The organism is Pseudomonas sp. FG29 (assembly GCF_057809355.1).
In genome coordinates, this window is record NZ_JBMDJU010000002.1 from 54,725 (window position 1) to 112,395 (window position 57,671).

Annotated in this window: 45 protein-coding genes (2 of these 45 running past the window's edge); 18 read left to right on the forward strand and 27 right to left on the reverse strand. The window is 62.9% G+C overall.

The window, feature by feature from the left end; translation table 11 throughout:
* Positions 1–541: the 5' portion of an exodeoxyribonuclease III gene (xthA, locus tag ACODS1_RS03715; protein ID WP_322977898.1), read on the reverse strand. Its footprint begins 272 nt before the window's first position; the window shows 541 of its 813 coding nt (coding positions 1–541); it begins with the start codon at positions 539–541; its stop codon lies off the left edge, out of view.
* A 124-nt stretch (positions 542–665) separates the two neighbouring features.
* Between xthA and ACODS1_RS03720 the strand changes: the two genes are divergently transcribed.
* From ACODS1_RS03720 to ACODS1_RS03755, 8 genes are all read left to right on the forward strand, one after another.
* Positions 666–1,310 (forward strand): GNAT family N-acetyltransferase, encoded by a 645-nt coding sequence (locus tag ACODS1_RS03720; protein ID WP_489084593.1) that lies wholly within the window; start codon positions 666–668, stop codon positions 1,308–1,310.
* 128 nt (positions 1,311–1,438) lie between these two features.
* The gene (locus ACODS1_RS03725) at positions 1,439–3,106 is read left to right on the forward strand and encodes an autotransporter assembly complex protein TamA (protein WP_489084805.1); all 1,668 of its coding nucleotides are present in this window, start codon (positions 1,439–1,441) and stop codon (positions 3,104–3,106) included.
* Positions 3,107–3,111: 5 nt separating this feature from the next.
* The gene (locus ACODS1_RS03730; protein ID WP_489084594.1) at positions 3,112–6,783 is read left to right on the forward strand and encodes a translocation/assembly module TamB domain-containing protein; all 3,672 of its coding nucleotides are present in this window, start codon (positions 3,112–3,114) and stop codon (positions 6,781–6,783) included.
* Between the two features lie 137 nt (positions 6,784–6,920).
* Positions 6,921–7,421 (forward strand): thiol peroxidase, encoded by a 501-nt coding sequence (tpx, locus tag ACODS1_RS03735; protein WP_489084595.1) that lies wholly within the window; start codon positions 6,921–6,923, stop codon positions 7,419–7,421.
* A gap of 160 nt (positions 7,422–7,581) precedes the next feature.
* Positions 7,582–8,832, forward strand: a complete 1,251-nt coding sequence (locus tag ACODS1_RS03740; RefSeq protein WP_489084596.1) for an MdtA/MuxA family multidrug efflux RND transporter periplasmic adaptor subunit — start codon at positions 7,582–7,584, stop codon at positions 8,830–8,832.
* Positions 8,829–11,921 carry an MdtB/MuxB family multidrug efflux RND transporter permease subunit gene (locus ACODS1_RS03745; RefSeq protein ID WP_489084597.1) on the forward strand — a complete coding sequence of 1,031 codons (3,093 nt, stop codon included), beginning with the start codon at positions 8,829–8,831 and terminating at the stop codon, positions 11,919–11,921. The genes ACODS1_RS03740 and ACODS1_RS03745 overlap by 4 nt, the downstream gene beginning before the upstream one ends.
* A gap of 46 nt (positions 11,922–11,967) precedes the next feature.
* The gene (locus ACODS1_RS03750; RefSeq protein ID WP_489084598.1) at positions 11,968–15,072 is read left to right on the forward strand and encodes a multidrug efflux RND transporter permease subunit; all 3,105 of its coding nucleotides are present in this window, start codon (positions 11,968–11,970) and stop codon (positions 15,070–15,072) included.
* The gene (locus tag ACODS1_RS03755) at positions 15,069–16,568 is read left to right on the forward strand and encodes an efflux transporter outer membrane subunit (RefSeq protein WP_489084599.1); all 1,500 of its coding nucleotides are present in this window, start codon (positions 15,069–15,071) and stop codon (positions 16,566–16,568) included. The genes ACODS1_RS03750 and ACODS1_RS03755 overlap by 4 nt, the downstream gene beginning before the upstream one ends.
* Before the next feature lie 38 nt (positions 16,569–16,606).
* Here the strand turns inward: ACODS1_RS03755 and ACODS1_RS03760 are convergent, their stop codons facing one another.
* A complete protein-coding gene (locus tag ACODS1_RS03760; protein ID WP_489084600.1) occupies positions 16,607–17,614 on the reverse strand; it encodes a TRAP transporter substrate-binding protein in 1,008 nt (335 codons plus the stop codon).
* A 313-nt stretch (positions 17,615–17,927) separates the two neighbouring features.
* Between ACODS1_RS03760 and tam the strand changes: the two genes are divergently transcribed.
* The 7 genes from tam to ACODS1_RS03795 all read left to right on the forward strand — a co-directional run bounded on the left by tam (position 17,928) and on the right by ACODS1_RS03795 (position 25,444).
* Positions 17,928–18,689, forward strand: a complete 762-nt coding sequence (gene tam, locus ACODS1_RS03765) for a trans-aconitate 2-methyltransferase (RefSeq protein ID WP_489084601.1) — start codon at positions 17,928–17,930, stop codon at positions 18,687–18,689.
* A 370-nt stretch (positions 18,690–19,059) separates the two neighbouring features.
* Positions 19,060–20,091, forward strand: coding sequence for a GlxA family transcriptional regulator (locus ACODS1_RS03770; protein ID WP_322977887.1), 1,032 nt, complete (start codon positions 19,060–19,062; stop codon positions 20,089–20,091).
* A 344-nt stretch (positions 20,092–20,435) separates the two neighbouring features.
* Complete coding sequence (locus tag ACODS1_RS03775; RefSeq protein WP_489084602.1) at positions 20,436–21,560, forward strand: branched-chain amino acid ABC transporter substrate-binding protein; 1,125 nt, start codon at positions 20,436–20,438, stop codon at positions 21,558–21,560.
* 105 nt (positions 21,561–21,665) lie between these two features.
* Positions 21,666–22,580 (forward strand): ABC transporter permease subunit, encoded by a 915-nt coding sequence (locus ACODS1_RS03780; protein ID WP_159971273.1) that lies wholly within the window; start codon positions 21,666–21,668, stop codon positions 22,578–22,580.
* Positions 22,581–22,584: 4 nt separating this feature from the next.
* Entirely contained in the window at positions 22,585–23,856 is a 1,272-nt protein-coding gene (gene livM, locus ACODS1_RS03785; RefSeq protein ID WP_489084603.1) for a high-affinity branched-chain amino acid ABC transporter permease LivM, read from the forward strand.
* Positions 23,853–24,731: an ABC transporter ATP-binding protein gene (locus ACODS1_RS03790; RefSeq protein ID WP_489084604.1), complete on the forward strand. Its 879-nt coding sequence runs from the start codon at positions 23,853–23,855 to the stop codon at positions 24,729–24,731. The genes livM and ACODS1_RS03790 overlap by 4 nt, the downstream gene beginning before the upstream one ends.
* Positions 24,728–25,444 (forward strand): ABC transporter ATP-binding protein, encoded by a 717-nt coding sequence (locus tag ACODS1_RS03795; RefSeq protein WP_489084605.1) that lies wholly within the window; start codon positions 24,728–24,730, stop codon positions 25,442–25,444. Before ACODS1_RS03790 ends, ACODS1_RS03795 begins: the two co-directional genes overlap by 4 nt.
* A gap of 150 nt (positions 25,445–25,594) precedes the next feature.
* Here ACODS1_RS03795 and nuoN read toward each other — a convergent pair whose 3' ends face one another.
* The 24 genes from nuoN to ACODS1_RS03915 form a co-directional block, all read right to left on the reverse strand.
* On the reverse strand, positions 25,595–27,079 hold the full coding sequence (nuoN, locus tag ACODS1_RS03800) for an NADH-quinone oxidoreductase subunit NuoN (RefSeq protein WP_489084606.1): 1,485 nt from the start codon (positions 27,077–27,079) through the stop codon (positions 25,595–25,597).
* A 19-nt stretch (positions 27,080–27,098) separates the two neighbouring features.
* On the reverse strand, positions 27,099–28,628 hold the full coding sequence (nuoM, locus tag ACODS1_RS03805) for an NADH-quinone oxidoreductase subunit M (RefSeq protein ID WP_489084607.1): 1,530 nt from the start codon (positions 28,626–28,628) through the stop codon (positions 27,099–27,101).
* A 13-nt stretch (positions 28,629–28,641) separates the two neighbouring features.
* A complete protein-coding gene (gene nuoL, locus ACODS1_RS03810) occupies positions 28,642–30,492 on the reverse strand; it encodes an NADH-quinone oxidoreductase subunit L (protein WP_489084608.1) in 1,851 nt (616 codons plus the stop codon).
* A complete protein-coding gene (gene nuoK, locus ACODS1_RS03815) occupies positions 30,489–30,797 on the reverse strand; it encodes an NADH-quinone oxidoreductase subunit NuoK (RefSeq protein ID WP_003460477.1) in 309 nt (102 codons plus the stop codon). Before nuoK ends, nuoL begins: the two co-directional genes overlap by 4 nt.
* Positions 30,794–31,303 (reverse strand): NADH-quinone oxidoreductase subunit J, encoded by a 510-nt coding sequence (gene nuoJ / locus ACODS1_RS03820; RefSeq protein ID WP_041979356.1) that lies wholly within the window; start codon positions 31,301–31,303, stop codon positions 30,794–30,796. The genes nuoK and nuoJ overlap by 4 nt, the downstream gene beginning before the upstream one ends.
* Before the next feature lie 10 nt (positions 31,304–31,313).
* Complete coding sequence (gene nuoI / locus ACODS1_RS03825) at positions 31,314–31,862, reverse strand: NADH-quinone oxidoreductase subunit NuoI (RefSeq protein ID WP_013715472.1); 549 nt, start codon at positions 31,860–31,862, stop codon at positions 31,314–31,316.
* Positions 31,863–31,873: 11 nt separating this feature from the next.
* Positions 31,874–32,866, reverse strand: a complete 993-nt coding sequence (nuoH, locus tag ACODS1_RS03830; protein WP_489084609.1) for an NADH-quinone oxidoreductase subunit NuoH — start codon at positions 32,864–32,866, stop codon at positions 31,874–31,876.
* Positions 32,863–35,571 carry an NADH-quinone oxidoreductase subunit NuoG gene (gene nuoG / locus ACODS1_RS03835; RefSeq protein ID WP_489084610.1) on the reverse strand — a complete coding sequence of 903 codons (2,709 nt, stop codon included), beginning with the start codon at positions 35,569–35,571 and terminating at the stop codon, positions 32,863–32,865. Before nuoG ends, nuoH begins: the two co-directional genes overlap by 4 nt.
* A gap of 58 nt (positions 35,572–35,629) precedes the next feature.
* Positions 35,630–36,976, reverse strand: a complete 1,347-nt coding sequence (nuoF, locus tag ACODS1_RS03840; RefSeq protein ID WP_489084611.1) for an NADH-quinone oxidoreductase subunit NuoF — start codon at positions 36,974–36,976, stop codon at positions 35,630–35,632.
* Positions 36,973–37,473, reverse strand: a complete 501-nt coding sequence (gene nuoE / locus ACODS1_RS03845) for an NADH-quinone oxidoreductase subunit NuoE (RefSeq protein ID WP_489084806.1) — start codon at positions 37,471–37,473, stop codon at positions 36,973–36,975. Before nuoE ends, nuoF begins: the two co-directional genes overlap by 4 nt.
* Positions 37,470–39,251, reverse strand: coding sequence for an NADH-quinone oxidoreductase subunit C/D (gene nuoC / locus ACODS1_RS03850; RefSeq protein ID WP_181564471.1), 1,782 nt, complete (start codon positions 39,249–39,251; stop codon positions 37,470–37,472). The genes nuoE and nuoC overlap by 4 nt, the downstream gene beginning before the upstream one ends.
* 63 nt (positions 39,252–39,314) lie before the next feature.
* Entirely contained in the window at positions 39,315–39,992 is a 678-nt protein-coding gene (locus tag ACODS1_RS03855) for a NuoB/complex I 20 kDa subunit family protein (protein ID WP_013715478.1), read from the reverse strand.
* Between the two features lie 10 nt (positions 39,993–40,002).
* Positions 40,003–40,416 carry an NADH-quinone oxidoreductase subunit A gene (locus ACODS1_RS03860; protein WP_024308132.1) on the reverse strand — a complete coding sequence of 138 codons (414 nt, stop codon included), beginning with the start codon at positions 40,414–40,416 and terminating at the stop codon, positions 40,003–40,005.
* A gap of 637 nt (positions 40,417–41,053) precedes the next feature.
* Positions 41,054–42,649, reverse strand: coding sequence for an isocitrate lyase (locus ACODS1_RS03865; protein ID WP_322977874.1), 1,596 nt, complete (start codon positions 42,647–42,649; stop codon positions 41,054–41,056).
* A 563-nt stretch (positions 42,650–43,212) separates the two neighbouring features.
* Positions 43,213–44,022, reverse strand: coding sequence for a secretin N-terminal domain-containing protein (locus ACODS1_RS03870; RefSeq protein WP_322977873.1), 810 nt, complete (start codon positions 44,020–44,022; stop codon positions 43,213–43,215).
* Positions 44,019–44,660 (reverse strand): DUF7931 domain-containing protein, encoded by a 642-nt coding sequence (locus ACODS1_RS03875; RefSeq protein ID WP_489084612.1) that lies wholly within the window; start codon positions 44,658–44,660, stop codon positions 44,019–44,021. Before ACODS1_RS03875 ends, ACODS1_RS03870 begins: the two co-directional genes overlap by 4 nt.
* Before the next feature lie 8 nt (positions 44,661–44,668).
* Positions 44,669–45,094: a GNAT family N-acetyltransferase gene (locus ACODS1_RS03880; protein ID WP_322977871.1), complete on the reverse strand. Its 426-nt coding sequence runs from the start codon at positions 45,092–45,094 to the stop codon at positions 44,669–44,671.
* The gene (locus ACODS1_RS03885; protein ID WP_489084613.1) at positions 45,087–46,253 is read right to left on the reverse strand and encodes a ribosomal protein uL16 3-hydroxylase; all 1,167 of its coding nucleotides are present in this window, start codon (positions 46,251–46,253) and stop codon (positions 45,087–45,089) included. Before ACODS1_RS03885 ends, ACODS1_RS03880 begins: the two co-directional genes overlap by 8 nt.
* A 78-nt stretch (positions 46,254–46,331) precedes the next feature.
* Positions 46,332–47,702 (reverse strand): adenylosuccinate lyase, encoded by a 1,371-nt coding sequence (gene purB / locus ACODS1_RS03890; protein ID WP_489084614.1) that lies wholly within the window; start codon positions 47,700–47,702, stop codon positions 46,332–46,334.
* A 148-nt stretch (positions 47,703–47,850) separates the two neighbouring features.
* Positions 47,851–48,714: a DMT family transporter gene (locus tag ACODS1_RS03895; protein WP_489084615.1), complete on the reverse strand. Its 864-nt coding sequence runs from the start codon at positions 48,712–48,714 to the stop codon at positions 47,851–47,853.
* Between the two features lie 2 nt (positions 48,715–48,716).
* On the reverse strand, positions 48,717–49,337 hold the full coding sequence (hflD, locus tag ACODS1_RS03900; protein ID WP_489084616.1) for a high frequency lysogenization protein HflD: 621 nt from the start codon (positions 49,335–49,337) through the stop codon (positions 48,717–48,719).
* The gene (gene mnmA / locus ACODS1_RS03905; protein ID WP_489084617.1) at positions 49,334–50,446 is read right to left on the reverse strand and encodes a tRNA 2-thiouridine(34) synthase MnmA; all 1,113 of its coding nucleotides are present in this window, start codon (positions 50,444–50,446) and stop codon (positions 49,334–49,336) included. Before mnmA ends, hflD begins: the two co-directional genes overlap by 4 nt.
* A gap of 178 nt (positions 50,447–50,624) precedes the next feature.
* On the reverse strand, positions 50,625–51,065 hold the full coding sequence (locus tag ACODS1_RS03910; RefSeq protein WP_489084618.1) for an NUDIX hydrolase: 441 nt from the start codon (positions 51,063–51,065) through the stop codon (positions 50,625–50,627).
* Positions 51,066–51,226: 161 nt separating this feature from the next.
* Positions 51,227–53,455 carry an NADP-dependent isocitrate dehydrogenase gene (locus tag ACODS1_RS03915; protein ID WP_322977864.1) on the reverse strand — a complete coding sequence of 743 codons (2,229 nt, stop codon included), beginning with the start codon at positions 53,453–53,455 and terminating at the stop codon, positions 51,227–51,229.
* Positions 53,456–53,814: 359 nt separating this feature from the next.
* Between ACODS1_RS03915 and icd the strand changes: the two genes are divergently transcribed.
* Positions 53,815–55,071, forward strand: a complete 1,257-nt coding sequence (gene icd / locus ACODS1_RS03920; RefSeq protein ID WP_489084619.1) for an NADP-dependent isocitrate dehydrogenase — start codon at positions 53,815–53,817, stop codon at positions 55,069–55,071.
* Between the two features lie 71 nt (positions 55,072–55,142).
* Here icd and cspD read toward each other — a convergent pair whose 3' ends face one another.
* Complete coding sequence (cspD, locus tag ACODS1_RS03925; RefSeq protein ID WP_322977862.1) at positions 55,143–55,412, reverse strand: cold shock domain-containing protein CspD; 270 nt, start codon at positions 55,410–55,412, stop codon at positions 55,143–55,145.
* Between the two features lie 231 nt (positions 55,413–55,643).
* Between cspD and clpS the strand changes: the two genes are divergently transcribed.
* On the forward strand, positions 55,644–56,006 hold the full coding sequence (gene clpS, locus ACODS1_RS03930; protein WP_322977861.1) for an ATP-dependent Clp protease adapter ClpS: 363 nt from the start codon (positions 55,644–55,646) through the stop codon (positions 56,004–56,006).
* A gap of 29 nt (positions 56,007–56,035) precedes the next feature.
* On the forward strand, positions 56,036–57,671 hold the 5' portion of the coding sequence (clpA, locus tag ACODS1_RS03935) for an ATP-dependent Clp protease ATP-binding subunit ClpA (RefSeq protein ID WP_322977860.1). Its footprint extends 635 nt past the window's final position; only the first 1,636 of its 2,271 coding nucleotides appear in the window; its start codon is at positions 56,036–56,038; the stop codon falls past the right edge of the window.

Genomic DNA, 57,671 nt, shown 5'->3' on the forward strand with positions numbered 1-57,671 from the left:
GGAAGCTGCACTTGCCGGTCTTCAGCCAGCGCAGGCGATTGGGTTCGCCGATGCCGATGTCGCAATCCTCCGGGCTGATGTTGATGTCGCCCATCACCACCAGCGCCTGCTGCGGGTCGAAGCGTTCCACCAGCAGTTGCTGCAGATCGGCATAGAAGCGCTGCTTGGCGGGAAACTTCACCGGGTGGTCGCGGCTCTCGCCTTGCGGGAAGTAGCCATTCATCACGGTGACGGGATTGCCCTGAGCATCGGCGAAGGTGCCATAGATGAAACGCCGCTGGGCGTCGTCCGCATCGCCCGGGAAGCCCTTGTGCAGGCTCAGCGGTTCCTGACGCGAGAGCAGGGCGACGCCGTAGTGGCCTTTCTGCCCGTGGTAATGCACGTGATAGCCGAGCTGGCGAATCTCGCTTTCCGGGAACTGCTCGTCGGCTACCTTGGTTTCCTGCAGGCCGATGACATCCGGCTGATGCTTTTCGATCAGCGCCTGCAGTTGGTGAGGTCGGGCGCGCAGGCCATTGATATTGAAGGAGACGATTTTCATCGGCGGCGATCCCTGAAGACAAAAGGCGATGCTAGCCGATCAGCGTCGGCGACGGCCAGCGCCTGGCGGGATGGCCAGAGCACTGCTAGGTTGGCAGTAAGACCCAAACCCGCAGAGGTCAGCCATGCCCCATCAAGGATCTGCCGAAGTTCGCATGCTCGATTCCGGCTATGCCCGGGAAGTGCGCTCCGTTCTCTATCATGCCTATCGCCACGAACCGACCTTCGCCTATCTGTTCGAGGCCGAGCGAGCAGGTTTCGATCAGCGGGTGCGCGCCACCGTGCGCGAACTGGTCAAGCAGCACTTTTCCGAAGATCTGCCAGCGATTGGCCTGTTGCTCGAAGATCGTCTGATCGGTGCAGCGCTGATCGCACCGCCGCAGCGCCGTCTGGATATCACCGAGAGCTGGCGCTGGCGCCTGGGCATGCTGCTGACCACCGGTTTTCGCTGCACGCGCCGCTACCTCGAGTATCACGATGCGGTGATCGCCTGCCTGCCGCCAGGCCCTTATCACGTATTGCCGCTGATCGGCATTCATCCGGAATTCCAGGGGCAGCAACGCGGCGAGCAACTGCTCGAAGCGCTGCACGCCTGGTGCGCCGAGGATGCCGGCTCGCAAGGGGTGGTGCTGGATACCGGCAATGCTCGCTACCTGGACTTCTATCGCCGTCAGGGCTACGAGGAGCTGGGTGAGCTGGCCATCGGGCCGGTGGTGGAGCATGTGTTCTTTCATCCCAACCCGCAGCCACTGACGCTCGCCGGAGCCTGAATCCGCTTAAAGGGGCTGGCGCTGCGGTGCTCTGGCGCGGGGCGCGTGACGTGGTAGCATCCCCCGCCATGAGCATCTATGGACAGGTTCGGCGTGCCCTGTTGCTCCTGCTTGTCAGTTCCACGGCCATGGCTGCCGGTGAACTCGAGGTGCGGGTCACGCCAGCCAATTCGGCCCTGAAGGCCAATATCGAAGGTTATGTCGGAACACTGGATGGGCGTGATCGCCAGGCCTTGCGCCGGATTCGCCGCATCGCCGAAGCCGAGGCGCGCAAGGCCGCCGAGGCGCTCGGCTACTACCAGGCGCGCATCCGCAGCCAGATCGAAGACGGCGAGACGCCGCGGCTGATCCTCGAGGTCGAGCCCGGCGAACGCGTGCGCCTGCGCAACGTCGATATCCGCATCGAAGGCCCTGCCAGCGCAATGAAGGCGTTTCGCGTGCCGGCCAGCAGTCGCCTGCAACCTGGCGCCACGCTGCATCATGGGCGTTACGAGGATGCCAAGCGGCTGATTCAGAACCAGGCTGCGCGCTATGGTTTCTTTGATGGCAAGTTCACCCGCCAGCATCTTTCCATCGATCCTGCCGCGGGTGTCGCCGATATCGAGTTGGTCTACCAGAGCGGCCCGCGTTATCGCCTGGGCGATATCGCGTTCACCGGCGACTTCCCGTTCGACGACGAGTTGCTGCGGCGCATGGTGCCGTTCAAGGCCGACACGCCCTATGACTCCGAACTGATCGCCGAGCTGTATCAGGCGCTGCAGTCCAGCGGTTACTTCGAGTCGGTGCGGGTCGACGCGATTCCCACACAAGCCGAGCAGTTGCGCATTCCCGTCAGCGTCGCCTTGCAGACGCGCGAACCGCGCACGCTTGGGCTTGGCCTGGGCTTCTCCACCGATGTCGGGCCGCGCCTGCGCGGCAACTGGACGCGTCACTGGCGCAATCCGCAGGGGCACAGTTACGGCCTGGACATGGAGCTGTCGGCGCCACGGCAGAACATCGGTCTGTGGTACGACATACCCGGCGATCCGCCCTTGACCGACAAGCTGCGTATCGCCGGCGGTTACCAGTACGAAGAGTTGGCCAGCAACGACAGCCTCAGCCGCCTACTCACTTTCGGCCCGGAATGGCACAGCCAGCGACCTGGTGGTTGGCAGCGGGTGCTGTCGGTGAAGGCGCAGCGCGAGGAGTATCGCCTGGGCGACGATACCGGCTTGAGCACCTTGCTGATGCCAGGGGCCAGTTATTCCCTGCTGCGCAGTGACAACCGGCTCGATCCGAATCAGGGCTATCGTCTGCAGTTCGACCTGGCCGGCGCGGTCGATGGCGTGCTGTCCGATGCCAATGTGTTGCATGGCAACGTCATGCTCAAGGGCTTGACCACGCTGTTCGACAATCACCGCTTCCTCGGTCGCGTGCAGTTCGGCGGCACCGAGACCAATGGTTTCACTGCTGTGCCGCCGTCGCTGCGTTTCTTCGCTGGCGGTGACCAGAGCGTGCGCGGCTACGACTACCAGAGCCTGTCGCCGGAGAATGACCGTGGCGACAAGATCGGCGGCCGCTATCTGTTCGCCGCCAGCGCCGAATACCAGTACAGCCTCAGCGACAAATGGCGCCTGGCGACTTTCGTCGATCAGGGCAATGCCTTCAATTCGCTGGAGTTCCCCACCCTGAAAACCGGCGTCGGTTTCGGCATCCGCTGGGTGTCACCGGTCGGCCCGCTGCGCCTGGATCTGGCCCATGCACTCGATGATGACGGCGGTATCCGCCTGCACTTCTCCATGGGGCCGGAACTGTGAGGGCGATGCTGAAGTGGTCGCTCGGCGGTTTGCTGGCGCTGCTGTTGGTGCTGGTTTTGGCAATTGGCATGTTGCTGGGTAGCGCTGCCGGTAGCCGCTGGCTACTGGCACAGGTGCCGGGATTGCAGGTGCAGGGCTTCGATGGACGCCTGGGCAGCGCCTGGCATGCCGACAGCCTGCTCTGGCAGCAGGGCGAGACGCGGGTGGCGTTGCAGCAAGTGGATATGGCCTGGTCGCCGTTGTGCCTGCTGCGCCTGACCTTGTGCCTTGACCGCCTGCACATGGAACAGGCGGCCGTGGATCTGCCCACATCCGAGTCGAACGAGAGCGGTGCATTGAAGTTGCCGGATATTGCCTTACCGCTGCGCGTGCAACTGGGTGACATCCGCCTCGGCGAGTTGCGCCTGGACGGGCAGGCGCAGCTCAACGCCTTGAGCCTGGTCGCGCAGTGGGACGAGAGCGGCGTGCACCTGCAGCGCCTGGCCGTGCAGCGCGATGAACTGAGCCTGGAACTGAGCGGCGAGTTGACCCCCAGCGCTGGCTGGCCGATGACCCTGAGCGGGCGCGCGCAGTTACCCGCCGTCGACGGCCAGCTCTGGAACCTGGCGCTGCAGGTCGCAGGCGAGCTGCAGCGCAGCCTGAAGCTGCAGGCCGACAGCAGCGGCTATCTCACGGCGCGCCTGGTCGGCCAGGTGCAGGCGTTGGCCGAGAACCTGCCGGCCGAATTGCAACTGAGCAGCGATGCCTTTAGCGCCAGCGCCGACTTGCCGCCCACGCTGCAATTGCAGCAACTAAAACTGCGTGCCCAGGGCGACCTGGCCTCCGGCTATCGGGTCGAGGGTTCGGCCAGCCTGCCGGCCGAGCAGACGCCGATGACGTTGCAGTTGCAGGGGCGAGTGGACGCACGCGGCGCGCAGATCGAGACGCTGCGCATCCAGGCCGATGAGCAGCAGCACCTGCAGGTGCAGGGCGCGCTTGATTGGCAGGAGGCGTTCGGTGTCGAGGCCAGGTTGGCCTGGCAGGACTTTCCCTGGCAGCGCCTGTACCCGCTGGACGAGCCCTTGCCGGTGAGTCTGCAACAGGCGCAGGCCGAGCTGAGCTACAGCGCGGGCAACTACCTGGGCAATTTTTCCGCGCAACTGCAGGGGCCGGCCGGTGCTTTCAGCCTGAGCGCGCCGTTCAGTGGTGATCTGCAGCAGGTGGCCTTGCCGCAACTGCAACTGGTGGCCGGCCAGGGGCGTGCCGAAGGCGTGCTCAAGCTGGGCTTCGCCAACGGCATCGACTGGCAGGCGATGTTGCAACTGAGTGCGCTCGACCCTGGTTACTGGCTGGCGCAGCTGCCGGGCAATCTGGCGGGCCCGCTCAACACATCGGGGCATTTCGAGGCCGGCAAGCTGCGCGCCCAGGCTGACATCGACATCAGCGGCCGCCTGCGTGGCCAGCCCGCACAATTGCAGATCAAGGGCGACGGTGCTGAGCAGCGGTGGCAACTGCAGCGCCTGTCGCTGCGCCTGGGTGATAACCGGATCAGCGGCCAGGGCACTGTGGATCAGCGCCTGCGTGGTCAGCTGGAACTTGCGCTGCCACGCCTGGGGCAACTCTGGCCGGGCCTGCAAGGCCAACTGCAGGGGCAACTGAGTCTGGCCGGTACGTTGCAGGCGCCACAGGGGCAGGCGCAGTTGACCGGCGAGCGCCTGGTCTTCGGTGATCCCAGCCTGCGCCGTCTGCAGGTGCAGGCCAGCCTGGATGCGCGCCAGCAGGCTCTGGTGGCGCTCAATCTGCGTGGCATCCGTATCGGCGATACCTATCTGGGGCGCCTGGAAGGCAGGGCAGAAGGCGATATACGCCGCCAATCGCTGCAGCTAGATTTGCAGGGGCCGTTGCTGAATCTGCAACTGGCTGCAGACGGCAATTTGAGCGAGCAGGGCGACTGGCGCGGGCGCATCGCCAGCGGGCAACTGCGCAGTGGCGGGCAGGATTGGCAACTGCAGCAGCCGGCCACCCTGGAACGGCTGGCCAGTGGGCGCCTGAGCCTGGGCGCGCATTGCTGGCGTTCCGGGGCTGCCAGCCTGTGCGGCGGGCAGCAGCGCCTGGCGCCGCAGCCGAGCCTGGACTGGACGCTGGAAAAATTCCCGCTGGCCAGCCTGCAGCCCTGGTTGCCGGACGATTTCGCCTGGCAGGGCCAGCTCGACGGTCAGCTCAAGGTGGAATTGCCGGACAACGGGCCGAACGGCCGCATTCGTCTGGATGCCGGCGCGGGCACATTGCGCATTCGCCAGGTGGAGCAGGACGAGTGGCTGGATTTCGCCTACGACAGCCTGAGTCTCGACACTCAACTGCGGCCGCAGCGTGTCGATACCGAGCTGAGCCTGCGCAGCGAGCGTCTCGGTGAGCTGGCGCTGACGGCCAGGATCGACCCGCGCCCAGCGAGCAAGCCGCTCACTGGCGAGTTCCGCCTGAGCGGCTTCGACCTGGCGGTGCTGCGCCCCTTCGTGCCCATAGCCGAGCGCCTGCAGGGTCGCCTGCTGGGCAGCGGCAGCCTGGGCGGGCATCTGCTGGCGCCGCAGATCAATGGCCAACTGCGCCTGGAAAATGGTGAGCTGTCCGGTAGCGAGTTGCCGGTCAGCCTGGAGGAACTGCAATTGCAGGCGCTGATCGCCGGCGAACGCATGCAGCTCGCTGGCACCTGGCGCAGCGGCGAGGCCGGACGCGGCAATCTGCGTGGTGAGCTGGACTGGCAGGACGGCCTGAGCGGCGATCTGACCGTGCACGGCCAGCGCTTGCCGCTGAATGTGGAGCCCTACGCGAAGCTGGAGGTGGAGCCGGATCTGCAGTTGCGCCTGCGTCAGCAGCATCTGGCCGTCAGTGGCAAGGTCGGCATCCCCCGTGGCGATATCAGCGTGCGCGAGCTACCCGCCTCGACGGTCAAGGTTTCCGGCGATGCCCAGGTGGTTGGCGAGGCGCCGAGCGCCGAAGAGCAGGCCATGGGCATCGCCATGGACGTGACGGTCGAGGTCGGCCAGGACAAGCTGGCGTTCAGCGGATTCGGCCTCAGCGCCGACCTGCGCGGGCGCGTGCATATTGGTGATGATCTGGATACGCGTGGCGAACTGGATCTGGTCAACGGTCGCTACCGGGCTTATGGCCAGCGCCTGACCATCCGCCGGGCGCGCCTGCTGTTCGCCGGCCCGATCGATCAGCCATTCCTCGATGTCGAGGCCATTCGCCGGGTCGACAACGTGGTCGCAGGCCTACGTTTGTCCGGTAATGCCGAACAGCCCAGCACCACGATTTTCTCCGAGCCGGCGATGAGCCAGGAGCAGGCGCTGTCCTACCTGGTACTGGGCCGGCCGATGGGGCAGAGCAGTGGCGACAACAACATGCTTGGCCAGGCGGCGCTGGCGCTGGGGCTGGCCGGCAGTTCCTCGCTGACCACCAGCCTCGCTGGCAGCCTGGGCATCAAGGACTTCCAGCTCGACACCGAGGGCAGCGGCATCACCACCAGCGTAGTCGCCAGTGGTGCGATCACCGATCGCCTCAGCCTGCGCTATGGTGTGGGCGTGTTCGAGCCGGCCAATACCATCGCGCTGCGCTACGAGCTGACCCGCAAGCTGTACCTGGAGGCTGCCAGCGGTCTGGCCAGCTCGCTGGATCTGTTCTACAAGCGCGATTTCTAAATCCCTACTCGGCCTCCGGTGTATCGGCTGCGCTTCTGCGCTAGGCTGATGGGCTGGTCGGGTCGTGACCTGCCATCTGTTGCGGGTGCAACAGTGCGAATCGGCCCTTCAACATCCTCACTAAAAGGAAACTCCTCATGGCGCAAGTCACTCTCAAAGGCAACCCGGTTCAAGTGGACGGCCAACTGCCGCAAGTCGGTCAGCAAGCTCCGGCGTTCAGCCTGGTCGGCGGCGATCTGAGCGATGTCACCCTGGCCAGCCTGGCAGGCAAGCGCAAGGTGCTGAACATCTTCCCGAGCGTCGACACCCCGACCTGCGCGACCTCGGTGCGCAAGTTCAACGGCGAAGCCAGCCAACTGGCCAACACCGTGGTGCTGTGCATTTCCGCCGACCTGCCGTTCGCCCAGGCACGCTTCTGCGGCGCCGAAGGCCTGGAGAACGTGGTCAACCTGTCCACCCTGCGCGGGGCCGACTTCCTCAAGAACTACGGCGTGGCCATCGCCAGCGGCCCGCTGACCGGCCTGGCCGCACGTGCCGTGGTGGTGCTGGACGAGCAGGACAAGGTGCTGCACACCGAGCTGGTCGCTGAAATCGCCAACGAGCCGGACTACGCTGCTGCCCTGGCTGCGCTCAAGTAAGCGCGGTCTCGTTTCGCAAACGGCCTGCCATGCAGGCCGTTTTCGTTTCCGCTCAAATAGTTGGTTACGTAAGTCCTGCGTAAAAAGCGGGTAAATGGGCTTTGCTTGATGGGGGCCTGTGCTTATCGTTGCGACTCCCGATTGCGTCGACCTTGTGAACATGCCTGATATCAGCTCCTCTTCGCCCTCCCGCAAACCCTCTCGCCAGTGGCTGATCGGCCTCGTCCTGCTCGCCGTGCTGGGCGTGCTGCTCTGGTGGTTCTGGCCGAGCGCGCCAAAGTCGCAACACATGGGGCGTGGCCCCTTTGGTGACATGGGCCCAGTGCCCGTGCGCCTGGCCACGGTGGAGCAGGGCGACTTCGCCATCACGCTCAAGGCGTTGGGCACGGTGACGGCCTACAACACGGTCAACGTGCGCTCGCGGGTCGATGGCGAACTGGTCAAGGTGTTGTTCGAGGAAGGGCAGAAGGTCAAGGCCGGCGATCTGCTCGCGGTGATCGATCCGCGCTCCTATCAGGTGGCCTTGCAGCAGGCCCAGGGCGCCCTGCAGGAAAACCAGGCGCAGTTGCAAAACGCCGAACTGGATCTGGCGCGCTACAAGGGCCTGTACGCTCAGGACAGCATCGCCAAGCAGACCCTCGACACCCAGCAGGCTCTGGTCAACCAGTACCGTGGCAGCCTGAAGAGCAACCAGGCGGATGTGGCCACGGCCAAGCTGAACCTCGATTTCACCCAGATCCGTGCGCCCATCTCCGGGCGCCTCGGCCTGCGTCAGCTGGACATCGGCAACCTGGTACGCAGTGGCGATACCACGCCGCTGGTGGTGATTACCCAGACCGAGCCGATCTCGGTGATCTTCACCTTGCCCGAGGGCGATCTGCCTGCCGTGCTGCAGCGCCGCCGCGACGGCATCAGCCTGGCCGTCGAGGCCTGGGATCGCGGTGAAATACTCAAACTGGCCACGGGCACGCTGGAAAGCCTGGACAACCAGATCGACACCGCTACCGGTACCGTGAAACTCAAGGCGCGCTTCGACAACGCCGAGCAAATGCTCTTCCCTAACCAGTTCGTCAACGTACGTCTGCGCGTGGACAATCGCCCGGGTGCGACCATCGTGCCGTCGGCGGCCGTGCAGTTCGGCAACCAGGGCACCTTCGTCTATGTGGTGGACGCCGAGAGCAAGGTCAGCATTCGTCCGGTGGTCATCGCCGCCAGCGATGCCGAGCGTAGCCTGGTCAGCAGCGGCGTCGAGCCGGGCGAGCGGGTGGTACTGGAAGGCACCGACCGTCTGCGTGACGGTGGCAAGGTCGAAGTGATCGAGCGCAGCAACCTGCCGGCCGGCGACACCAGCCAGGTCGAGCAGGGCGCCAAGCACAGTGCTCAAGGCCGCGCCGCACGGAAAGAAGCATGAATATTTCCCGCCCGTTCATTCTGCGGCCGGTCGCGACCACGCTGCTGATGGTGGCGATCTTTCTCGGCGGCCTCATCGCCTACCGCCTGCTGCCGGTATCGGCGCTGCCGGAGGTGGACTACCCGACCATCCGCGTGTTGACCCTATACCCCGGTGCCAGCCCGGATGTGATGACCAGCGCCGTGACCGCGCCGCTGGAACGCCAGTTCGGCCAGATGGCCGGGCTCAAGCAGATGTCCTCGACCAGCTCCGGTGGCGCCTCGGTCATTACCCTGCGTTTCAATCTGGACGTCTCCCTGGCGGTGGCCGAGCAGGAAGTGCAGGCGGCGATCAATGCCGCGAGCAATCTGCTGCCCAATGATCTGCCGGCGCCGCCGGTGTACAACAAGGTCAACCCGGCCGATACGCCGGTGCTGACCCTGGCGGTGACCTCCAAGGCGCTGCCGTTGCCGCAGGTCAACGATCTGGTCGATACCCGCCTGGCACAGAAACTCGCGCAGACCAGCGGCGTCGGCCTGGTCACCCTGGCCGGCGGCCAGCGCCCGGCGGTGCGCATCCGCGTCAATGTCGAGGCGCTGGCCGCTTATGGCCTGAGCCTGGCCGACGTGCGCAGCCTGATCACCAGCAGCAACGTCAACCAGCCCAAGGGCAACTTCGATGGCCCGACCCGCGTCTCGCAGCTCGATGCCAATGACCAGCTCAAGTCAGTGGACGAATACCGCGACTTGATCCTCACCTACAAGGACGGCGCCGCGCTGCGCCTGCAGGATGTCGCGCAGATCGACGACGGCGCCGAGAACGAGCGTCTGGCGGCCTGGGCCGACCGCAACCAGGCCGTGCTGATCAACGTGCAGCGCCAGCCGGGGGCCAACGTCATCGAGGTGGTCGACCGCATCCAGGCGCTGCTGCCGCAACTGACCAGCACCTTGCCGGCCAGCATCGAGGTGCAAGTGCTGACCGATCGCACCCAGACCATCCGCGCTGCCGTGCGCGACGTGCAGCACGAGTTGCTGCTGGCCATCGCCCTGGTGGTGATGGTGACCTTCCTGTTCCTGCGCAAACTGTCGGCCACGCTGATTCCGTCGATCGTGGTGCCGCTGTCGCTGATCGGCACCTTTGCCGTCATGTACATGGCCGGCTTCACCATCAACAACCTGACGCTGATGGCGCTGACCATCGCCACCGGCTTCGTGGTGGACGATGCCATCGTCATGCTGGAGAACATCGCCCGCCATCTGGAGGAGGGCGAGACGCCGCTCAATGCCGCGCTCAAGGGCGCCCGGCAGATTGGTTTCACCCTGGTCTCGCTGACCCTGTCGCTGATTGCCGTGCTGATTCCGCTGTTGTTCATGGCCGATGTGGTGGGCCGACTGTTCCGCGAGTTCGCCATCACCCTGGCGGTGGCCATCCTGATTTCCCTGGTGGTGTCGCTGACTCTGACACCGATGATGTGCGCGCGCCTGCTCAAGGTCGAACGGGCGGGCGAGGAGGGGCGTTTCCACCAGGCGGCCGGGCGCTTCATCGACGGCATGATCGAGCGCTACGGCGTTGGCCTGCAGTGGGTGCTCAGGCATCAACCGCTGACGCTGCTGGTGGCCGTGGCCACCATGGGGCTGACCGTGGTGCTGTACCTGGCCGTGCCCAAGGGCTTTTTCCCGGTGCAGGACACCGGGGTGATCCAGGGCATTTCCGAGGCGCCGCAGTCGATATCCTTCAGCGCCATGAGCGAGCGCCAGCAGCGTCTGACCGAGGTGATCCTGCGTGATCCAGCGGTGGCCAGCCTGTCTTCCTACATCGGCGTCGATGGTGACAACCCGACGCTCAACAGCGGACGCCTGCTGATCAACCTCAAGCCTCACGCCGAGCGTGACGTCACCGCCAGTGAAGTGATCGAGCGTCTGAGGCCCGAGCTGGCCAAGGTGCCGGGCATCGAGCTGTTCATGCAGCCGGTGCAGGATCTGACCATCGAGGATCGCATCAGCCGCACCCAGTTCCAGTTCAGCCTGGAGTCACCCGATGGGCAGTTGCTGGAAACCTGGACGCCACGCCTGGTCGAGGCGCTGCGCCAGCAGCCACAGCTTACCGACGTGGCCAGCGACCTGCAGAATCGTGGCCTGCAGGTGTATCTGGACATCGACCGTGATGCCGCCGCGCGTCTGGGCATCAACGTCGGCGATATCGATGACGCGCTCTATGACGCCTTCGGCCAACGGCAGATCAGCACCATTTACACCCAGTCCAGCCAGTACCGCGTGGTGCTGGAGAGCCGCGACGGTGGGCGCATCGGCACGGCAGCGCTGCGCCAGATCCATGTCGCCACCAGCGATGGCCAGCAGGTGCCGCTGTCCTCGTTGGCGCGCATTGACGAGCGTCCGGCCAGCCTGCTGATCAACCATATCGGCCAGTTCCCGGCGGTGACGCTGTCGTTCAACCTGGCGCCCGGTGTGTCGCTGGGCGAGGCGGTGGCGGTGATCGAGCAGGTGCAGCAGGACATCGGCCTGCCCGGCGCCATCGACAGTGAGTTCCAGGGCGCCGCCGAGGCCTTCCGGGCCTCGCTGTCGTCCACGCTGCTGCTGATCCTGGCGGCCATCGTCACCATGTACATCGTGCTCGGCGTGCTCTACGAGAGTTATATCCACCCGGTCACCATCCTCTCCACGCTGCCGTCGGCTGGGGTCGGCGCCTTGCTGGCGCTGCTGCTGACCGGCAATGATCTGGGTCTGATCGCCATCATCGGCATCATCCTGCTGATTGGCATCGTCAAGAAGAACGCGATCATGATGATCGACTTCGCCCTGGAGGCTGAGCGCAATCAGGGTATGACGCCCGAGGCGGCGATCTACCAGGCGGCGCTGCTGCGTTTCCGGCCGATCCTGATGACCACGTTGGCGGCATTGTTCGGTGCGGTGCCGCTGATGCTGGCCTCTGGCTCCGGTGCCGAGCTGCGTCAGCCGCTGGGCCTGGTGATGGTCGGTGGTCTGCTGGTCAGCCAGGTGCTGACGCTGTTCACCACGCCGGTGATCTACCTGTACTTCGATCGTCTGTCGCGCCGTTTCAGCGGTCGCAGCGCCGCCGGAGTCGCGGTATGACCCCCCGTCGTAGGAGCGGCTGGCGAAGCCATGGGGGCGAGCGCGCATGAACCTGTCCGCGCCCTTCATCCGCCGCCCGGTGGCAACGCTGCTGCTGAGCCTGGCGATCATGCTGCTCGGCGGGGTCAGCTTCGGCCTGCTGTCGGTGGCGCCGTTGCCGCAGATGGACTTTCCCACCATCACCGTGCAGGCCAGCTTGCCCGGTGCCAGTCCGCAGATCATGGCGGCCACCGTCGCCACGCCGCTGGAGCGTTCGCTCGGTGCCATTTCCGGCGTCAGCCAGATGAACAGCCGCAGCAGCCAGGGCAGCACGCGGATCATGATCCAGTTCGATCTGGACAAGGACATCAATACCGCTGCGCGTGAGGTGCAGGCGGCGATCAATGCGGCGCGCGATCTGCTGCCCAGCGGCATGCGCACCATGCCCAGCTACCGCAAGATCAACCCGTCGCAGGCGCCGATCATGGTGCTGTCGCTGACCAGCACGACGCTGAACAAAGGGCAGCTGTACGACGTGGCTTCGACCATCCTGGCGCAGAAGCTGGCCCAGGTCGGTGGCGTTGGCGAAGTGCAGGTCGGTGGCAGCTCCTTGCCGGCGGTGCGTGTGGCGCTGGAGCCACGCCTGCTCGACCACTACGGCATTGCCCTGGACGATGTGCGCCAGGCCATCGCGCAGAGCAACGGACTGCGCCCCAAGGGCGCGGTCGAGGATGATCAGCGGCGCTGGCAGGTACAGGCCAGTGACCAACTGGAGAAAGCGGCCGATTACGTGCCGATGATCATCCGCTACCAGGACGGCGCTGCCGTACGCCTGGGCGACGTGGCCACCGTCACCGATGGTGTGGAGGATCGCTACAACAGCGGTTTCTACAACGACAAGGAGTCCGTGCTGCTGGTGATCAACCGCCAGAGCGGGGCGAACATCCTGCAGACCATCGACGACATCCGCGCCCAACTGCCGGCCTTGCGCGAGGTGATCCCGGCCAGTGTCGAGCTGGAGGTGGCGATGGATCGCTCGCCAGTGATCCGCGCCACCCTGCACGAGGCCGAGCAGACGCTGCTGATTGCCGTGGCGCTGGTGATCCTGGTGGTGCTGGCATTTCTCGGGCGCTGGCGTGCGGCGCTGATTCCGGCGCTGGCCGTGCCGGTTTCGCTGATTGGCAGCTTCGCCGCCATGTACCTGATGGGTTTTTCCCTCAACAACCTGTCGCTGATGGCACTGATCATCGCCACCGGCCTGGTGGTGGACGATGCCATCGTGGTGCTGGAGAACATCACCCGCCACATTCATGCCGGCGAAACACCGATGGCCGCTGCCTTCAAGGGCGCTCGCGAAGTGGGCTTCACCCTGCTGTCGATGAACCTGTCGCTGGTCGCGGTGTTCGTTTCCATCCTGTTCATGGGTGGCATCGTCGAGCGTCTGTTCCGCGAATTCTCGCTGACCCTGGCGGTGTCGATCGTCATTTCGTTGTTGGTATCGCTGACCCTGACGCCCATGCTCTGCGCGCGCTGGCTGCGCGCCGAGGACGAGGCCAGCAGCAACGCCTGGCAGCGTTGGGGCGAGCGCGTGCAGGCGCGCGTGCTGGGCTTCTACGGCCGCACCCTGGACTGGGCGCTACGCCATGCGTTGCTGATGCTGCTGAGCCTGCTGGCGACCATCGCGCTGAACGTTTACCTGTTCGTCAGCGTGCCCAAGACCTTCATGCCGCAGCAGGACACCGGCCAGTTGATCGGTTTCATTCGTGGCGATGACGGTCTGTCGTTCCAAGTCATGCAGCCGAAGATGGAGGCCTTTCGCAAGGCCGTGCTGGCGGATCCGGCGGTGCACAGCGTGGCCGGGTTCATCGGCGGCTCCGGGGGCATCAACAATGCCTTCATGATCGTGCGCCTCAAGCCCATCGCCGAGCGCAAGCTGTCGGCGCAGGCAGTGATCAATCGTCTGCGCAAGGAAGTGCCCAAGGTACCGGGCGGGCGCATGTTCCTCATGCCGGATCAGGATCTGCAGTTCGGCGGGCGCGAAGGGCGCAGCTCGGAGAACGAGTACATGCTGCTCTCCGATGACCTCGATGCCCTGCGCCAGTGGTTGCCACGGGTACGTGAGGCCTTGCGCGCGCTGCCCGAACTGACCGACATCGATGCCAAGGAGAACGAGGGCGCCCAGCAGATTCGCCTGGTGGTAGACCGTGAAACCGCCAAGCGGCTCGGCGTGGACATGAGCATGGTCACTGCGGTGCTCAACAACGCCTTCAGCCAGCGCCAGGTGTCGACCATCTACGAGGCGCTCAACCAGTACAGCGTGGTCATGGAGATCAATCCGCAGTACGCGCAGTACCCTGAAGCACTGAACCAGATCCAGGTGGTCACCGCCGACGGTGCGCGCGTGCCCTTGTCGACCTTTGCGCACTGGGAGCGCAGCCTGGAAGAGGATCGCGTGCAGCACCAGGGCCAGTTCGCGGCTGAAACCATCGGTTTCTCCCTGGCCGAGGGCGTCAGCCTGGAGCAGGCCAGCCAGGCCATCGAGCGTGCGGTGGCGAGGCTCAGCCTGCCCACCAGCGTGCAGGGCTCGATGGGCGGCACGGGCGCCGCCTTCCAGCAGACCCAGGGCAACCAGCCACTGATGATCCTGCTGGCGCTGGTGGTGGTCTATATCGTCCTCGGCGTGCTCTACGAGAGCTACGTGCATCCGCTGACGATTCTGTCCACCTTGCCGTCGGCCGGTGTCGGCGCCTTGCTGGCGCTGGAGCTGGTGGGCATGGAGTTCAGCCTGATCTCGTTGCTGGGGCTGTTCCTGTTGATCGGTATCGTCAAGAAGAACGCCATCCTGATGGTCGACCTGGCGCTGCAACTGGAGCGTGGCGAGCGCCTGACCCCGCAGGAGTCGATTCGCCAGGCCTGTCTGCTGCGCTTCAGACCGATTCTGATGACCACCCTGGCGGCGATTCTCGGCGCTCTGCCCTTGATGCTGGGCACCGCCGAGGGCGCGGAAATGCGCCAGCCGCTGGGCGTGACTATCGTCGGTGGCCTGGTGCTGAGCCAACTGCTGACCCTTTACACCACCCCGGTGATCTACCTCTATTTCGACCGCTTGCGGCATCGCGTCAATCGTTGGCGTGGCGTGCGCAGTGATGCTTCGCTGGAAAATCCGCTATGAAACCCGCCGCATCCGCAGGAGCGAGCTCTGCTCGCGCAGCTTTTACCCTCACCCCGTTCGCGCGCAGAGCGCGCTCCTACGGTTTGTTCGTGCTGCTCGGCGTGCTGGCCGGCTGCGCCATTGGCCCTGACTACCAGCGCCCGGAGCTGGCAGTGCCGGCGCAGTTCAAGCAGGTCGAGGGCTGGACGCCGGCCAGTCCCGCCGACGCCCTGGCGCGTGGCGCCTGGTGGGAGTTGTACGGCGATGCCGAGCTCAATGCGCTGGTCGAGCGCCTGCAACTGTCCAACCAGAATCTGGCGGCATCCGAAGCTCAATACCGGCAGGCGCGGGCGCTGGTACGGGGGGCGCGGGCCAGTTTCGCACCGACGCTGTCCGGCAGTGCCGGCGTGACGCGCAGCGGCCAGGGCGGCGGCAGTGCGTCCGGTTCCAATGTGAATGGTTCGGGCGTTTCCAAAAGCTATGACCTGAGCCTGAGCGCGGCCTGGGAACTGGATCTGTGGGGCAAACTGCGGCGCAACCTGGAGGCGAGCCAGGCCAGCTACGAGGCCAGCGCTGCCGATCTGGCCGCGCTGCGCCTCAGTCTGCAGAGTGAACTGGTGCAGAACTACCTGCAGTTGCGCGTGCTCGACGAGCAGAAGCGCCTGCTCGACGCTACCGTCGCTGCCTACTCGCGCTCGCTGCGTCTGACCGAAAACCAGTACAACGCCGGCATCGTGCCGCGCTCCGACGTCACACAGGCGCTGACCCAGCTCAGAAGCACCGAGGCGCAGGCCATCGATCTGAACTGGCAGCGCGCTCAGCTCGAACATGCCATCGCCGTATTGGTCGGAGTGAGCCCGGCCGAGCTGAGCATCGCCGCGCGCGACAGTCTGCCGACGTTGCCGGCCGTTCCCGTGGCGTTGCCCTCGCAGTTGCTCGAACGTCGGCCCGATGTCGCCGCCGCTGAACGCCGGGTCATGGCTGCCAATGCGCAGATCGGCGTGGCGGAGGCGGCCTGGTTCCCGGATCTGAGCATCAGCGCCAGCGGTGGCTATCGCGGTAGCAGCTTCGCCGACTGGATCGACGTGCCCAACCGTTTCTGGTCACTCGGCCCGCAACTGGCCCTGACCCTGTTCGACGGTGGCGCGCGTAGCGCCGAGCTGCAGCGCACCCAGGCAGCTTATGACCAGACCGTGGCGCAATATCGCCAGGCGGTGCTGGACAGCTTCCGTGAAGTGGAGGATTACCTGGTGCAACTGCGCGTGCTGGAGCAGGAAAGTGGCGTGCAGCAGCAGGCGCTGGACGCCGCCCGCGAATCCTTGCGTCTGATCGAGAACCAGTACCAGGCCGGTACCGTCGACTACAACAGTGTGGTCAACGTGCAGGCCACGGCACTGAGCAACGAGCGCTCCAATCTGACTCTGCTGGGCAATAGGTTGCTGGCCAGCGTGCAATTGATCGCCGCGCTGGGCGGTGGTTGGCAGGTCGGGGAGTTACAGGAGCAGGCCGCGCAGTAACGGTCGGCATGGCGGGCATTCGCCATGCCGACCGGCCGTCATTCGCGGTGCTTGCGATTGACCGTTTGCGCCGCCTTGATCACGTCCTTGCCGATCTGATCCTCGAATTGCGCCCACACCGGGCGCTTGGCGTCGCGCCAGGCCTGGCGCTGTTCCGGCGTCAGGCTGATGACCTGGCTACGACCGGAATCAATGATGCGCTGGCGGTCGGCCTGGTTGTCGGCTTCGGCCTGCTTGTTCACCGCGTAGGTCACTTCGTCGATGATCGCTTCCAGTTCGGTACGAACCTGGTGCGGGATGCTGTACCAGAAGCGCGAGTTGCTCACCAACATGTAGTCCAGCACGCCATGGTTGGTTTCGCTGATGAAGGGCTGCACTTCATGCAGTTTCTTGCTGTAGATGTTCGACCAGGGGTTTTCCGCCCCTTGCACCTTGCCACTCTTCAATGCATCGAAGACTTCGGAAAAGGGCAGTTTCTGACTATTTGCGCCAATCACGCTGAATTGTGATTCCAGAACCGCCGAGGGCTGGATGCGGAAATTAAGGCCTTTGGCGTCCGTGGGCACATGCAACGCTCGGGTGGCGGAAAGCTGCTTCATGCCGTTGTGCCAATAGGCCAGGCCGGCGATGTCGTGAGCTTCCATCGAGCGCAGCAACTGTCGGCCCTTGGCGCGTTTCTGGAAGCGGTTGACGGCCTCCAGGTCATCGAACAGGAACGGCAGGTCGAACACCTGGAGCTGCTTGGTGTATTGATCGAACTTGGCCAGCGAGGGTGCCAGCAATTGCACTTCGTTGTTGCGCAGGGCATCCAGCTCGTTGGCATCGCCATACAGCGTGGAGTTAGGGTAGACCTCGACCTTGACCTTGCCTTCGAGGCGTTCTTCGACCAGCTTCTTGAACATCAGCGCACCCTGGCCTTTGGGCGTGCTGTCGGCTACCACGTGAGAGAACTTGATCAGGATAGGTTCTTCGGCCAGCGCCACCTGGCAACTGAGGGCGGCCAGCGCCAGGGCGCCGGTGGCCAGGGCTCGGATGGTGTTGAACATACTGCTTCCTTTTCTTCTTGTCGGTCGTGCGAGCACTCATGGAGGGTGCTCGGTGTTGGTCGCTGGGGCCCATCGCGATGAGTATGGCAGGGGATTGTCGGGCCGCAGGTGTGCCCTTCATTCGCAAGGGTTGTGCCATTGTGGCGAATTTCCGCCAGCCTGTTTGCTGATGTAAGAGGGCTGTGATCGACTTCACGTGGCGCGGCGGCTTTCCGCCACTCGACGATTGATCGAGAGCGGAAAACTGCCGGTGATCTGTGGCCAGGCGTAGCCTGTTATCCTGCGGCGTCGAATATGTTTTAGGTGCCTGAAGATGACCTGGTCTGCCCAGCAGTATTCCCTGTTCGAACGTCAACGTACGCGCCCGGTACATGACCTGCTGGCGGCGGTGCCGCGCGAGGGTATCGAGCTGGCCGTCGACCTGGGGTGTGGCCCCGGTAACTCCACGGCCGTGTTGCAGGCGCATGCACCCGAGGCGCAGGTGATCGGCATCGACAGCAGCGACGATATGCTGCGTGCGGCGCGTACGCGTCTGCCGCAGGTGGCATTCCAGTTGGCGGATATCCAGCACTGGCAGGCCGAGCGCGCGCCACAACTGATCCTGGCCAACGCCTCGTTGCAATGGCTGCCTGATCACGCCGGGCTATACCCGCGATTGCTCGCGCAGTTGGCGCCCGGCGGCTGGCTGGCGATCCAGACGCCAGACAACCTGCAGGAGCCGGCACACCGTCTGGCCAGGGAGGTGGCGACTGACGGGCCATGGGCTGCGCGTATTGCGCATGTGCAGCATGCAGAGCGGCACGACGCGCGGACCTACTACGACATCCTCGGCGCCCACGCCAGCGAGCTGGATATCTGGCGCACCACCTATTTCCATGTGCTGGACGATGCAGCAGCGGTGGTGGAATGGTTCAAGTCCACGGCGCTTTTGCCGTTCCTGCAGCCGCTGGACGCCGAGCAGCAGGCGGCTTTTCTCGAACGTTATGAGGCAGCGATTGCCGAGGCGTATCCGGCGCAGGCTGATGGCAAGGTGCTGCTGCCGTTCCCGCGGTTGTTTATGGTCGCGCGGCGTTAGGCACAGCCCGTGCGCGTCATAATGCCGTGCGGCAGGCCTTAAGTGGTCACGAGCAGCGAATGCACCTCGAGATCGGGCGCGGCATGCAGAACCCTGACGACGGGTATTCGGTTGACTGTATAAAAAGGCGATTCTGCCGGGATCTGTCGCTTTCTAGACGTCAGAGGCCGCTGCGGCGACGAGGTAGTTGCTCGCGGAGCCGGAGAGTATCGGAATGGCACTCTGGAGGTGGTACTCCCTGCTGTAGAGGTCATGGCAGCTTTCAGGAAAGCCCGGTTTGGTGTTATCGAAAAGGCTGCTTTCAGCAGGCTCGCGTGACGACACCATCGTTCTGCATGGGCCATAACGTTCGAGAGGAAATTGTCTGGCTGTGAAAACATCGTTCGAGAGTGTCCTCAAAGACAGGAACCGTATTTACCTAGAGCCAAAGCAAGGTCAGGCGCAGCCTGCCGCTGTCTTCTCCGTGGCCTTCGTGTTGCTGGAAAACTTCTCGATGATGGCCTTCACCGGCGCGGTGGATGCTTTGGTCACGACCAACCTGATGAGTACCACGCCTCTCTACAAGGTGCTCGTGGTCGGCAATCAGGACGTGGTGATCAGCGACCTGGGCATTGCCATCTCCGTCGACTGCCGGCTTGCCGACCTGAATGAACGAGCGCAGCACATGATCGTGGTGTGCGGGGGGTTCCGCACTCATTTGCAGGCCATCCCCCTGCTGCGCAGCAAGTTGCGTCAGGCCGAGGCGAGCGGCGTCACGCTCGGTGGATTGTGGAACGGTGCTTACTTTATCGCCGAGGCGGGACTGTTGGATGGCTACGAGTGTGCGTTCCACCCGGAAGGGCGGGTGATGGTCACCGAGCTGTTCCCCAAGGTGAAGGTGAGCAGCCGTTCCTACGTGGTCGATCGCAAGCGAGTCAGCTGTGCCGGGGCCAACAGTTCGCTGCATATGATGCTGGAGATCGTGCGACAGACCGCTGACGCCGAGCTGGTCGGCTCAGTCGAGGAGGTGCTGAGCTGCGACAGGATGGGGCAGACCTACGATGTTTCCGTGGCTTCGATCGATCTTGACCCCACCTTGCCCAACTCGCTCAAGACCGCGCTGGAGTTGATGCACAACAACATAGAAGACCCTATCGGCATCGGCGAGATCGCTCGTTACTCCGGTATTTCCCGCCGTCACCTCGAGCGCTTGTTCTGTTTCCACATGAAAGCGACTCCGCCCCGCTATTACCTGGAGCTGCGCCTTTCCAGAGCCAGGCAGTTGCTGCAGTACACCAACAAGCCATTGCTCGAGGTCGCGGTCGCGTGCGGCTTCGTGACACCTTCGCATTTCCAGCGCCGCTTTCGCGAAATGTTTGGCGTCGCGCCTGGTCGATTCCGCAAGAAAAATAGCGCTTCGTGATCCCTTAGGCCTGTATCGCCCGAGCTTCGTACATCGCCTGCTGCTGCCAGCGTGCTTAACCTGAGCGCTGCACTGGGTGTTGCCGGCTGCTGGTGCGGATGAGTGGATTTTTCGCACTAACCTGGGGCTGGCGTGCGTCATGGCCCAGTGCCGTTACCGAAAGTAAGCGCTGTCCTCGCTAGACAATCCCGCCAAGGCAGGTGGCACTGATAGGCCTGGAAACCCGTAGATCGGTGGTCTTTCGCGCATTCAGCCCGTGGATTCGCTTCTTTTCAGTTGGTTTTTTTTACTGGCATAAGCCTTGCTCCGTCACTGCTGCCAAAACCAACACTCAGGAGCACCACATGTCGCAGAAGATTTACAGAAAAGGTTTTCTGGCCTTGGCGGTTAGCGCCGCACTGGGCTCTTCTTCCCTGGCTCTGGCCGATGTCGTGATCGGTGTCGCCGGCCCGCATACCGGTGCCAATGCCTCGTATGGCGAGCAGTACTGGCGCGGGGCGACTCAGGCCGCCGAGGACATCAATGCCGCCGGTGGCGTCAATGGCGAGAAGATCACCCTGGTCAAGGCCGATGACGCCTGTGAGCCGAAGCAGGCCGTAGCCGTGGCCAACCGCCTGGTGGATTCGGACAAGGCGGTGGGTGTGGTCGGCCACTTCTGCTCGTCCTCGACCATGCCGGCGTCGGAGGTGTACGACGAGGCCGGTATCATCGCCATCACCCCCGGCTCGACCAACCCGCAGATTACCGAGCGTGGCCTGACCGGCATGTTCCGCATGTGCGGGCGTGATGATCAGCAGGGCATCGTCGCGGGCGATTACCTGGTCGACAAGCTCAAGGCCAAGAAGGTCGCGGTGATCCACGACAAGGACACCTACGGCCAGGGGCTGGCCGATGCGACCAAGGCGCAACTGGCCAAGCGTGGTATCGAACCCGTGCTGTACGAAGGTCTGACCCGTGGCGAGAAGGACTTCAACGCGCTGGTGACCAAGATTCGCGCGGCCGGTGCCGACGTTGTTTACTTCGGCGGCTGCCACCCGGAAGCCGGCCCACTGGTACGGCAGATGCGTGAGCAGGGCGTCAACGCCACCTTCGTTTCCGGCGACTGCGTGGTGACCGACGAACTGGTGACCACCGCCGGTGGCCCGCAATACACCAAGGGCGTGCTGATGACCTTCGGCGCCGATCCGCGGCAGATCCCGGAAGGCAAGGCCGTAATCGAGAAGTTCCGCGCCAGCGGCTTCGAGCCGGAAGGCTACACCCTGTATTCCTACGCATCGGTACAGACCCTGGCGGCGGCCTTCAATGCGGTGGGCAGCACCGACGGGGCCAAGGCCAGCGAATGGCTGAAGGGCCATAGCGTGGATACCGTGATGGGCAAGAAAGCCTTCACCGAGAAGGGCGACCTGCAAGTCTCCGACTACGTGATGTACGAGTGGGACGACCAGGGCAAGTACCACCAACTGCCCTGATTCCGACTGCGCACGGCGGCCGCTCGGGTCGTCGTGCGCGCGCGCTTTGGCATCGCCGCGTACGTCGCGTCGAGGCCTGTCTTTTCTGCCTGTGAGAGTTTCTTCATGGACGGCATCTTTCTGCAGCAATTGATCAATGGCGTGACGCTGGGCTCGGTCTACGGCCTGATCGCCATTGGCTACACCATGGTTTACGGCATCATCGGCATGATCAACTTCGCCCACGGCGACGTGTACATGATCAGCGCCTACCTGGCCGCCATCGGCCTGGCCGTGCTGGCCTTCTTTGGCGTCGATTCATTCCCCTTTCTGATTCTCGGCACGCTGGTGTTCAGCATCGTGATCACCGGCGTCTATGGCTGGACCATCGAGCGTATCGCCTACAAGCCGCTGCGCAATTCGACGCGGCTGGCGCCGCTGATCAGCGCCATCGGCATGTCGCTGATCCTGCAGAACTTCGTCCAGCTCAGCCAGGGCGCGCGGCAGCAGGGCGTGCCGACCTTGCTCGACGGAGTGATCAAGTTCCACATCGGCGAAGGCTATGTGCAACTGACCTACACCAAGCTGTTCATCATCGTCGCCTCGCTGATCGGCATGGCGATCCTGCATTACGTGATCCAGCACACCAAGCTCGGCCGCATGTGCCGCGCGACTCAGCAGGATCGCAAGATGGCCTCGATCCTCGGCATCAACACCGACCGGGTGATTTCCTACGTGTTCGTCATCGGTGCGTCGATGGCGGCGCTGGCCGGGGTGCTGATCACCATGAATTACGGCACCTTCGATTTCTATGCCGGCTTCATCATCGGCATCAAGGCCTTCACCGCGGCCGTGCTCGGCGGCATCGGTTCACTGCCTGGAGCGATGCTCGGCGGGCTGATTCTCGGGGTGTCCGAGGCGCAGTTCGCGGGCATGGTCAACTCCGACTACAAGGACGTGTTCAGCTTCTCGCTGCTGGTTCTGGTGCTGATCTTTCGCCCGCAGGGGCTGCTCGGCAAACCGCAAGTGACCAAGGTGTAACAGCATGACAGAGACATTCGACTTCAAGGCGGTGCTGCGTGATACCGCGCTGGCCGGTCTGCTCGCGCTGCTGGTGTTCGGCCCCATCGTCGGCATCGTACTCGACGGCTATGACTTCAATCTGCAGCCGCAGCGCGTGGCGCTGCTGGTGGCCATCGTCATGACCGGGCGTTTTCTGCTCAGCGCCTTCGGCCAGACGGCCAGGGGGCGCAAGTGGTTCGCCGTGTTTCGCCGTAACGACGGCGGCGTGCATGTCTTGCCTGCCGATCACAAATCCAGCCTGCGCTTCATCCTGCCGCTGATCATCTTGGTGGCGATCGCCTTCCCGTTCCTGGCCAGCAAATACTGGCTGACGGTGGTGATTCTCTGCCTGATCTATGTGCTGCTGGGCCTGGGCCTGAACATCGTGGTCGGCCTGGCTGGGCTGCTCGATCTGGGCTATGTCGGCTTCTACGCCATCGGAGCCTATGGCCTGGCGCTGGGGTATCAGTACCTGGATCTGGGCTTCTGGAGCATGTTGCCGATTGCGGCGGTGATGGCGGCGGTTGCCGGGGCGATCCTGGGTTTTCCGGTGCTGCGCATGCATGGCGACTACCTGGCCATCGTCACCCTCGGGTTTGGCGAGATCATCCGCCTGGTGCTGAACAACTGGATGGAGTTCACCAACGGCCCCAACGGCGTTTCCGCTCCGGGGATCACCTTCTTCGGCATCGAATTCGGTCGCCGCGCCAAGGACGGTGGTACGCCGCTGCACGAGTTGCTGGGCATCAGTTACAACCCCAGCATGTCGATGATCGTGGTCTACGGCGTACTGTTTCTGGTGGTGCTGGCTGTGCTCTATATCAAGCATCGACTGACGCGCATGCCGATTGGCCGGGCCTGGGAGGCGCTGCGCGAAGATGAAATCGCCTGCCGTGCGATGGGCCTGAACCATGTGATGGTGAAACTCTCGGCGTTCATGATCGGCGCCTCCACTGCCGGCATTGCCGGGGTGTTCTTCGCCACTTACCAAGGCTTCATCAACCCGGCGTCGTTCAACTTTCTCGAGTCGATTCTAGTGCTGGCCATCGTCGTGCTCGGCGGGCTTGGGTCTACCCTCGGCGTGGTCATTTCGGCCTTCACCATGACGCTGCTGTTCGAGCTGCTGCGCGAGTTCGGTGACGTTCGCATGCTGGTGTTCGGTGTGCTGATGGTGCTGATGATGATTTGGCGCCCACGCGGCCTCGTGCGCGTTAGCCGAACCGGCTATGCGATTCGCAAGGGGGTGGCGCCATGAAACAGAGCGAACAGATCCTTGCGGTCGACAGCCTGAAGATGCATTTCGGTGGCATCAAGGCGCTCAACGATGTGAATTTCAGCATCCAGCGCCACTCGATTTCGGCGCTGATCGGCCCCAATGGTGCCGGCAAGACCACGGTGTTCAACTGCCTGACCGGCTTCTACTCGGCCAGTGGTGGCAGCATCAAGCTCAATGCGCAGGCCACCACGACCAACGTCATCCAGGTGCTCGGTGAGCCGTTTCAGCCCCATGATTTCGTGCAGCCCGGTAGCTTCGTCAGGCGCCTCTGGTACAAGTTGTTTGGCGGTACCCATCTGGTCAACCGCGCCGGATTGGCGCGCACTTTCCAGAACATTCGCCTGTTCAAGGAAATGTCGGTGGTGGAGAACCTGCTGGTGGCTCAGCACATGTCCTCCAACCGCAATCTGCTGGCGGGCATTCTCAACACCCCTGGCTTTCGCCGCCGCGAATCGAATCTGCTCGATCATGCCTTCTACTGGCTGGAGGTGGTCGATCTGGTCGATTGCGCCAATCGCCTGGCCGGTGAATTGTCCTATGGCCAGCAGCGCCGTCTGGAAATCGCCCGTGCGATGTGCACGCAGCCCGAACTGATCTGCCTGGACGAACCCGCCGCTGGCCTCAATCCGGCCGAGACTCAGGCGCTGAGCCGGATCATTCGTCGCCTGCGTGATGAGCACCAGATTACCGTGCTGTTGATCGAGCACGACATGGGCATGGTGATGGACATTTCCGACCATATCGTCGTGCTCGAATACGGCAACGTGATCGCTCAGGGCACGCCAGAGCAGATCAAGAACGACCCCAAAGTGATCGCCGCCTACCTCGGCGCGGATGAAGAGGATGTGGCATGAGTTCGCCGTTACTGGAGTTCAAGAATATCGATGTGCACTACGGGCCGATTCAGGCACTGAAGTCGGTAAGCCTGCACATCGATCAAGGCGAGACGGTGAGCCTGATTGGCGCCAATGGTGCCGGTAAATCCACGTTGCTGATGTCGATTTTCGGTCAGCCGCGCGCCAGCGGCGGGCAGATTCTCTACCAGGGCACCGATATCACCGATAAGTCGGCGCACTATGTCGCCTCCAATGGCATCGCCCAGTCACCCGAGGGGCGTCGGGTATTCCCGGACATGAGCGTGGAGGAGAACCTGCTGATGGGCACCATTCCCATCGGCATGGCCCATGCTGACGAGGATATCCAGCGGATGTTCGAGCTGTTTCCGCGCTTGAAGGAGCGGCGCAACCAGCGTGCGATGACCATGTCTGGCGGCGAGCAGCAGATGCTCGCCATCGCCCGCGCGCTGATGAGTCGGCCCAAACTGCTGTTGCTCGATGAGCCCTCACTGGGGCTGGCGCCCATCGTGGTCAAGCAGATCTTCGCCACCCTGCGCGAGCTGGCGCAGACCGGCATGACCATCTTTCTGGTGGAGCAGAACGCCAACCATGCGCTGAAACTGTCGGATCGCGCCTATGTGATGGTTACCGGAGAAATCCGCTTGACCGGCACCGGTGCTGAGCTGCTGGGCAACGAAGAGGTGCGCAACGCTTACCTGGGCGGGCATTGATCAGAAGCCTGGGGATCGCTGACGCATATGACTGTCGCGGCTAAAGCTCCTCCCACAAGTCGCCTCGAAGACCTGTGGGAGGGGCTTTAGCCGCGACCCTTAAAAGAAAGCCCCCGCATCTGCGGGGGCTCTTCGTTTGCGGGGCTTCGCTTACTGCGCCAGGGCGACCAGTCCGGCCTGCTGCACCAGCTCCAGCAGCGGCTGCGGATACACGCCAAGGAAGAAGGCGAGCAGGGCGACCACCAGCAGCATGATGCCGCCGGCGCGCTGGCCCCAGTCGAAGGGCGCGTCGTGGCGATGCAGGTTGGGTTCGCGCATGAACAGGGTGACCATCACCCGCAGGTAATAGAACACACCAATGGCGCTGCCCAGCACCATGGCGCCGAGCAGCCACCACAGTTGCGCTTCGACACCTGCGGCGATCACGTAGAACTTGCCGATAAAGCCTGCGGTCAGCGGAATGCCGGCCAGTGACAGCATCATCACCGTAAGCACGGCGGTCAGGTACGGACGGCGCCAGAACAGGCCGCGGTATTCGTACAAGGCATCGGCATCACGACCGCTGTAGGGCGTGGACATCAGGGTGATCACGCCGAAGGCGCCCAGGCTGGTCAGCACGTAGGTGGCCAGGTATACGCCGACGGCTTCCACCGCCAGGCCCTTGCTCGCCACCAAGGCCACCAGCAGGTAACCGAAGTGGGCGATGGAGGAGTAACCGAGCAGGCGCTTGAGGTTGTTCTGCAGCAGCGCCAGCAGGTTGCCGAACAGGATCGAGGCAATGGCGATCAGGGTCAGCAGTTCGTTAAGCCAGCCGCCGCTCATGGCCGGGGACATCTGGTACAGGCGCAGTAGCACGGCGAACACCGCCACCTTGCTGGCAGTGGCGAGGAAGGCCGCTACTGGCGCCGGAGCGCCTTCGTAGACGTCCGGCGTCCACAGGTGGAAGGGCACCAACGACAGCTTGAAGGCCAGGCCGATCAACATCATGCCAATGCCGATCTGCACCAGTTGGCTGCTCTCGCGCATCAGACTGATACCGATATCAGCGAACGCCAGGTTGCCAGACTCGGCATACAGCAGCGCCATACCGAATAGCAGGAAGGCCGAACCGGCTGCCGACAGCACCATGTACTTGATGCCAGCCTCCAGCGAGCGCTTGTTGAAGAAGGCGTAGGCGATCATGCCGTAGGTGGGCACCGACAGCAGTTCCAGGCCGATGAATAGGCTGGCCAGGTGCTGCGCACTGACCAGTACCAGACCACCAGCGGCGGACAGCAATACCAGCAGGTACAGCTCCTCGCGGTTGCCCGGATAGCCCTTGCCCGAATCGCCGCCCAGGTAGGCGTGGATCAGCGTGATGCAGGCCAGGCTGGCGGCCAGCACCAGGGCCATGTAGTAGCAGGCGAACTTGTCGATCAGCAGCAGCGGGGTGACTTCGAGCGGCGCCACCTCCAGTGCCGGAATCAGCGATAGCAGCGCCAGGTTCAGGCCCACCACGGAGAGGATGAAGGTCACCGTGTGATTACGCTTGGCGGCGATGGCCAGCATCACCACGACAGCGGTGAGGCTGGTCACCAGCAGCGGCAGCAGGGCGATCAAGTGTTGCAGGGTGAAGTCGACAGCGTGATGTTCCATGAGTCTCTAATCCTTACCCTTACCGGCCCGAGGCGAGTTGATCGAGGGCGCCAGCCATCCACTGCTGCACGCCATGCATGCTGGCAGCGGAGGTATCGAGCACCGGTTGCGGGTAAACGCCAAGCAGAATCAGCAGTACGCCAAGGCCGAGCACCATGGCCAGCTCGCGCGGTTTGAGGCCGGGCAGCGGCGTATCCTGTTGCACCGGGCCGAAGTAGGCGCGGTGAATCATCGCCAGAGCGTAAACCGAGCCGAGCACCAGGCCAGTGGCGGCCAGCACCACGACCCAGGGTGCGCTGGGGAAGCTGCCGAGCAGAATGAGGAATTCGCCGACGAAGTTGCCGGTGCCCGGCAGGCCCAGCGCGGCGGCAGCGAAGAACAGGCTGATGGCCGGCAACCAGGGCATGCGCGCCCAGATGCCGCCCATCTGGCGCAGGTCACGGGTGTGCACGCGCTCGTAGAGCTGGCCGCAGAGGATGAACAGCGCAGCGGCCGACAGGCCGTGGGCAACCATCTGCACCACCGCGCCCTGCAGGGCGATCTGGCTGCCCGAATAGATGGCGATCAGCACGAAGCCCATGTGCGACACACTGGAGTAGGCCACCAGGCGCTTGATGTCGGTCTGGGCGAACGACAGCAGGGCGCCGTAGACGATGGCGAACACACCGAGCCACTGGGCGATGGGCGCGAACTCCGCCGAGGCGTTGGGGAAAAGCGGCAGGGCGAAACGCAGCAGGCCGTAAGCGGCGGTTTTCAGCAGGATACCGGCCAAGTCAACGGAGCCAGCGGTGGGCGCCTGGGCGTGGGCATCGGGCAGCCAGGAGTGCACCGGCACCACCGGGAACTTCACCGCGAAGGCGACGAAGAAACCGAGCATCAGCAGGTATTCGGTGCCCGGCGCCAGTTCGGTCTTCAGCAGGTCGGCGTAGTTGAAGCTGAGCACGCCGGTCTGGTTGAAGTGCACGAACACCAGGGCCAGGATCGACACCAGCATGATCAGGCCGCTGGCCTGGGTGAAGATGAAGAACTTGGTGGCGGCGGTGATGCGGGTGCGACCATCGCTGCCGCTATGACCCCAGAGCGCGATGAGGAAGTACATCGGCACCAGCATCATTTCCCAGAAGAAGAAGAACAGGAACAGGTCGACCGCGAGGAACACGCCGACCACACCGCCGAGAATCCACATCAGGTTGAGGTGGAAGAAGCCGACGCGGTGCTGGATCTCGTTCCACGAGCAGAGTACCGAGAGCACGCCGAGCAGACCGGTGAGCACCACCATCAGCACCGACAGGCCGTCCATCGCCAGGTGGATGGTGATGCCCAGACGCGGGATCCAGTCGATGACGAACTCGTGGGCCCAGCGTGGGCCGCCGTCCGGGGCAGGGGCCAGGGTGAAGTCGCCGCTGACCCACAGCCACAGGCTCAGGACGAACAGCAGACCCATGGTGATCAGGGCGATCCAGCGCGGCAGGGCGTGGCCGAAGCGCTCGCCTTGCCAGCACAGCAGGCCGCCAATGAAGGGAATCAGGATTAGCCAGGGCAGAATCATCAGGCTGTTTTCCTTAACTCAGAAAGAGGATGGCGGCGAGCACCAGTACGGCGCCCCCGGCGATCGAAGCGGCGTACCAGCGCACCTGGCCGGTTTCGCTGCGTACCAGTGCGTCGTTGCCACCACGCGCGAGCAGCGGAATCAGGCCGATGCTGCGGTCGATGGGGTCGCGGCGCAGCAGGTGGCAGAGCAGCAGATAAGGGCGCACGAACAGCTTGTCGTAGAGCCAGTCGAAGCCCCAGGCGGCGAACCACAGGGCGCTCAGCAGGCGACCCGGCGCGCTCTGCGCCACTGCGGAGGCAACGCGGCGTTTGCCGAGGAAGAGCAGGGCGGCAATGACGATACCGCTGACCGCGACCAGGCCCGAGAGCAGTTCCAGGCTGTGCTTGGCCTCGCCACCAGCATGGCCGGCGCTTTCCGGCAGCACGCCAGCCAGCGGTGGAGTGATCCAGGCGCCGATGAAGGTGGACAGCACGATCAGCACAAGCAGCGGCAGATTGTGGGCGATGCCATGGCCGGCGTGCGCCTCGGTCTTCTGCTCGCCGTGGAAGGCGATGAAGATGAGGCGGAAGGTGTAGATCGAGGTCATGAAGGCACCGACCAGGCCAGCGTAGAACAGCTCGCTATGGCCACTGGCGAAGGCTTCCCAGAGGATCTCGTCCTTGGAGTAGAAACCCACGGTGACCAAGGGCAGGGCAGCCAGCGCCGCGCCACCGACGACGAAACTGGCGTATGCCAGCGGCAGCTTCTTCCACAGGCCGCCCATCTTGAAGATGTTCTGCTCGTGGTGGCAGGCGTGGATCACCGCACCGGAGGCGAGGAACAGCAGGGCCTTGAAGAAGGCGTGAGTCATCAGGTGGAAGATCGCCGCGTCCCAGGCACCGACGCCCAGGGCCAGGAACATGTAGCCGATCTGGCTCATGGTCGAGTAGGCGAGGATGCGCTTGATGTCGGTTTGTACCAGTGCGGCGAAACCGGCCAGCACCAGCGTCACGCCGCCAACGACGCCGACCAGCTCGAGAATCTCCGGGGTCAGCAGGAACAGGCCATGGGTACGGGCGATCAGGTAGACGCCGGCGGTGACCATGGTCGCCGCGTGGATCAGCGCCGACACCGGGGTCGGGCCGGCCATGGCGTCGGCCAGCCAGGTCTGCAGCGGCAACTGGGCAGACTTGCCCACCGCGCCGCCGAGCAGCATCAGCGTGGCAACCCACAGCCAGGCGTCGCCAGCTACGTACTTTTGCGGCGCCAGCACCATCAGCTCCTGGATGCTCAGGGTGCCGAGGTTGAGGAACAGGATGAACATGCCAATCATCAGGAACACGTCGCCGACGCGGGTGACGATGAACGCCTTGAGCGCCGCGTTACCGTTGGGTACGTGCTTGTAGTAGAAGCCGATCAGCAGGTACGAGCACAGGCCCACGCCTTCCCAGCCGAAGAACAGCACCAGCAGGTTATCGCCGAGTACCAGCAGCAACATGCTGAAGATGAACAGGTTGGTGTAGGCGAAGAAGCGCGAATAGCCTTCCTCGCCGCGCATGTACCAGCTGGCGAACAGGTGGATGAGGAAACCCACGCCAGTGACCACGCCGAGCATGGTGGCGGACAGGCCATCCAGATGCAGGGTGAAGCTCGGCGCCAGGCCTTCGACGCTCATCCACTGCCACAGGGTCAGGCTGTAGGCGCCGCCGGCCGGCGGATTGCCGAGAAAGGCGGCGATGACCCAGGCAGCGCTGGCGGCCGCCAGGCCGATGGAGCCGACACCGATCACTGCGCTGGTGTTTTCCGAGAAGCGTCCGCGCGAGAAGGCCAGCAGCAGCCAGCCGAGCAGCGGGAAGAATAGAGTCAGGGCTAGAAGGTTCATCCGCGCATCTCGCTGGCAGCGTCGATATCCAGGGTGTTGAAGCGGCGATACAGCTGCAGCAGGATCGCCAGGCCGATGCTGGCCTCGGCGGCTGCCAGGGTGATCACCAGAATGAACATCACCTGGCCGTCAGCCGCGCCCCAACGGGCGCCGGCAACCACGAAGGCCAGTGCAGCGGCGTTCATCATCACTTCCAGGCTCATCAGGATGAACAGAATGTTGCGCCGCACCATCAGACCGACCAGGCCGATGCAGAACAGCACGCCGGCTAGGGCCAGGCCGTGTTCGAGTGGAATGCCGGTCATACGGTTGGCTCCTTGGCGTCATGGCGGCCCAGGTGGTAGGCAGCGACCAGTGCGGCGAGCAACAGCATGGAAGCCAGCTCCACCGCCAGCAGGTAGGGGCCGAACAGGCTGATACCGACGGCTTTGGCTTCCACTGTGGTGTGACCGATATGGGCGTCGCTGACATGATTCAGCAGCACATAGAGCAACTGGCCGAGCAGCAAGGCGCTGAGAATCGCCGGGCCAACCCAGATGCCAGGCGTCAGCCACTTGCGCTCCTGCTCGGCAGCAGCCGGGCCAAGGTTGAGCATCATCACCACGAAGACGAACAGCACCATGATGGCGCCGGCGTAGACGATGATTTCCAGCGCGCCGGCAAAGGGCGCACCGAGGGCGAAGAACACCATCGACACCGCCAGCAGCGAGACGATGAGATAGAGCAGGGCATGCACCGGGTTGGTGTTGGTGACCACCCCGACCGTTGCTGCCACCGCCACACCGGCGGCGAAGTAGAACGCGAATTCCATCAGAAGCTCCTCAAGGCAGCAGGCTCTTGACGTTGATCGGCTCGGCCTCGTTCTGCGCGGCGCCCTTGGGCTTGCCGGCGATGGCCATACCGGCAACGCGGTAGAAGTTGTAGTCCGGGTTCTTGCCGGGGCCGCTGATCAGCAGGTCTTCCTTCTCGTACACCAGATCCTGACGCTTGAACTCGCCCATCTCGAAATCGGGGGTGAGCTGGATCGCGGTGGTCGGGCAGGCTTCCTCGCACAGGCCGCAGAAGATGCAGCGCGAGAAGTTGATGCGGAAGAACTCCGGGTACCAGCGCCCGTCATCGGTCTCGGCTTTCTGCAGCGAGATGCAACCCACCGGGCAGGCCACGGCGCACAGGTTGCAGGCCACGCAGCGTTCTTCGCCGTCGGGGTCGCGGGTGAGGACGATGCGGCCACGGTAGCGCGGCGGCAGGTAGACCGGTTCTTCCGGGTATTGCAGGGTGTCGCGTTTGCGAAAGCCATGGCTGAAGACCATGGCCAGGCTGCGCAGTTGGGTGCCGGTACCGACCAGCACGTCCCAGATGTACTTGAACATTGATTTTCTCCTTACTGGGCCGTGGCCAGCACGACGGCGCCGGTCACCAGCAGGTTGATCAGGGTCAGCGGCAGGCAGAACTTCCAGCTGAAGGCCATGACCTGGTCATAGCGCGGGCGTGGGATCGACGCGCGCAGCAGGATGAAGATCATGATGAAGAAGGCCGTTTTCAGCGCGAACCAGAAGAACGGAATCTGCGGCAGGATGCCAAACGGGCCGTGCCAGCCACCGAAGAACAGGGTGACCAGCAGCGCCGATACGGTGACGATGGCCACGTATTCGCCGACGAAGAACATGCCCCATTTCATCCCGGCGTATTCGATGTGGTAACCGTCGGCCAGCTCCTGCTCGGCTTCCGGCTGGTCGAACGGGTGACGGTGGGTCACGGCGACAGCAGCGATGAAGAAGGTACAGAAGCCGAAGAACTGCGGAATGATGAACCACAGGTTCTGCGCCTGGTAATCGACGATGTCGCGCATGTTGAACGAGCCGACCTGCGCCACCACGCCCATCAGCGCCAGGGCCAGGAACACCTCGTAGGAGATGGTCTGGGCCGAGGCACGCAGGCTGCCGAGCAGGGCGAACTTGTTGTTGCTCGACCAGCCGGCGAACAGCACCGCGTAGACCGACAAACCCGCCATGGCGAAGAAGAACAGGATGCCGATGTTCAGATCCGCCACGCCCCAGTTCGGGGTGATGGGGATGATGGCGAAGGCCATCAGCATCGCGGCGAAGGCGATCATCGGCGCCAGGATGAAGATGAACTTGTCGGCGAACGGCGGCGTCCAGTCCTCCTTGAAGAACATCTTGATCATGTCGGCGGCGATCTGGAACATGCCGAACGGCCCCACACGGTTGGGGCCGTAGCGATCCTGCCACCAGCCGAGCAGACGGCGCTCGATGAAGCTCAGCAGCGCGCCGCAGACCACCACCACCAGCAGGATGACGATGGCCTTGAGTACCGCAATGACGATCTCGATCAGTTCGGGCGTCAACCAGCTCATTGCGCGGCCTCCTGCAGCAGGGTCACGCTGGCGCCGGCGACTGTTGCCGGAATGCCCGGCAAGCCAACCGGCAGGCCGACCAGACCGACGGCCAGATCATCACGTACCTGCAGCGGCAGGCGCAGTGCCTGACCGTTGACGCGCAGGGCCAGCAGTGCACCGTCGTTCACCCCAAGGCGAGCCGCTTCATCGCGAGCCAGGGCCACATAGGGCTCGGGCATACGCTCCTGAATCGGCTTGGCGCGCGCGGAGTTTTCCTCGCTGCCGAACAGGTGGTGCAGCGGCGCCACCTGCCAGGTGCCGGCTGCCGGGTTGAACGCAGCATTGACGGCGAACCAGGGCAGGGCGTTACCAGCGGCTTCGAGCAGGCGCACGCCGGGGTCGCCGGCACGCAGATGACCACCGACCTCGTCCTGGAACTTGTTCCAGGCCTGCGGCGAGTTCCAGCCCGGCGACCAGGCGAACGGAATCTGCTGTCGGTCTTCCTTGCTGCCGGCGTAGCCTTCCATGGAGAAGGCGAAGGCGCTGTCCTGATCCTGCGGCTGACGCGGCTCGTGCACGCTGATATTGGCGCGCATGGCGGTACGACCACTGTAGCGGTGCGGCTCGCGGGCGAGCTTGAGGCCCTTGATGCGGAACGAGGCGCTAGGCGCGGCGTCCTTGATCCCTGCCAACAGCGGGTTGCTGGCGGCGCAGGCTTCGGTGACCTGATCCAGTTGCGTCCAGTCCACGACCTTGCCTTGCAGGGTGCTGTGCAGCGCGTGCAGCCAGCGCCAGCCTTCGCGGATCAGAATACCCGCGTCGTAATAGCTCGGCTCGTAGACCTGGAAGAAGCGTTGGGCGCGGCCTTCCAGGCTGACCAGGGTGCCGTCGCCTTCGGCGAAGCTCGCCACCGGCAGCAGCAGCTGGGCACGTTCGCTGGTGGCGGTGCGCTGGTGATCGGCGACGATCACCACCTGCGCGGCGCTGAGTGCGGCATCGACCTTGGCGGCATCGGCGCGGCGGTACAGGTCGTTTTCCAGCACGATCATGGCATCGGCCTGGCCGTTGCTCAGCGCATCGAGCGCGGCATCGACGGACTCGCCACCCAGCAGTGCCAGGCCCAGGCTGTTGGCTTCCGGTACCACCAGGCTCAGCGAGCCATTCTTCTCTCGGTTCTTCAGCGCGCTGGCGATATTGGCGGCGGCTTCGATCAGGGCTTTGTCGCCCAGCGAGGCGCCGGAGACGATCAGCGGGCGTTGGGCTGCCAGCAGGGCGTCGGCGATGCGTTGTACCAACGCCTGCGCCTCGGCTTCCAGGCCGTCGACCGCCGGTGCGCTCGGGTCGATGGCATGAGCCACGGCGAAACCGATGCGAGCCAGATCCGCTGGGGCAGCGTGCACGCTTTCGGCGGCCACGTCGTCCAGGCGGTTTTCCGTGACGCTGGCGATAAACAGCGGGTGACGAGCGTGCTGGGCGACGTTCTGCACGGCGGCCATGTGCCAGTCCTGAATCCGCGCACCGGCAGCGATCTCGGTGGCCTTGCCCTTGACCGCCTGGCGCAGGGCCAGGGCCATGCGTGCGGCGGTCTGGGTCAGGTCTTCACCAAGGACGAAGATGGCGTCGTGCAGCTCGACATCGCGCAGGGTCGGCGTCGGCAGCGGGCCGTTTTGCAGGATGTCGCGGATCAGGCGGATATTGGCCAGCTCGCCAGCGGCGATGCCGCTATAGAAGTTGTCGGCGCCCACCAGTTCGCGCAGGGCGAAGTTGGACTCCAGGCTGGCGCGCGGCGAGCCAATGCCGATCACGCGCTTGCCCTTGAGCAGCTCGGCGGCCTTGTCCAGCGCGGCATCGATGCCGACGGCTTGGCCGGCCAGCAGCGGCTGACGCGGGCGATCCGCATTGTTGACGTAGCCATAGCCGAAGCGGCCACGGTCACAGAGGAAGTACTGGTTCACCGAGCCGTTGAAGCGGTTCTCGATGCGGCGCAGCTCGCCGTAGCGCTCGCCGGGGCTGATGTTGCAGCCGCTGGAGCAGCCATGGCAGATGCTCGGGGCGAACTGCATGTCCCACTTGCGGTTGTAGCGCTCGGAGTGGGTCTTGTCGGTGAACACGCCGGTCGGGCAGACCTCGACCAGGTTGCCGGAGAATTCGCTTTCCAGCGTGCCGTCTTCGACGCGGCCGAAGTACACGTTGTCATGCGCGCCGTAGACGCCCAGGTCGGTGCCGCCGGCGTAGTCCTTGTAGTAGCGCACGCAGCGGTAGCAGGCGATGCAGCGGTTCATCTCGTGGGCGATGAACGGGCCGAGCTCCTGGTTTTGGTGGGTACGCTTGGTGAAGCGGTAGCGGCGGGCGTTGTGCCCAGTCATCACCGTCATGTCCTGCAGGTGGCAGTGACCGCCTTCCTCGCACACCGGGCAGTCGTGCGGGTGGTTGGTCATCAGCCATTCGACGACGCTGGCGCGGAACGCCTTGGACTCCTCGTCGTCGATGCTGATCCAGGTGTTGTCGGTGGCAGGCGTCATGCAGGACATGACGATACGACCACGGGTGTCGTTCTCGTCGTTGTACTGCTTGACCGCGCACTGGCGGCACGCGCCGACGCTGCCAAGCGCCGGGTGCCAGCAGAAGTAGGGGATATCGAGTCCGAGGGACAGGCAGGCCTGCAGGAGGTTGTCTGCACCATCGACTTCGAAATCTTTGCCGTCTACGTGGATAGTGGCCATTTCTTTAAGTCTTCGTTTACCCGCTGGTTAAAGCGGCTGGCTAAGGGAATTCGTCTGTTCAGCTCGCGGTCGCCGGCGTGCGGGGCGTAGTCGCCACCTGGGCCACACCGGCCTCGAACTCTTCACGGAAATACTTGATGGCACTGCCCAACGGCTCCACGGCACCTGGCGCGTGAGCACAGAAGGTCTTGCCCGGGCCGAGGAAATTGACCAGGCCGAGCAGGGTCTGGATGTCTTCGGCGGTGCCTTGCTTGCGCTCCAGAGCGCGGAGGATCTTCACGCTCCACGGCAGGCCGTCGCGGCACGGCGTACACCAGCCGCAGGACTCGCGGGCGAAGAACTCTTCCATGTTGCGCAGCAAGGAAACCATGTTGATCGAGTCGTCGACTGCCAGCGCCAGGCCTGTGCCCATGCGCGTACCGACCTTGCCGATGCCACCGGCGTACATTTGCGCCTCGAGATGTTCGGGCAGCAGGAAGCCGGTACCGGCGCCGCCAGGCTGCCAGCACTTGAGCTTGTAGCCGTCGCGCATGCCGCCGGCGTAGTCCTCGAACAGCTCGCGGGCGGTGATGCCGAACGGCAGTTCCCACAGACCGGGGTTCTTCACCTTGCCGGAGAAGCCCATCAGCTTGGTGCCGTGGTCTTCGCTGCCAGGGAGGGCGAGGCTCTTGTACCAGTCCACACCCTGGCCAATGATGGCCGGCACGTTGCACAGGGTTTCGACGTTGTTGACGCAGGTGGGCTTGCCCCAGACGCCGACGGCAGCGGGGAAGGGCGGCTTGGCGCGTGGGTTGGCGCGGCGCCCTTCCAGCGAGTTGATCAGCGCGGTTTCTTCGCCGCAGATGTAGCGGCCGGCACCGGTGTGCACGAACAGCTCGAAATCGAAGCCTGAGCCGAAGATGTTCTTGCCGAGCAGGCCTGCGGCCTTGGCTTCATCGATGGCGCGATTGAGGTTGGCCGCAGCATCGACGTACTCGCCGCGCAGGAAGATATAGCCGCGGTAGGCCTTGAGCGCACGCGCAGAGATCAGCATGCCTTCCACCAACAGGTGCGGCAGTTGTTCCATGAGCATGCGGTCTTTCCAGGTGTTGGGCTCCATTTCGTCCGCATTGCACAGCAGGTAGCGGATGTTCATGGATTCGTCGGCCGGCATCAGGCCCCACTTCACGCCCGTGGGGAAGCCTGCGCCGCCACGGCCCTTGAGGCCGGATTCCTTGACGGTCTGCACGATGTCGGCCTGGGCCATCTCGGTCAGTGCCTTGCGTGCGGCCGCGTAGCCGTTCTTCTGCTGGTACTCCTCCAGCCATACCGGCTGGGCGTCGTCACGCAGGCGCCAGGTCAGCGGATGAGTTTCTTCGCTGCGAGTGATGCGGTTGGCTGGGCCGATGGAGGTCAGGGTCTTCATTTGTAGTCCTCCAGCAGCTTGGCGACGCCGTCAGGTCGAACATCGCCGAAGGTGTCGTCGTCGATCATCAGCGCCGGGGCCTTGTCGCAGTTGCCCAGGCAGCACACCGGCAGCAGGGTGAAGCGCTCATCGCTGGTGGTCTGGCCAAGGCCGATACCGAGCTGCTTCTGCATCTCGCTGACCACCGTTTCATGGCCGCCGATATAGCAGGTCATGCTGTCGCACACGCGAATCACGTGACGACCAACGGGTTGGCGGAAGATCTGGCTGTAGAAGGTAGCCACGCCTTCGACGTCGCTGGCAGGAATGCCGAGGATTTCGCCAATGGCGTCAGCGGCGCCGTCCGGCACCCAACCGCGCTGCTTCTGCACGATCTTCAGCGCCTCGATGCTGGCGGCGCGCGGGTCTTCGTAGTGGTGCATTTCGTGCTCGATGGCCGAGCGCTCGGTTTCGCTGAGGGTGAAACGGTCGGTCTGAATTAGCGTGCTCATAATCAGCGGTCCACGTCGGCCATGACGAAGTCGATACTGCCCAGGTAGGCGATCAGATCCGCCACCATGCTGCCGCGGATCACCGAGGGTATCTGCTGCAGGTGGGCGAAGCTGGGGGTGCGAATCCGGGTGCGGTAGCTCATGGTGCTGCCGTCGCTCGTCAGGTAGTAGCTGTTGATGCCCTTGGTCGCCTCGATCATCTGGAAGGCTTCGTTGGCCGGCATGACCGGGCCCCAGGAAACCTGCAAGAAGTGAGTGATCAGAGTTTCGATGTGCTGCAGCGTGCGCTCTTTCGGCGGCGGCGTGGTCAGCGGGTGGTCAGCCTTGTACGGGCCTTCCGGCATGTTCTTCAGGCACTGATCGATGATGCGGATGCTCTGGCGCATCTCTTCGACGCGCACCATGCAGCGGTCATAGGCGTCACCATTGGCCGCCAGCGGCACTTCGAATTCGAAGTGCTCATAGCCGGAATAAGGGCGTGCCTTGCGCAGGTCGAAATCGCAACCAGTGGCGCGCAGGCCGGCGCCGGTGGTGCCCCATTCCAGCGCTTCCTTGGTGTTGTACTGCGCTACACCGATGGTACGGGCCTTGAGGATGCTGTTCTTCAGCGCCGCCTTCTCGTATTCGTCGAGGCGCTTGGGCAGCCAGTCGACGAATTCCTTGACCAGCTTGTCCCAGCCACGCGGCAGGTCGTGGGCGACGCCACCGATGCGATACCAGGCCGGATGCAGGCGGAAGCCGGTGATGGCTTCGATCACCTTGTAGGCGCGCTGGCGGTCGGTGAAGGTGAAGAACACCGGGGTCATGGCGCCGACGTCCTGGATGTAGGTGCCGAGGAACAGCAGGTGGCTGGTGATGCGGAAGAACTCGGCCATCATCACACGGATGAAATCGACACGGGCTGGCACCTTGATACCGGCGAGTTTCTCCACCGAGAGCACGTAGGGCAGGTTGTTCATCACCCCGCCGAGGTAGTCGATGCGGTCGGTGTAGGGGATGAAGCTGTGCCAGCTCTGCCGCTCGGCCATTTTCTCGGCACCACGGTGGTGGTAACCGATCTCCGGCACGCAATCGACGATCTCTTCGCCGTCGAGCTGCAGGATGATGCGGAAGGCGCCGTGGGCGGATGGGTGGTTGGGGCCTAGGTTGAGGAACATGTAGTCCTCGTGCTCACCGCCACGCTTCATGCCCCAGTCTTCGGGACGGAAGCGCGCAGCCTCTTCCTCAAGCTGCTGCTTGGCCAGGGTCAGGCTGAATGGATCAAATTCGGTGGCGCGCGCCGGGTAGTCCTTGCGCAGCGGGTGACCTTCCCAGGTCGGCGGCATCATGATGCGGCTCAGGTGCGGGTGGCCGGTGAAGGTGATGCCGTACAGATCCCAGACTTCGCGTTCGTACCAGTTGGCGTTGGGCCAGATACCGGTGGCGGTGGGCAGGTTGAGGTCGCGCTCGGACAAGGCGACCTTGATCATTACGTCACTATTACGCTCCAGCGACATCAGGTGATAGAACACCGTGAAGTCGGCGTCCGGCAGGCCGCGACGCTGGGTACGCAGGCGCTCGTCGACGCCATGCAGGTCATAGAGCATCACGTAGGGGCGCGGCAGGTTGCGCAGGCAGGTGAGCACTTCAATAAGGCGCTCACGGGCAACCCAGAGTACCGGCATGCCGGTGCGGGTCGCTTGCAGGGTGAAACTGTCGTCGCCAAAGCGGGCGCGCAGTTCGGCGACGACGTCCTGGTCGTCAGCCTTGTAAGGCGGTATGGACACAACGGTGTCTTGAGTCATGGTCTCGGTCGCTGTCGATCAACGTAGAAAGTGGGCGTGACGCTTGCGCAGGCAAGCATCGGCTCAGACTTCGTCGGGGCTACGCAGGTTGGTAACGGCGATTCGCTGCTCGCGACGCTGCTCCTTCTGCGAAGGCATTTCGGCACGGTAGATGCCTTGATCGCCTACGACCCAGGATAGCGGGCGGCGCTCCTGGCCGATGGATTCCTGCAGCAGCATCAAGCCTTGCAGGAACGCCTCGGGCCGGGGCGGGCAGCCGGGAATGTAGACGTCCACGGGGAGGAACTTGTCCACGCCCTGAACGACCGAGTAGATGTCGTACATGCCGCCGGAATTGGCGCATGAACCCATGGAGATGACCCACTTGGGCTCCAGCATCTGCTCATAGAGACGCTGGATGACCGGCGCCATCTTGATGAAGCAGGTGCCGGCGATGACCATGAAGTCGGCCTGGCGGGGTGATGCACGAATGACTTCCGCACCGAATCGCGCCACGTCATGCGGGGCGGTGAAGGCGGTGGTCATTTCCACATAGCAGCAGGACAGGCCGAAGTTATATGGCCACAAGGAATTCTTGCGCCCCCAGTTGACCGCGCCGTTAAGCACGTCCGAGAGCTTGCCCATGTAGATGTTCTTGTGAACCTGATCCTCTAGCAGCGGGTCGGAAACGACCTCCCGCTGGCCGATCGGATACGCCTCATTGGGCGCATTCGGGTCGACCCGAGTAAGTTTGTATTGCATCGCCAAAGCCTCATTGTTTTAGCTTCGCCTGCCGTTCGCGACGTCCCTGCGGTGCCCAATCGAGCGCGCCGATACGCCAAAGATAGACAAGACCTGCCAACAGAATTGCTATGAAAACTGTAGCTTCGATCAGGCCTGCCCAGCCGCTTTCGCGCACCGAGACTGCCCAAGCGAAGAGATAGAGGGCTTCAACGTCGAAGATCACGAAGAGCATCGCGACCAGATAGAACTTGGCTGACAGGCGCAGACGCGCGCTGCCGGTGGGAAGCATGCCCGACTCGAAGGGTTCGTTCTTGCTGCGTCCCCAGGCTTTGCTGCCGAGCAGGCTGGAAAGGCCGAGCATGAAGGCGATGAGCCCGCAGACACCCAGCAAGAAAACAGCGAAAGCCCAGTTCTGGGACATGGTCGTTACCGCATCAGGCATGCCGGTACCCCTTGGTAAAGAGACGGCTTCTATTATTCGTGATGGAGCCGTGCAGGTAGCACGTGCTCTGAAAAATCCTGAAAACAATTCTATGCGCTGTTAAAGGTAGAAGTAAATTTCCATTTGAAAAATAAATCACGCAACGCTTTGTTGTCTGAGTAGTTTTAGCAGAAATAGCGGTAATTGCACCTTGGTTTCACGGCAGCGCCCCTGGCTGGCCTCTGGCAAAGCCGTTGCAGGCCCCTGAAACGGCGCTTTCAGCCTTCGCCGGGCGACGAGCCAGGCGCTGATGGCTGCATTTGAAAAGGCTCTCGCGCGTCTTTCGCACTAATACCAAGGAATGAGGAAGTGCAACTTCCGCATCGATAGTTGCGATGAAGTGTTATTCACGAAGCGGGGCGGCGATGTGATTGGAAATGTCGCGGCCATATACGAATATTGCTCGTTTTGGCTGCGGAGACTCGCTGGAGTCGTTCGTCACGACGGCTTTAAATTCCATTATGGAATTTAAAGCATTCTTTATATGCAGGAATGCTTTGTCGGTTCGCGTGCCTTGTGCATAAAAAAGCCCCGGCAAGCCGGGGCGGATTAGGCAATTGGCCGCTGCGGGTGCGTGGCCCGCAGGGGAGAACCGTTCTTAGTGGAACTGGTTCATTGTGTTGTCTTTACCGCTCGCCTTCAGAGCAGCTTCGCCAGCGAAGTACTCCTTGTGGTTGTCGCCGATGTCGGAGCCAGCCATGTTCTGATGCTTGACGCAGGCGATACCCTGACGCAGTTCCTGACGCTGAACACCTTTCACGTAGGCCAGCATGCCCTGGTCGGCGAAGTAGCCTTTGGCCAGGTTGTCGGTAGACAGGGCGGCAGTGTGGTAGGTCGGCAGGGTGATCAGGTGGTGGAAGATGCCGGCGTGAGCCGAACCGTCGCGCTGGAAGGTACGGATCTTCTCGTCTGCAACCTTGGCCAGTTCGGTCTCGTCGTACTCGACGCTCATCAGCTTGGCGCGGTCGTAGGCGGATACGTCCTTGCCCTCGGCGGCGAATGCATCGAACACCTGCTGGCGGAAGTTCAGCGTCCAGTTGAAGGACGGGCTGTTGTTGTACACCAGCTTGGCATTCGGGATGACTTCACGGATGCGGTCAACCATGGCCTTGATCTGGCCAACGTGCGGCTTCTCGGTTTCGATCCACAGCAGGTCGGCGCCGTTCTGCAGGCTGGTGATGCAGTCCAGTACGCAGCGGTCTTCGCCAGTGCCGGCACGGAACTGGAACAGGTTGGACGGCAGACGCTTCGGACGCAGCAGCTTGCCGCCACGATTGATCACGACGTCGCCGTTGCCCAGGTCGCTGGCAGCAACTTCTTCGCAATCCAGGAAGCTGTTGTACAGGTCGCCCAGGTCGCCCGGCTCTTTGGTGACTGCGATCTGCTTGGTCAGGCCGGCACCCAGGGAGTCGGTACGGGCGACGATCACGCCGTTGTCGATGCCCAGCTCGAGGAAGGCGTAGCGAACGGCAGCGATCTTGGCGAGGAAGTCAGCATGCGGAACGGTCACTTTGCCGTCCTGGTGACCACACTGCTTCTCGTCGGAAACCTGGTTCTCGATCTGGATGCAGCAGGCGCCGGCTTCGATCATGCGCTTGGCCAGCAGGTAGGTGGCTTCCGGGTTACCGAAGCCAGCATCGATGTCGGCGATGATCGGTACGATATGAGTTTCGAAGTTGTCGATCTGGTTCTGGATCTCGGCAGCCTTGGCGTGGTCGCCAGCGTCACGAGCGGCGTCCAGGGCGGTGAACAGCAGATCCAGTTCGCGGCTGTCAGCCTGACGCAGGAAGGTGTAGAGCTCTTCGATCAGGTCGGAGACGGCGGTTTTTTCGTGCATCGACTGATCCGGCAGCGGGCCGAAGTCGGAGCGCAGTGCGGCGACCATCCAGCCGGACAGGTACAGGTACTTCTTGTTGGTGGTCTTCAGGTGCTTCTTGATCGAGATCAGCTTCTGCTGACCGATGAAGCCGTGCCAGCAGCCCAGGGACTGGGTGTAGAGGGAGGAGTCGGCGTCGTACTCTTCCATGTCCTGGCGCATGATGTCGGCGGTGTACTGGGCGATTTCCAGGCCGGTCTTGAAGCGATTCTGAGCGCGCATACGAGCGACGGACTCAGGGTTGATAGCGCTCCAGCTGCTGCCGAATTTCTCTTTCAGAGCGGCTACAGCCTTGATGTCGTTTTGATATGCGGACATGGTCAATCCTTCAGATGTGTGTGGGTTGAGCACCAACTACACACGCTAGACGCGCATGAGTGCGACGGCTGCGGGCGGCTACCACTTTGACGGCGGGGGAACGGCTGAAAAGCGAGGGTGTGCTGCGAAGAGGGGGATGTAGGCGAGCAGTCCGCTGGCTGTCGCAGAGCGTTGGGCTCGTGGAAACCCTTGGCACTGCGCCTGTGCATGGCGAGCTGTCTGTTACTTAACGCTTCCCCGTCCCTCAGGACAACTTCGTTCCAGTCGCAACCTCGTCGTACGGCCTTGTGGGCTGTTAGGACACGGATCGTCGCGAAGTGCTTCGATGACGATCTGGAGATCCTTTTCAGGACCCCTGGCTAGCGGGAGCGAGGCCATCATGCCTCTGGGAAAATGCTTCGTCAAACGTTTTGTAGTGGTTTTTTCAAGCTACTACATATTCAGTCCGCGACTGCCTGGTCACGTACGGCAGCCCACCAGGCGGGCGTTTCAGGGATTTCGGGGGCTGCGCGATTTGTCCATGCCCCGGAGGGCGGAGTGCCATACGACTTTGGTCGATAGGGTCAGTCGAGCGCCTCGACCTTGACGCGTAGCGACATATCCTCACGCCCTTGCGTAGTGCTGCGGCGCAATACGTCACGACCGTCGGAGCTGGTTTGCTCGCTGACCCCGCCCAGGGGAATCCATTCGCCCAGTCGGCCGCTGACGCGGGTGTCGGTGCCTTGCACGTCGATAACGCCGGGTCGATTGTTGCTCACGCGATCCTGTTGGCTGCTGATGGACAGATGCACCAGCTCGCCAGAGAGGCTGGCCGTCACGTAAAAGCCGCGTGTCACGTCGCGATATTGGGTGTCCTGATAGATCTGGCCATAGGGGCCGGTGCTGGTGGTGGTCAGCGGGACGCTCTGGCCGACCTGGATCAACGCCGGATAACCCTCGGTGGCTTGCACCTGCTGGGTGCCACCGCCACGGCTGTCGGTGCTGCGCCGGATGATGCGCACCTGGTCGCGACCGTTGACTTCGCCGCGGCCGATCTGAGCTTCGGCATTGCCGGCGCTGAGCGTGCCGTCGACACGATAGCCTCGGTCATTCTGGTAACTGCTGTCGCTGCTCTCGACGGTGATCAGCAGGCGACGCGGGCGAGTATCCAGTTGCTGCAGAAGCAGGCGAACTTCGCCGATCTTGGCCGGTGAGGCATTGACGACCAACTGGTTGCCGTAGGCGCTGACCTTACCCTCGTTGCCGAGCATCGATTGCACCACGCCCAGCACATCGTCGGCGGTGCGGTAGTTCAACGGGATCAGTTCGGTCGCCGCCTGCAGTGGCAGGCACAGGCCAAGGAGCAGGGCGGCGAACAGCGTGCGCAGGGTCATAGCAGAAAGCTCCGCAGATCAGGATCGGTGATGCTGGTGTCCCAGGCCTGGTCGAACTGGGTTTGCCGTTGGCGCACACGCGCCGGATCGTTGTACAGGGTGTAGCCGGACTGCTGGTTCAGCTCCGGGAGCAGGAACAGCCCCCGGTCGTCGGCGATCAGAAAGGCCAGTTCATCGCTGGGGTAATCAGGGTTGAATTTGCGGATATGCAGATTGGAGGACAGGCGGCGCGACAGGGCGAGCAGTCGATGGCCTTCCTTCACTGCGCGGGTTGTATCGCGCAGCAGGATGCGCAGACGCGCTCGCGGGCTGCTCAGCAGAAAGCGGGTGCAGGCTTGCTGCACGCTGCTGCTGTGATAGAGCCAGGGCTCGAGATCCTCGCTGTACAGGCATAAGCTGCGTTGGGCCTGCTGGATCAATGCCAGTGCATGAGCGCGTGCTTCCTGCGGCATGCTGAAGCGCTCCAGAGGTTCGTGCTGGCCGAGGATGAAGGGTGCAGGCTCCGATTGCGCCGTATCCGCAGTGGCGGGCTGTGGATTGTGCACGACAAAACGCCCCGGCGACTCGAATTCGATGGCTGTCAGCTCAGGGGCTTCTGGCGTATCGATCGGTTCGACCGGGGCGTCTTTGTCGTTCATCGTGCTCTCTACTGGCTGGTGCGCACCATATCCACGTGCGGTATGCCGGCGTCGAGATACTCGTCGCTGACAATGCTGAAGCCTAGCCTTTCATAGAACGGTGTGGCATGCACCTGCGCGGTGAGCATTTGCTGATGCAGGCCGCGTTTTTCCGCTTCGGCGATCACCGCCAGCATCAGTTTCTCGCCGACCTTGAGGCCGCGCCAGTCCTTGAGTACCGAGACGCGACCGATGTGGCCGTCCGGCAGCAGGCGCGCGGTGCCAACCGGGTAATCACCTTCTTCAGCGAGAAAGTGCACGGCCTCGGTATCTTCGGCGTCCCACTCCAGTTCCGGCGGCACCGATTGCTCGGCAACGAACACGCTGTCGCGGATACGACGAAGTTCGGCATTGTCCCTATGCCAGTCCGCGACACGGACGGTGATCTCACTCATCGGCAAATCCCAGGCTGCCTTGTTTGACCAGTTCCCACAGCAGGGTACGCCCCTCGTCGTCAGCCAGCCAGGCGCCGAGGTTTTCCACATGTAACGCGTCGGCGCTGCAGATCAGCTTCAGCAGTTCGCGCAGGCGGGCGGAAACCAGGCGACTCTGGCCGCTGGCGAACAGCACCAGGTCTTCACCCACTTCCGACCAGGCCATGCGGGCGCTGGGATTGCGGATGATGATCGCGCCGTCTTCCAAGGCGCCGAGGAAGTCTTCTTCCTCGATCTCGATGCCAGCAACCAGTTCCGGGTACTTGGGCTCAGTCATGAACTGGCCGAACCAGGTCATCAACAGGCGCTCGTCGCTCATGTGTTCGTTGAGGAGAGCCTTGAGGCGTTCCAGGGCATCGCGCTGGATCTGGTTGGGATCCTCGCTCGGCTGGATGTCGGCATCGCTGTAACGCTCTTCGTCGGGCAGGAACTGGCCGAGGAAATCGGTGAAATGGGTCAGTACTTCGGCGGCGCTGGGCGCGCGGAAGCCCACGGAATAGGTCATGCAATCATCCTCGGCAATGCCGTTGTGGGCCAGGCACGGCGGCAGATAGAGCATATCGCCGGGCTCCAGTACCCACTCATCAGTTGGTTCAAATTCAGCCAGGATCTTCAGATCGGCGTGGGGGAGCAGCGGGCTGTCGGCATCGCACATCTGGCCAATCTGCCAGCGGCGATGGCCGTGGGCCTGCAGCAGGAATACGTCGTAGTTGTCGAAATGCGGGCCGACGCCGCCACCGGGGGCGGCGAAGCTGATCATCAGGTCGTCGATGCGCCATTTGGGCAGGAACTTGAAGTCTTCCAGCAGTTCGGCCACTTCCGGAACGAACTGATCGACGGCCTGCACCAGCAGTGTCCAGTCGCGCTCGGGCAGATCCTGGAAGGTGTCTTCGTTGAACGGGCCGCGCTGCAGCTCCCAGGGGCGCTCGCCGTGCTCGATCACCAGGCGCGATTCGACTTCTTCTTCCAGCGCCAGGCCGGCCAGCTCGTCCGGGCTGATCGGGCTTTCGAAGTCCGGGATCGCCTGGCGTACCAGCAGCGGCTTCTTCTGCCAGTAGTCGCGCAGGAATTCACGGGCTGTGAGGCCACCCAGCAATTGCAGCGGAGTATCAGGATTCATCAGTAAGCCCTTGAAATAGATAAAAACCTTAAAACAAAAACGCCCGGCTCAGCCGGGCGTCCTCGAGGCTGATCGCGCTTAGATACGCTTGGCCTGGGCCACGGCGTTACCGATGTAGCGCGCCGGGGTCAGTTGCTTGAGCTCTTCCTTGGCGGCGGCTGGCATGTCCAGGCCATCAATGAAAGTTTGCAGGGCTTCGGCGCTGATGCCCTTGCCGCGGGTCAATTCCTTGAGCTTCTCGTACGGGTTCTCGATGGCGTAGCGGCGCATCACGGTCTGGATCGGCTCGGCGAGCACTTCCCAGCAGGCATCCAGGTCTTCGGCAATTTTCTGAGCATTGAGCTCCAACTTGCTGATTCCCTTGAGGCTGGCTTCATAAGCGATGACGCTGTGGGCGAAGCCGACACCCAGGTTGCGCAGCACGGTGGAATCGGTCAGGTCGCGCTGCCAGCGGGAGATCGGCAACTTGCTGGCCAGGTGCTGGAAGATCGCGTTGGCGATGCCCAGGTTGCCTTCGGAGTTCTCGAAGTCGATCGGGTTGACCTTGTGCGGCATGGTCGAGGAGCCGATCTCGCCGGCCACGGTCTTCTGCTTGAAGTAGCCGAGGGAGATGTAGCCCCATACGTCGCGGTCGAAGTCGATCAGGATGGTGTTGAAGCGGGCGATGGCGTCGAACAGCTCGGCGATGTAGTCGTGCGGCTCGATCTGGGTGGTGTAGGGGTTGAAGGTCAGGCCCAGGTCGCCTTCGATGAACTGACGGGCGTTGGCTTCCCAGTCGATGCTCGGGTAGGCCGACAGGTGGGCGTTGTAGTTGCCCACAGCACCGTTGATCTTGCCCAGCAGCGGCACGGCGGCGACCTGAGCGATCTGGCGCTCGAGTCGATAGACGACGTTGGCCAGTTCCTTGCCCAGGGTGGTCGGCGATGCCGGCTGGCCGTGGGTACGCGAGAGCATCGGCACGTCAGCGAACTTCACCGCCAGTTCACGGATGGCGACTGCCACTTGCTTCATCAGCGGCAGCAGTACGCTATCACGGCCTTCGCGCAGCATCAGGGCGTGGGACAGGTTGTTGATGTCCTCGCTGGTGCAGGCGAAGTGGATGAACTCGCTGACCTTGTCCAGCTCCGGCAGCTTGGCGGCCTGCTCCTTGAGCAGGTATTCCACGGCCTTGACGTCGTGGTTGGTGGTGCGCTCGATTTCCTTGACGCGCTCGGCATGCTCGACGGCGAAGTTCTCGGCCAGCTCGTTGAGCAGGGCATTGGCTTCGGCGGAGAAGGGTGCGACTTCCGGGATGCCCTCGTGGGCGGCCAGGCGCTGCAGCCAGCGCACTTCGACCAGTACGCGGCTACGGATCAGGCCGTATTCGCTGAAGATGGGGCGCAGGGCGCTGGTTTTGCCGGCGTAGCGGCCGTCGACGGGGGAAACCGCGGTGAGCGAGGAAAGCTGCATGTGGGCGTTCTCGAGCTGTCGGGCTGAAAAGTCATCCGGGGTTGCTGCGCGTCGTGCCTGCTTCAGTGAAGCGGGCGCTAGCTCAGGTGCCTGGACGACCTCTGACGAAAAGGGCGCACATCATACATGAAAACCGGCGCTTGGCCGTCTATGCCTTGCGTCTTGCGACCGATAACAGACTGGCGGCAAAGATCAGCGCTGCACCAAGCAATGACAGTCTGTCCGGTGTCTCGCCCCAGAGCAGCCAGGCGATGAGGCCGGCGAAGACGATGGCCAGGTAGGCCACGGGGCCGATCAGTCCCGGTGGTGCCAGGCCGTAGGCGCGCGACATGATCACCTGGCTGGCGGTGGCCAGCAGGCCGATACCCAGCAGCCAGCCAAGCTGGTTGGCGTCCAGCGGCTGCCAGCTCCAGGTCAGCGGAATGGCGGAAAACAACGCGGAAAACAGCGAGAAATAGAAGACGATGCGGGTCGCCGGCTCGCTGTCGCTCATCTCGCGGATGGAGACGAAAGCGAAAGCTGCCAACAGGCTCGCCGCCAGGCCAACCAATGCCGCGCCCTCGAACAGGGCGGCGCTGGGCTTGGCCACCAGCAGCACGCCGCACAGGCCGACCAGGCTGCTGATCAGCATGCGTCGGGTCAGCGGCTCCTTGAGCCAGATATGCGCGATCAGCGGGGTGAACACCGGCGCTGAATAGGTGAACAGCATGGCGTCAGCCAGTGGCAGGTGGGCGATGGCGTAGAAGAAGCAGTACATCGCCGCCAGACCGTAGGTGGTGCGCCATAGATGAGATTTCAGGCGTGTCGTGCGTAGCGGGCGCGCGCCGCGCACCAGTAGCAGCGGCAGAAAGAACAGCACGCCGACCAGGTTGCGGAAGAACACCACCGACTCGTTGTTGACGCTGGCGGATATTTCGCGGATGCCTACCCCGGTGAAAGCAAACAGCAGGGCCGAGAGTGCCAGCAGCAGGGCACCCTGAAGGGGTTTGACGCTGCGGCTGGCGGGCTCCATGGTCAGTTTCGCGTCATGTCGTAGAGCGCTTTGAGCAGCTTGCCGCGGCTGAACACCAACTGCCAGCGGTGGCCACCGAGTTGGCGCCACAGGCGCGCCGAGCGAATGCCGGCGAGCAGCAGGGCGCGGATCTTTGCCGCGTTGTTCGGCTGTTGTAGAAAGCGCATGTCGCCATGCACCTGGATGCGCTGGCGGAAGGTGCTGATGGTGTCCTGGTACAGGCCGCCACAGGCCGCGATGACGTTGTCATGCACCAGGCCGAAATGCTCGACCTGTTGCTGGATCTGATCCAGCCGACTGCCCATGATTTCCAGCATGTCACTGCGTTTGTCCAGCTGACGCTCCAGGCCGACCAGGGCCAGCGAATAACGCAGTGGCTCGCGTTGCAAGGCGGCTGGGTTGCGCTCCAGGGCACTGATGAGCGCACGATAGCCTTCGCGCAGGTTAAGGTCGTCACCACCGTAAACATCCAGGGTGCTTTTCGGATCGCGAACGAGCAGGCTGCCGAGCATGCAGCCCATCGAGGCTTCGCTGATCTGGCCGGTGCGGGCGATCTTGTCCGCCAGTACGGCGGCTTCGAAGACGGCGCCGAGGGCGACCAGTTGCTCCTGAATCGGACTCATCGGGCGTCCTCGTACCAGGCTTCGGCGGTTTCGATCACACCGCCGCCGAGGCAGACCTCGCCGTCATAGAACACCACGGACTGGCCTGGGGTTACTGCCCGTTGCGGCTCGTCGAATACGGCGCGATAGCCGTTCTCGGTCTTCTCCAGGGTGCAGGACTGGTCGCTCTGGCGGTAACGCACCTTGGCGGTCAGGCGGCGCGGGCTGTTCAGGTCTACCGGGTTGACCCAGTAGATATCCGAGGCGAGCAGGGCGCGGGAGAACAGCCAGGGGTGTTCGTTGCCCTGGCCGACGATCAGTACGTTGCGCGTCAGATCCTTGCGCAGTACGTACCAGGGTTCATCGCCCGCATCTTTCAGACCGCCAATGCCCAGGCCCTGGCGCTGGCCGATGGTGTGGTACATCAAACCATGATGGCGGCCGATGACCTGGCCTTCCGTGGTTTCGATATCCCCGGGCTGCGCCGGCAGATACTGCTTGAGGAAATCGCTGAAGCGACGCTCACCGATGAAGCAGATGCCGGTGGAGTCCTTCTTCTTCGCCGTGGCCAACTCGTATTTCTCGGCAATGGCGCGTACCTGCGGCTTTTCCAGCTCGCCGACCGGGAACAGGGTCTTGGCGATCTGCTCACCGCCGACGGCATGCAGGAAATAGCTCTGATCCTTGTTCGGATCCAGGCCCTTGAGCAGTTCGGTGCGGCCATCGATGTCGCGGCGACGCACGTAGTGACCGGTGGCGATCAGATCCGCGCCGAGGCTCAGGGCGTAGTCGAGGAAGGCTTTGAACTTGATTTCGCGGTTACACAGGATGTCCGGGTTCGGCGTGCGTCCGGCCTTGTATTCGGCCAGGAAGTGCTCGAACACGTTGTCCCAGTATTCCGCGGCGAAGTTGGCGGTGTGCAGCTTGATGCCGATGCGGTCGCATACGGCCTGGGCGTCGGCCAGGTCATCCATGGCGGTGCAGTATTCGGTGCCGTCGTCTTCGTCCCAGTTCTTCATGAACAGGCCTTCGACCTGGTAACCCTGTTCCATCAGCAGCAGGGCAGAAACGGACGAATCGACGCCGCCGGACATGCCGACGATCACGCGTTGGGTGCTGGGTGCTTGCATGGGAGTCTGCGAGTGAAGCCTGAAAAGCCGTCAAGTTTACCAGAAAGCCTGCCGCCTGTAGGACGTACTCGGCTTTGGCTTCCTGCGTCGCTCTACCTCCTGCATCCATGCAGTCCGTAGCCCGGATGAACTCCGGGAAGGTCATGCCAGGCACCCCCGGATTTCATCCGGGCTACGCTTAGTCGCGCAGCAGCTCCAGCGGCCCGCTGACCCCGGCCAGGTAGTCGTCGACGCAGCGCAGCACCAGTTCGCTGCGCCAGCGCTCGGGTTGTGCAGCCAGCTCGTTGCGCGTCAGCCAGGTGATACCGTTGATGTCGCTGTCCAGTTCGCGCTGCGGGTCATGGTGCACCGGGCGGGCGATGAAGCAGACGCGCTGATAAGTCACGCCATTGCTCGGTGCGGTATAGAGGTAGAGGCCGAGCAGGGCGGTCAGCTCGACGTCCCAGCCGGTTTCTTCCAGGGTTTCGCGCAGTGCGGCTTCGCGCAGCGATTCATTGGCTTCCAGGTGTCCGGCGGGCTGGTTGAGTACCAGGCGTCCGGCCTTGAATTCTTCGACGAAGAGGAAGCGATCCTGGTCTTCGATGACCGTGGCCACGGTGATATGGGGTTGCCAGTCCATTTCTCTTTCTCCGAGATTATCTTTGGATGACGCCTGTAGGAGCGAGCTCTGCTCGCGAAAAAACGAATTCGCGAGCAGAGCTCGCTCCTACAAAGATTGTCCAGATCCACAAATAAAGAACCCCGGCGCCAGGCCGGGGTTCTTTTGACACTCAAGCCCAATCAGGCATTCAGTGCAGCCAGAGCGGCGTTGAAGGTGGCGCTTGGGCGCATCACCTTGCTGGTCAGCTCAGGGTTGGAGCGGTAGTAGCCACCGATATCGGCTGGCTTGCCTTGTACGGCGGCCAGTTCGGCAACGATAGCGGCTTCCTGCTCGGTCAGTTGCTTGGCCAGCGGGGCGAAGTGAGCTTTCAGCTCGGCGTCGTCGTTTTGCTCGGCCAGGGCTTGTGCCCAGTACAGCGCCAGGTAGAAGTGGCTGCCGCGGTTATCGATTTCGCCGACTTTGCGCGCCGGGGACTTGTTGTTGTCCAGCAGCTTGCCGGTGGCCTGATCCAGGGTCTTGCCCAGTACCTTGGCCTTGGCGTTGTTGGTCTTGATGCCGGTTTCTTCCAGCGAGACGGCCAGGGCCAGGAACTCGCCCAGGGAATCCCAGCGCAGGTAGTTCTCTTCGACCAGTTGCTGTACGTGCTTGGGTGCCGAACCGCCGGCGCCGGTTTCGTACATGCCGCCGCCCGCCATCAGCGGAACGATGGACAGCATCTTGGCCGAGGTGCCCAGCTCCATGATCGGGAACAGGTCAGTCAGGTAGTCACGCAGCACGTTACCGGTCACCGAGATGGTGTCCTGGCCACGAATCATGCGCTCCATGGAGACGCGGATGGCTTCGTTGTAGCCCATCATGCGGATATCCAGGCCGGTCAGGTCGTAATCCTTGAGGTACAGCTCGACCTTCTTCTGCAGCTCGCGGTCGTGGGCGCGCTCCGGATCCAGCCAGAAGATCGCCGGAGTGTCGGACTGACGGGCGCGGGTAACGGCCAGCTTGACCCAGTCGCGGATCGGCGCGTCCTTGGTCTGGCAGGCACGCCAGATGTCGCCAGCTTCGACTTCGTGCTGCATCAGCACGGTACCGTCGGCAGCCACCACGCGCATGGTGCCGTCGGCGGTCATTTCGAAGGTCTTGTCGTGGGAGCCGTATTCCTCGGCCTTCTGCGCCATCAGGCCGACGTTCGGCACGGTGCCCATGGTGGTCGGATCGAACGCGCCATTGGTTTTGCAGAAGTTGATCATTTCCTGATAGATGCGAGCGTAGGTGCTCTCAGGCATGACGGCCTTGGTGTCTTTCTGCTTGCCGTCCTTGCCCCACATCTGACCGGAGTTACGGATCATCGCCGGCATCGAGGCGTCGACGATGACGTCGCTCGGGATGTGCAGGTTGGTGATGCCCTTGACCGAATCAACCATGGCCATTTCTGGGCGATGGGCGTAGACCTCGTGGATGTCATGCAGGATTTCTTCCTGCTGGGACGCCGGCAGCGCCTTGATCTTGTCGTAGACGCTGCTGATGCCGTTGTTCGGGTTGACGCCCAGTTCCTTGAACAGGTCGCCGTACTTGTCGAACACGTCCTTGTAGTAAACGCTGACGGCATGACCGAAGACGATCGGGTGGGAGACCTTCATCATGGTCGCCTTGACGTGCAAGGACCACATCACGCCGGTTTCCTTGCAATCTTGCAGGGTCTTCTCGAAGAAGGCACGCAGCTTGCGGCAGCTCATGAACATGCTGTCGAAGACTTCGCCTTCCTGCAGGGCGAGCTGTTTCTTGACCTCGACCTTGCCGTCCTTGCCAACGAACTCGATGCGCACGTCACCGGCCTTGGCCATGGTGATCGATTGCTCGCTGGAGAAGAAGTCGCCGCCGCGCATGTAGTCGGCGTGGGACTGCGAAGCCATGCTCCACTTGCCCATGCTGTGCGGGTGCTTGCGCGCGTAGGCCTTGACCGCCGCCGGGGCGCGGCGGTCGGAGTTACCTTCACGCAGAACCGGGTTCACGGCGCTGCCCAGGATTTTCGCGTAGCGGGCGCGAACTTCCTTGTCTTCTTCGCTCTGCGGGTCTTCCGGGAAGTTCGGGATGTTGTAGCCCTGAGCCTGCAGTTCGGCGATGGCGGCCTTGAGCTGCGGAACGGAGGCGCTGATGTTGGGCAGCTTGATGATGTTGGCGTCTGGCTGCAGGGTCAGCTCAGCCAGCTTGGCCAGGTCGTCGTCGATGCGCTTGTCGGCATCCAGACGGTCGGCAAAGCTTGCCAGGATGCGTCCAGCAAGAGAGATGTCGCGGGTTTCAACGGAGATGTCGGCCGATGCAGCGAAGGCTTCCACGATGGGCAGAAGCGAATAGGTGGCAAGGGCTGGGGCTTCGTCGGTGAAGGTGTAGATGATCTTCGAAGGGGTGGACATTTAGCGTTAACTCTCTTCTTTGCTGAGCGCGCATAGAAACTCGACCTGCGCGTGTGGCGCGAACTCCAGGGTCATGGAGCCGGGTCGAGGACTCGCCGCGGTGATGTTGGATACACCCGTAGAGTGTCGAACGTTTCGATCCGACGGATGATGGTGTACTCCCGTCGGCTTCAAGAGGCTGCTATCCGGTTCCGGACAGGCCGCCCCTTATGACTCGTTAGTCACCTAAGGAGTATATCACCGCGACACCTCGTCACAGAATGCCCTGCTGAATAAGACCTTTGCAGATGTGTCTGAGGTCTGAGGTTTGCGCTACTCTCGGGAGTGCACACTGTCTAACCACAAGATGGAGTCGAGCAATGGGATACCAGAAGATCCAGGTGCCAGCCAGCGGTGACAAAATCACCGTCAATGCCGATATGTCGCTGAATGTGCCGAACAACCCGATCATTCCTTTCATCGAAGGCGATGGCATCGGTGTCGATATCTCTCCAGTCATGATCAAGGTCGTCGATGCTGCCGTCGAGAAAGCCTACGGCGGTGCTCGCAAGATTTCCTGGATGGAGGTCTATGCCGGTGAGAAGGCTACCCAGGTTTACGACCAGGACACCTGGCTGCCGAAAGAAACCCTCGAGGCGGTGCGCGATTACGTCGTGTCCATCAAGGGGCCGTTGACCACGCCGGTGGGTGGCGGCATTCGCTCGCTTAACGTCGCCCTGCGTCAGGAGCTGGATCTTTACGTCTGCCAGCGCCCGGTGCGTTGGTTCGAGGGCGTGCCCAGCCCGGTGAAAAAGCCGGGTGACGTAGACATGGTGATCTTCCGCGAGAACTCCGAAGACATCTATGCCGGTGTCGAATGGAAAGCCGGCAGCGCGGAGGCTGAAAAGGTCATCAAGTTCCTTACCGAAGAAATGGGCGTCAAGAAGATTCGCTTCACCGATATGTGCGGTATCGGCATCAAGCCTGTGTCCGAAGCCGGCACCAAGCGCCTGGTGCGCAAGGCGCTGCAGTACGCCGTCGACAACGATCGCGACTCGGTGACCCTGGTGCACAAGGGCAACATCATGAAGTTCACCGAGGGTGCCTTTAAAGAGTGGGGCTACGAGATCGCGCGTGACGAGTTCGGCGCCGAGTTGCTCGATGGCGGCCCGTGGATGCAGTTCAAGAATCCACGCACCGGCAAGAGCGTCGTGGTCAAGGACGTGATTGCCGACGCCATGCTGCAGCAGATCCTGCTGCGACCGGCCGAGTACGACGTCATCGCCACGCTCAACCTCAACGGTGACTATCTGTCCGACGCCCTGGCTGCTGAGGTGGGCGGCATTGGTATCGCGCCCGGTGCCAACCTGTCCGATTCAGTGGCGATGTTCGAGGCGACTCACGGCACTGCGCCGAAATATGCTGGCCAGGATAAGGTCAATCCCGGCTCGATCATTCTCTCCGCCGAAATGATGTTGCGTCACATGGGCTGGATCGAGGCGGCTGATCTGATTATCAAGGGCACCAACGGGGCTATTGCAGCCAAGACCGTGACCTATGACTTCGAGCGCTTGATGGAGGGGGCGAAGTTGCTGTCCTGCTCCGAATTCGGCGACGCGATGATCGCGCATATGTAACTGCAGGTTGCCGTGGATAAAGAAAGGCCAGTCATACGACTGGCCTTTTTCATGGCGACTGCCAGAGGTGATCAGGCTCCTACCGTGCTCGCGGTGGTCTGCAGCTGTGGCGTGGTCGCTGGCGCTTCCTGTGTCGCAGAGACGGTGCTGATATTGACGGCATGCAATCCCTTGGGCCCCTGCACGATCTCGAAACGAACCGGCTGGCCTGCCTTGAGTGTCTTGTAACCTTCCATATTGATGGCCGAGTAGTGGGCGAACAGGTCCTCATCTCGGCCTTCGGCCAGGATGAATCCATAGCCTTTGGCGTTGTTGAACCACTTGACCTTACCGCTGAGCATGCTGATATCCCTCTGCAAAGGACTCCATCTCTGGAGTATCATCCACTTCAATTCCGCGCAATAACCGATCCGGCTGGGCGAAGGCGTGGAACCCCGATACCCTTGAATAGGGTATTTATTGGTTGTAACACCCTTTTGCCGATAGTCAAGGCTATGCGGCGGATGGCTGAGAACTCAGTCAAACTCCCTCTAGCATCCCCGTTCGTCCAGCCCTGAAACCCTGATTCCAGCATGCATGCAAGTAGCCAGATTCGACTAACATTCAATCAGGATCACCCGGCAGAGCATGAGGATGACTCCTCTGGTATCGCTGTCCAGGAATCCAAGCCAGCGCTCAAGGCACCACCGATGTACAAGGTGGTCTTATTCAATGACGACTACACCCCGATGGATTTCGTCGTCGAAGTACTTGAAACCTTTTTCGGCATGAATCGGGAATTGGCGACCAAGATCATGCTGGCCGTCCATACGGAGGGGCGTGCGGTGTGTGGTGTGTATACGCGCGATATTGCGGAGACCAAGGCAATGCAGGTCAACCAGTACGCACGAGAAAGCCAGCATCCGCTACTCTGTGAAATAGAGAAGGACGGTTAACGCCGGCCACTTGGGTATGAGGTGAAGCTATGTTGAACCGAGAGCTCGAAGTCACCCTCAATCTTGCCTTCAAGGAGGCGCGCGCCAAACGTCATGAATTCATGACGGTCGAGCACCTGCTGCTTGCCTTGCTGGACAATGAGGCGGCTGCCAGCGTATTGCGTGCCTGTGGAGCCAATCTCGACAAGCTGCGCCATGATTTGCAGGAGTTCATCGACTCCACCACGCCGCTGATTCCGCAGCATGATGAAGACCGCGAAACTCAGCCGACGCTGGGTTTCCAGCGCGTGCTGCAGCGTGCGGTATTCCATGTGCAGAGTTCCGGCAAGCGTGAAGTCACCGGCGCCAATGTGCTGGTTGCGATCTTCAGCGAGCAGGAAAGCCAGGCCGTGTTCCTGCTCAAGCAGCAGAGCGTGGCGCGTATCGATGTGGTCAATTTCATTGCTCATGGTATTTCCAAGGTGCCGGGGCATGGTGATCAGCACGAGCATGAGCAGGAAATGCAGGATGAGGAGGGCGGCGAGTCGTCCTCGTCTGCCAACCCGCTCGATGCCTATGCCAGCAATCTGAACGAGCTGGCGCGCCAAGGGCGTATCGATCCACTGGTTGGCCGCGAGCAAGAAGTCGAGCGTGTGGCGCAGATCCTTGCTCGTCGGCGCAAGAACAACCCGTTGCTGGTTGGCGAGGCTGGTGTCGGCAAGACCGCTATTGCCGAGGGGCTGGCCAAGCGCATCGTGGATGAGCAGGTGCCGGATCTGCTGGCTGATAGCGTGGTGTACTCACTTGATCTGGGTGCGCTACTGGCGGGCACCAAGTATCGCGGTGACTTCGAGAAGCGCTTCAAGGCGCTGCTCAATGAGCTGCGCAAGCGCCCCCATGCCATTCTGTTCATCGACGAAATCCACACCATCATCGGTGCCGGCGCGGCCTCGGGTGGGGTCATGGATGCCTCTAACCTGCTCAAGCCACTGCTCTCGTCCGGCGAGATTCGCTGCATTGGCTCCACGACCTTCCAGGAGTTCCGTGGCATCTTCGAGAAGGATCGTGCGCTGGCGCGGCGCTTCCAGAAGGTCGATGTAGTCGAGCCTTCGGTGGAGGACACCGTCGGCATCCTCAAGGGGCTCAAGGCGCGCTTCGAGCAGCACCACCACATCGAGTACAGCGATGAGGCCCTGCGCGCTGCTGCTGAATTGGCGGCACGCTACATCAATGATCGGCACATGCCGGACAAGGCCATCGATGTCATCGACGAAGCGGGCGCCTACCAGCGCCTGCAGCCGGAAGACAAGCGCGTGGCGCGCATCGAGGTTGCACAGGTCGAGGACATCGTCGCCAAGATCGCGCGGATTCCGCCGAAGCACGTTTCCAGCTCCGACAAGGAATTGCTGCGCAACCTCGAGCGCGATCTGAAGCTGACGGTGTTTGGTCAGGACGCCGCGATCGATTCGCTGTCCACGGCCATCAAGCTCTCCCGGGCCGGCCTCAAGGCACCGGACAAGCCGGTGGGTTCGTTCCTCTTCGCCGGGCCGACTGGCGTCGGCAAGACCGAAGCCGCTCGTCAGTTGGCCAAGGCGCTGGGTATCGAGCTGGTGCGCTTCGACATGTCCGAATACATGGAGCGCCACACCGTCTCGCGCCTGATCGGCGCGCCGCCCGGCTACGTCG

What these genes read in the sequence shown, in the direction of transcription:
- ACODS1_RS03740 (WP_489084596.1), top strand. Translation starts at nt 7,582, where the DNA reads ATGCCTGATATCAGCTCCTCTTCGCCCTCCCGCAAACCCTCTCGCCAG.
- ACODS1_RS03760 (WP_489084600.1), bottom strand. Translation starts at nt 17,614, where the DNA reads ATGTTCAACACCATCCGAGCCCTGGCCACCGGCGCCCTGGCGCTGGCC.
- ACODS1_RS03775 (WP_489084602.1), top strand. Translation starts at nt 20,436, where the DNA reads ATGTCGCAGAAGATTTACAGAAAAGGTTTTCTGGCCTTGGCGGTTAGC.
- cspD (WP_322977862.1), bottom strand. Translation starts at nt 55,412, where the DNA reads ATGCTCAGCGGTAAGGTCAAGTGGTTCAACAACGCCAAAGGCTATGGA.
- nuoM (WP_489084607.1), bottom strand. Translation starts at nt 28,628, where the DNA reads ATGATTCTGCCCTGGCTAATCCTGATTCCCTTCATTGGCGGCCTGCTG.
- livM (WP_489084603.1), top strand. Translation starts at nt 22,585, where the DNA reads ATGACAGAGACATTCGACTTCAAGGCGGTGCTGCGTGATACCGCGCTG.
- ACODS1_RS03915 (WP_322977864.1), bottom strand. Translation starts at nt 53,455, where the DNA reads ATGTCCACCCCTTCGAAGATCATCTACACCTTCACCGACGAAGCCCCA.
- hflD (WP_489084616.1), bottom strand. Translation starts at nt 49,337, where the DNA reads ATGAGTCCGATTCAGGAGCAACTGGTCGCCCTCGGCGCCGTCTTCGAA.
- ACODS1_RS03865 (WP_322977874.1), bottom strand. Translation starts at nt 42,649, where the DNA reads ATGTCCGCATATCAAAACGACATCAAGGCTGTAGCCGCTCTGAAAGAG.
- nuoF (WP_489084611.1), bottom strand. Translation starts at nt 36,976, where the DNA reads ATGAAGACCCTGACCTCCATCGGCCCAGCCAACCGCATCACTCGCAGC.
- nuoL (WP_489084608.1), bottom strand. Translation starts at nt 30,492, where the DNA reads ATGAACCTTCTAGCCCTGACTCTATTCTTCCCGCTGCTCGGCTGGCTG.
- nuoJ (WP_041979356.1), bottom strand. Translation starts at nt 31,303, where the DNA reads ATGGAATTCGCGTTCTACTTCGCCGCCGGTGTGGCGGTGGCAGCAACG.
- ACODS1_RS03780 (WP_159971273.1), top strand. Translation starts at nt 21,666, where the DNA reads ATGGACGGCATCTTTCTGCAGCAATTGATCAATGGCGTGACGCTGGGC.
- clpS (WP_322977861.1), top strand. Translation starts at nt 55,644, where the DNA reads ATGCATGCAAGTAGCCAGATTCGACTAACATTCAATCAGGATCACCCG.
- ACODS1_RS03885 (WP_489084613.1), bottom strand. Translation starts at nt 46,253, where the DNA reads ATGAATCCTGATACTCCGCTGCAATTGCTGGGTGGCCTCACAGCCCGT.
- icd (WP_489084619.1), top strand. Translation starts at nt 53,815, where the DNA reads ATGGGATACCAGAAGATCCAGGTGCCAGCCAGCGGTGACAAAATCACC.
- ACODS1_RS03755 (WP_489084599.1), top strand. Translation starts at nt 15,069, where the DNA reads ATGAAACCCGCCGCATCCGCAGGAGCGAGCTCTGCTCGCGCAGCTTTT.
- ACODS1_RS03745 (WP_489084597.1), top strand. Translation starts at nt 8,829, where the DNA reads ATGAATATTTCCCGCCCGTTCATTCTGCGGCCGGTCGCGACCACGCTG.
- mnmA (WP_489084617.1), bottom strand. Translation starts at nt 50,446, where the DNA reads ATGCAAGCACCCAGCACCCAACGCGTGATCGTCGGCATGTCCGGCGGC.
- purB (WP_489084614.1), bottom strand. Translation starts at nt 47,702, where the DNA reads ATGCAGCTTTCCTCGCTCACCGCGGTTTCCCCCGTCGACGGCCGCTAC.
- ACODS1_RS03720 (WP_489084593.1), top strand. Translation starts at nt 666, where the DNA reads ATGCCCCATCAAGGATCTGCCGAAGTTCGCATGCTCGATTCCGGCTAT.
- nuoK (WP_003460477.1), bottom strand. Translation starts at nt 30,797, where the DNA reads ATGACCGGCATTCCACTCGAACACGGCCTGGCCCTAGCCGGCGTGCTG.
- nuoC (WP_181564471.1), bottom strand. Translation starts at nt 39,251, where the DNA reads ATGACTCAAGACACCGTTGTGTCCATACCGCCTTACAAGGCTGACGAC.
- ACODS1_RS03870 (WP_322977873.1), bottom strand. Translation starts at nt 44,022, where the DNA reads ATGACCCTGCGCACGCTGTTCGCCGCCCTGCTCCTTGGCCTGTGCCTG.
- ACODS1_RS03725 (WP_489084805.1), top strand. Translation starts at nt 1,439, where the DNA reads ATGGCTGCCGGTGAACTCGAGGTGCGGGTCACGCCAGCCAATTCGGCC.
- ACODS1_RS03910 (WP_489084618.1), bottom strand. Translation starts at nt 51,065, where the DNA reads ATGGACTGGCAACCCCATATCACCGTGGCCACGGTCATCGAAGACCAG.
- tpx (WP_489084595.1), top strand. Translation starts at nt 6,921, where the DNA reads ATGGCGCAAGTCACTCTCAAAGGCAACCCGGTTCAAGTGGACGGCCAA.
- ACODS1_RS03855 (WP_013715478.1), bottom strand. Translation starts at nt 39,992, where the DNA reads ATGCAATACAAACTTACTCGGGTCGACCCGAATGCGCCCAATGAGGCG.
- ACODS1_RS03790 (WP_489084604.1), top strand. Translation starts at nt 23,853, where the DNA reads ATGAAACAGAGCGAACAGATCCTTGCGGTCGACAGCCTGAAGATGCAT.
- ACODS1_RS03895 (WP_489084615.1), bottom strand. Translation starts at nt 48,714, where the DNA reads ATGGAGCCCGCCAGCCGCAGCGTCAAACCCCTTCAGGGTGCCCTGCTG.
- ACODS1_RS03860 (WP_024308132.1), bottom strand. Translation starts at nt 40,416, where the DNA reads ATGCCTGATGCGGTAACGACCATGTCCCAGAACTGGGCTTTCGCTGTT.
- tam (WP_489084601.1), top strand. Translation starts at nt 17,928, where the DNA reads ATGACCTGGTCTGCCCAGCAGTATTCCCTGTTCGAACGTCAACGTACG.
- ACODS1_RS03880 (WP_322977871.1), bottom strand. Translation starts at nt 45,094, where the DNA reads ATGAGTGAGATCACCGTCCGTGTCGCGGACTGGCATAGGGACAATGCC.
- nuoG (WP_489084610.1), bottom strand. Translation starts at nt 35,571, where the DNA reads ATGGCCACTATCCACGTAGACGGCAAAGATTTCGAAGTCGATGGTGCA.
- ACODS1_RS03750 (WP_489084598.1), top strand. Translation starts at nt 11,968, where the DNA reads ATGAACCTGTCCGCGCCCTTCATCCGCCGCCCGGTGGCAACGCTGCTG.
- ACODS1_RS03730 (WP_489084594.1), top strand. Translation starts at nt 3,112, where the DNA reads ATGCTGAAGTGGTCGCTCGGCGGTTTGCTGGCGCTGCTGTTGGTGCTG.
- ACODS1_RS03795 (WP_489084605.1), top strand. Translation starts at nt 24,728, where the DNA reads ATGAGTTCGCCGTTACTGGAGTTCAAGAATATCGATGTGCACTACGGG.
- nuoN (WP_489084606.1), bottom strand. Translation starts at nt 27,079, where the DNA reads ATGGAACATCACGCTGTCGACTTCACCCTGCAACACTTGATCGCCCTG.
- nuoI (WP_013715472.1), bottom strand. Translation starts at nt 31,862, where the DNA reads ATGTTCAAGTACATCTGGGACGTGCTGGTCGGTACCGGCACCCAACTG.
- nuoH (WP_489084609.1), bottom strand. Translation starts at nt 32,866, where the DNA reads ATGAGCTGGTTGACGCCCGAACTGATCGAGATCGTCATTGCGGTACTC.
- ACODS1_RS03875 (WP_489084612.1), bottom strand. Translation starts at nt 44,660, where the DNA reads ATGAACGACAAAGACGCCCCGGTCGAACCGATCGATACGCCAGAAGCC.